This is a genomic window from Streptomyces sp. NPDC001222, assembly GCF_042896945.1.
In the GTDB taxonomy this organism is placed as follows: domain Bacteria; phylum Actinomycetota; class Actinomycetes; order Streptomycetales; family Streptomycetaceae; genus Streptomyces; species Streptomyces gibsoniae.
The window spans coordinates 170,426-227,376 of the sequence record NZ_JBIAXT010000007.1 but is presented as its reverse complement, the minus strand read 5'-3'; the positions used below and the strand labels follow the sequence as shown (position 1 = coordinate 227,376).

49 protein-coding genes and 1 riboswitch (2 of these 50 running past the window's edge) are annotated in these 56,951 nt (G+C 69.0%); of the genes, 28 read left to right on the top strand and 21 right to left on the bottom strand.

Translation table 11 applies throughout. The features are described from left to right. The 4 genes from ACFY2Z_RS13170 to ACFY2Z_RS13155 all read left to right on the top strand — a co-directional run. Positions 1-361, top strand: the end of a protein-coding gene (locus ACFY2Z_RS13170; protein ID WP_390744264.1) for an SDR family oxidoreductase. 1,394 nt of this gene lie to the left of the window's left edge; the window shows 361 of its 1,755 coding nt (coding positions 1,395-1,755); the start codon falls outside the window, past its left edge; it ends in the stop codon at positions 359-361. A gap of 359 nt (positions 362-720) precedes the next feature. Beyond that, the gene (locus tag ACFY2Z_RS13165; RefSeq protein WP_390744263.1) at positions 721-1,281 is read left to right on the top strand and encodes an RNA 2'-phosphotransferase; all 561 of its coding nucleotides are present in this window, start codon (positions 721-723) and stop codon (positions 1,279-1,281) included. 78 nt (positions 1,282-1,359) lie between these two features. Next, positions 1,360-2,262 (top strand): LLM class flavin-dependent oxidoreductase, encoded by a 903-nt coding sequence (locus ACFY2Z_RS13160; protein ID WP_390744262.1) that lies wholly within the window; start codon positions 1,360-1,362, stop codon positions 2,260-2,262. 108 nt (positions 2,263-2,370) lie between these two features. Then, on the top strand, positions 2,371-3,249 hold the full coding sequence (locus tag ACFY2Z_RS13155; protein WP_390744261.1) for an HAD hydrolase family protein: 879 nt from the start codon (positions 2,371-2,373) through the stop codon (positions 3,247-3,249). A gap of 17 nt (positions 3,250-3,266) precedes the next feature. Here the strand turns inward: ACFY2Z_RS13155 and ACFY2Z_RS13150 are convergent, their stop codons facing one another. The 5 genes from ACFY2Z_RS13150 to hisC all read right to left on the bottom strand — a co-directional run bounded on the left by ACFY2Z_RS13150 (position 3,267) and on the right by hisC (position 12,191). Beyond that, positions 3,267-4,316: a peptidoglycan DD-metalloendopeptidase family protein gene (locus tag ACFY2Z_RS13150; RefSeq protein WP_390744260.1), complete on the bottom strand. Its 1,050-nt coding sequence runs from the start codon at positions 4,314-4,316 to the stop codon at positions 3,267-3,269. 165 nt (positions 4,317-4,481) lie between these two features. Then, positions 4,482-8,009, bottom strand: coding sequence for a thiol reductant ABC exporter subunit CydD (gene cydD / locus ACFY2Z_RS13145; protein ID WP_390744259.1), 3,528 nt, complete (start codon positions 8,007-8,009; stop codon positions 4,482-4,484). A 60-nt stretch (positions 8,010-8,069) separates the two neighbouring features. Further along, positions 8,070-9,083, bottom strand: coding sequence for a cytochrome d ubiquinol oxidase subunit II (cydB, locus tag ACFY2Z_RS13140; protein WP_390744258.1), 1,014 nt, complete (start codon positions 9,081-9,083; stop codon positions 8,070-8,072). Between the two features lie 20 nt (positions 9,084-9,103). Further along, positions 9,104-10,612 carry a cytochrome ubiquinol oxidase subunit I gene (locus ACFY2Z_RS13135; protein ID WP_390744257.1) on the bottom strand — a complete coding sequence of 503 codons (1,509 nt, stop codon included), beginning with the start codon at positions 10,610-10,612 and terminating at the stop codon, positions 9,104-9,106. 499 nt (positions 10,613-11,111) lie between these two features. Then, positions 11,112-12,191 (bottom strand): histidinol-phosphate transaminase, encoded by a 1,080-nt coding sequence (gene hisC / locus ACFY2Z_RS13130; RefSeq protein ID WP_390744256.1) that lies wholly within the window; start codon positions 12,189-12,191, stop codon positions 11,112-11,114. A gap of 453 nt (positions 12,192-12,644) precedes the next feature. Between hisC and ACFY2Z_RS13125 the strand changes: the two genes are divergently transcribed. The 4 genes from ACFY2Z_RS13125 to ACFY2Z_RS13110 all read left to right on the top strand — a co-directional run bounded on the left by ACFY2Z_RS13125 (position 12,645) and on the right by ACFY2Z_RS13110 (position 16,642). Beyond that, positions 12,645-13,757 (top strand): LacI family DNA-binding transcriptional regulator, encoded by a 1,113-nt coding sequence (locus ACFY2Z_RS13125; RefSeq protein ID WP_390744255.1) that lies wholly within the window; start codon positions 12,645-12,647, stop codon positions 13,755-13,757. Between the two features lie 328 nt (positions 13,758-14,085). Beyond that, the gene (locus ACFY2Z_RS13120) at positions 14,086-15,177 is read left to right on the top strand and encodes a metallophosphoesterase (protein ID WP_390744254.1); all 1,092 of its coding nucleotides are present in this window, start codon (positions 14,086-14,088) and stop codon (positions 15,175-15,177) included. 194 nt (positions 15,178-15,371) lie between these two features. Then, on the top strand, positions 15,372-16,244 hold the full coding sequence (locus ACFY2Z_RS13115) for a hypothetical protein (protein WP_390744253.1): 873 nt from the start codon (positions 15,372-15,374) through the stop codon (positions 16,242-16,244). Between the two features lie 194 nt (positions 16,245-16,438). Further along, the gene (locus tag ACFY2Z_RS13110) at positions 16,439-16,642 is read left to right on the top strand and encodes an NUDIX domain-containing protein (protein WP_390744252.1); all 204 of its coding nucleotides are present in this window, start codon (positions 16,439-16,441) and stop codon (positions 16,640-16,642) included. A 77-nt stretch (positions 16,643-16,719) separates the two neighbouring features. On the opposite strand, the gene thiC is transcribed toward ACFY2Z_RS13110, so the two are convergent. Next, on the bottom strand, positions 16,720-18,522 hold the full coding sequence (gene thiC / locus ACFY2Z_RS13105) for a phosphomethylpyrimidine synthase ThiC (RefSeq protein ID WP_390744251.1): 1,803 nt from the start codon (positions 18,520-18,522) through the stop codon (positions 16,720-16,722). Next, positions 18,515-18,671: riboswitch (TPP riboswitch) on the bottom strand. Its footprint overlaps the gene before it by 8 nt. A gap of 71 nt (positions 18,672-18,742) precedes the next feature. Here thiC and ACFY2Z_RS13100 point away from each other — a divergent pair. After that, positions 18,743-20,152: a YibE/F family protein gene (locus ACFY2Z_RS13100; RefSeq protein ID WP_390744250.1), complete on the top strand. Its 1,410-nt coding sequence runs from the start codon at positions 18,743-18,745 to the stop codon at positions 20,150-20,152. 177 nt (positions 20,153-20,329) lie between these two features. Here the strand turns inward: ACFY2Z_RS13100 and ACFY2Z_RS13095 are convergent, their stop codons facing one another. The 4 genes from ACFY2Z_RS13095 to ACFY2Z_RS13080 all read right to left on the bottom strand — a co-directional run bounded on the left by ACFY2Z_RS13095 (position 20,330) and on the right by ACFY2Z_RS13080 (position 22,690). Beyond that, entirely contained in the window at positions 20,330-20,767 is a 438-nt protein-coding gene (locus tag ACFY2Z_RS13095) for an SsgA family sporulation/cell division regulator (RefSeq protein WP_390744249.1), read from the bottom strand. A gap of 100 nt (positions 20,768-20,867) precedes the next feature. Further along, complete coding sequence (locus ACFY2Z_RS13090; RefSeq protein WP_390744248.1) at positions 20,868-21,620, bottom strand: IclR family transcriptional regulator; 753 nt, start codon at positions 21,618-21,620, stop codon at positions 20,868-20,870. Between the two features lie 374 nt (positions 21,621-21,994). Beyond that, positions 21,995-22,207, bottom strand: a complete 213-nt coding sequence (locus ACFY2Z_RS13085; protein WP_311693870.1) for a DUF5326 family protein — start codon at positions 22,205-22,207, stop codon at positions 21,995-21,997. Positions 22,208-22,372: 165 nt separating this feature from the next. Beyond that, on the bottom strand, positions 22,373-22,690 hold the full coding sequence (locus tag ACFY2Z_RS13080) for a cupin domain-containing protein (protein WP_390744247.1): 318 nt from the start codon (positions 22,688-22,690) through the stop codon (positions 22,373-22,375). Between the two features lie 59 nt (positions 22,691-22,749). On the opposite strand from ACFY2Z_RS13080, the gene ACFY2Z_RS13075 reads away from it, so the two are divergent. The 5 genes from ACFY2Z_RS13075 to ACFY2Z_RS13055 all read left to right on the top strand — a co-directional run bounded on the left by ACFY2Z_RS13075 (position 22,750) and on the right by ACFY2Z_RS13055 (position 26,547). Beyond that, on the top strand, positions 22,750-23,130 hold the full coding sequence (locus ACFY2Z_RS13075; protein WP_390744246.1) for a phage holin family protein: 381 nt from the start codon (positions 22,750-22,752) through the stop codon (positions 23,128-23,130). A gap of 9 nt (positions 23,131-23,139) precedes the next feature. Beyond that, the gene (locus tag ACFY2Z_RS13070; protein WP_390744245.1) at positions 23,140-23,631 is read left to right on the top strand and encodes a low molecular weight protein-tyrosine-phosphatase; all 492 of its coding nucleotides are present in this window, start codon (positions 23,140-23,142) and stop codon (positions 23,629-23,631) included. Then, the gene (locus tag ACFY2Z_RS13065) at positions 23,628-24,782 is read left to right on the top strand and encodes a cystathionine gamma-lyase (RefSeq protein WP_390744244.1); all 1,155 of its coding nucleotides are present in this window, start codon (positions 23,628-23,630) and stop codon (positions 24,780-24,782) included. The genes ACFY2Z_RS13070 and ACFY2Z_RS13065 overlap by 4 nt, the downstream gene beginning before the upstream one ends. A gap of 246 nt (positions 24,783-25,028) precedes the next feature. Then, positions 25,029-25,934 carry a LysR family transcriptional regulator gene (locus ACFY2Z_RS13060; RefSeq protein WP_390744243.1) on the top strand — a complete coding sequence of 302 codons (906 nt, stop codon included), beginning with the start codon at positions 25,029-25,031 and terminating at the stop codon, positions 25,932-25,934. Between the two features lie 130 nt (positions 25,935-26,064). Beyond that, positions 26,065-26,547, top strand: a complete 483-nt coding sequence (locus ACFY2Z_RS13055; RefSeq protein WP_311693857.1) for an NUDIX hydrolase — start codon at positions 26,065-26,067, stop codon at positions 26,545-26,547. A 47-nt stretch (positions 26,548-26,594) separates the two neighbouring features. Here the strand turns inward: ACFY2Z_RS13055 and ACFY2Z_RS13050 are convergent, their stop codons facing one another. After that, positions 26,595-27,920, bottom strand: a complete 1,326-nt coding sequence (locus tag ACFY2Z_RS13050; RefSeq protein WP_390744242.1) for a globin domain-containing protein — start codon at positions 27,918-27,920, stop codon at positions 26,595-26,597. A gap of 580 nt (positions 27,921-28,500) precedes the next feature. Between ACFY2Z_RS13050 and ACFY2Z_RS13045 the strand changes: the two genes are divergently transcribed. Then, a complete protein-coding gene (locus ACFY2Z_RS13045) occupies positions 28,501-29,367 on the top strand; it encodes a GNAT family N-acetyltransferase (RefSeq protein WP_390744241.1) in 867 nt (288 codons plus the stop codon). Positions 29,368-29,437: 70 nt separating this feature from the next. On the opposite strand, the gene ACFY2Z_RS13040 is transcribed toward ACFY2Z_RS13045, so the two are convergent. After that, a complete protein-coding gene (locus ACFY2Z_RS13040) occupies positions 29,438-30,649 on the bottom strand; it encodes an MFS transporter (RefSeq protein WP_390744240.1) in 1,212 nt (403 codons plus the stop codon). 142 nt (positions 30,650-30,791) lie between these two features. Here ACFY2Z_RS13040 and ACFY2Z_RS13035 point away from each other — a divergent pair, with 142 nt between their 5' ends. Beyond that, positions 30,792-31,295, top strand: a complete 504-nt coding sequence (locus tag ACFY2Z_RS13035) for a MarR family winged helix-turn-helix transcriptional regulator (RefSeq protein ID WP_390744239.1) — start codon at positions 30,792-30,794, stop codon at positions 31,293-31,295. 9 nt (positions 31,296-31,304) lie between these two features. Beyond that, complete coding sequence (locus tag ACFY2Z_RS13030; protein ID WP_390744238.1) at positions 31,305-31,757, top strand: GNAT family N-acetyltransferase; 453 nt, start codon at positions 31,305-31,307, stop codon at positions 31,755-31,757. Positions 31,758-31,865: 108 nt separating this feature from the next. Here the strand turns inward: ACFY2Z_RS13030 and ACFY2Z_RS13025 are convergent, their stop codons facing one another. Both ACFY2Z_RS13025 and dnaB read right to left on the bottom strand, forming a co-directional pair. Then, positions 31,866-33,251: a serine hydrolase domain-containing protein gene (locus ACFY2Z_RS13025; RefSeq protein ID WP_390744237.1), complete on the bottom strand. Its 1,386-nt coding sequence runs from the start codon at positions 33,249-33,251 to the stop codon at positions 31,866-31,868. A gap of 70 nt (positions 33,252-33,321) precedes the next feature. After that, positions 33,322-34,797, bottom strand: a complete 1,476-nt coding sequence (gene dnaB / locus ACFY2Z_RS13020) for a replicative DNA helicase (RefSeq protein ID WP_311693842.1) — start codon at positions 34,795-34,797, stop codon at positions 33,322-33,324. Between the two features lie 459 nt (positions 34,798-35,256). On the opposite strand from dnaB, the gene ACFY2Z_RS13015 reads away from it, so the two are divergent. Next, positions 35,257-36,594, top strand: a complete 1,338-nt coding sequence (locus tag ACFY2Z_RS13015) for an MATE family efflux transporter (protein WP_390744236.1) — start codon at positions 35,257-35,259, stop codon at positions 36,592-36,594. Positions 36,595-36,736: 142 nt separating this feature from the next. Here the strand turns inward: ACFY2Z_RS13015 and rplI are convergent, their stop codons facing one another. The 4 genes from rplI to rpsF form a co-directional block, all read right to left on the bottom strand. Continuing rightward, a complete protein-coding gene (gene rplI, locus ACFY2Z_RS13010; RefSeq protein WP_390744235.1) occupies positions 36,737-37,183 on the bottom strand; it encodes a 50S ribosomal protein L9 in 447 nt (148 codons plus the stop codon). An 18-nt stretch (positions 37,184-37,201) separates the two neighbouring features. Then, positions 37,202-37,438, bottom strand: a complete 237-nt coding sequence (gene rpsR, locus ACFY2Z_RS13005) for a 30S ribosomal protein S18 (RefSeq protein WP_003949403.1) — start codon at positions 37,436-37,438, stop codon at positions 37,202-37,204. 81 nt (positions 37,439-37,519) lie between these two features. Continuing rightward, positions 37,520-38,107 (bottom strand): single-stranded DNA-binding protein, encoded by a 588-nt coding sequence (locus ACFY2Z_RS13000; RefSeq protein WP_390744234.1) that lies wholly within the window; start codon positions 38,105-38,107, stop codon positions 37,520-37,522. A gap of 76 nt (positions 38,108-38,183) precedes the next feature. After that, the gene (gene rpsF, locus ACFY2Z_RS12995; RefSeq protein WP_004985983.1) at positions 38,184-38,474 is read right to left on the bottom strand and encodes a 30S ribosomal protein S6; all 291 of its coding nucleotides are present in this window, start codon (positions 38,472-38,474) and stop codon (positions 38,184-38,186) included. Positions 38,475-38,779: 305 nt separating this feature from the next. Between rpsF and ACFY2Z_RS12990 the strand changes: the two genes are divergently transcribed. The 3 genes from ACFY2Z_RS12990 to ACFY2Z_RS12980 all read left to right on the top strand — a co-directional run bounded on the left by ACFY2Z_RS12990 (position 38,780) and on the right by ACFY2Z_RS12980 (position 41,532). Further along, complete coding sequence (locus ACFY2Z_RS12990) at positions 38,780-39,100, top strand: hypothetical protein (RefSeq protein WP_390744233.1); 321 nt, start codon at positions 38,780-38,782, stop codon at positions 39,098-39,100. A gap of 160 nt (positions 39,101-39,260) precedes the next feature. Beyond that, complete coding sequence (femX, locus tag ACFY2Z_RS12985) at positions 39,261-40,379, top strand: peptidoglycan bridge formation glycyltransferase FemX (protein WP_390744232.1); 1,119 nt, start codon at positions 39,261-39,263, stop codon at positions 40,377-40,379. A gap of 121 nt (positions 40,380-40,500) precedes the next feature. Further along, complete coding sequence (locus ACFY2Z_RS12980; RefSeq protein ID WP_390744231.1) at positions 40,501-41,532, top strand: alanine racemase; 1,032 nt, start codon at positions 40,501-40,503, stop codon at positions 41,530-41,532. 79 nt (positions 41,533-41,611) lie between these two features. On the opposite strand, the gene ACFY2Z_RS12975 is transcribed toward ACFY2Z_RS12980, so the two are convergent. Continuing rightward, complete coding sequence (locus ACFY2Z_RS12975; RefSeq protein ID WP_390744230.1) at positions 41,612-43,120, bottom strand: glycosyltransferase family 87 protein; 1,509 nt, start codon at positions 43,118-43,120, stop codon at positions 41,612-41,614. A gap of 129 nt (positions 43,121-43,249) precedes the next feature. After that, the gene (locus tag ACFY2Z_RS12970; protein ID WP_390744229.1) at positions 43,250-45,898 is read right to left on the bottom strand and encodes a transglycosylase domain-containing protein; all 2,649 of its coding nucleotides are present in this window, start codon (positions 45,896-45,898) and stop codon (positions 43,250-43,252) included. Between the two features lie 374 nt (positions 45,899-46,272). On the opposite strand from ACFY2Z_RS12970, the gene ACFY2Z_RS12965 reads away from it, so the two are divergent. From ACFY2Z_RS12965 to ACFY2Z_RS12950, 4 genes are all read left to right on the top strand, one after another. Then, entirely contained in the window at positions 46,273-46,953 is a 681-nt protein-coding gene (locus ACFY2Z_RS12965) for a PadR family transcriptional regulator (RefSeq protein WP_390744228.1), read from the top strand. Between the two features lie 44 nt (positions 46,954-46,997). Next, positions 46,998-48,080, top strand: coding sequence for an inositol-3-phosphate synthase (locus tag ACFY2Z_RS12960; protein ID WP_390744227.1), 1,083 nt, complete (start codon positions 46,998-47,000; stop codon positions 48,078-48,080). 80 nt (positions 48,081-48,160) lie between these two features. Continuing rightward, the gene (locus tag ACFY2Z_RS12955; RefSeq protein WP_390744226.1) at positions 48,161-49,423 is read left to right on the top strand and encodes an MFS transporter; all 1,263 of its coding nucleotides are present in this window, start codon (positions 48,161-48,163) and stop codon (positions 49,421-49,423) included. Between the two features lie 117 nt (positions 49,424-49,540). Next, a complete protein-coding gene (locus tag ACFY2Z_RS12950; RefSeq protein ID WP_390744225.1) occupies positions 49,541-50,065 on the top strand; it encodes a hypothetical protein in 525 nt (174 codons plus the stop codon). A 102-nt stretch (positions 50,066-50,167) separates the two neighbouring features. Here ACFY2Z_RS12950 and ACFY2Z_RS12945 read toward each other — a convergent pair whose 3' ends face one another. Then, positions 50,168-51,637, bottom strand: a complete 1,470-nt coding sequence (locus ACFY2Z_RS12945) for a CCA tRNA nucleotidyltransferase (RefSeq protein ID WP_390744224.1) — start codon at positions 51,635-51,637, stop codon at positions 50,168-50,170. Positions 51,638-51,882: 245 nt separating this feature from the next. Here ACFY2Z_RS12945 and ACFY2Z_RS12940 point away from each other — a divergent pair, with 245 nt between their 5' ends. From ACFY2Z_RS12940 to ACFY2Z_RS12930, 3 genes are all read left to right on the top strand, one after another. Next, complete coding sequence (locus ACFY2Z_RS12940; RefSeq protein ID WP_390744223.1) at positions 51,883-54,309, top strand: DUF6049 family protein; 2,427 nt, start codon at positions 51,883-51,885, stop codon at positions 54,307-54,309. 46 nt (positions 54,310-54,355) lie between these two features. Then, positions 54,356-56,647 (top strand): murein biosynthesis integral membrane protein MurJ, encoded by a 2,292-nt coding sequence (murJ, locus tag ACFY2Z_RS12935; protein ID WP_390744222.1) that lies wholly within the window; start codon positions 54,356-54,358, stop codon positions 56,645-56,647. Between the two features lie 118 nt (positions 56,648-56,765). Further along, positions 56,766-56,951: the start of a serine/threonine protein kinase gene (locus ACFY2Z_RS12930; protein WP_390744221.1), read on the top strand. 1,533 nt of this gene lie beyond the right edge of the window; the window shows 186 of its 1,719 coding nt (coding positions 1-186); the start codon lies at positions 56,766-56,768; its stop codon lies off the right edge, out of view.

Here is a 56,951-nt window from a genome sequence, read left to right as displayed (position 1 = left end):
CGCCTACAGCACCTCCAAGGCGGCGGTCCTGATGCTCAGCGAGTGCCTGCGCGCCGAACTGGCCGATCAGGACATCGGTGTTACGGCGATCTGCCCCGGTTTCGTCCGCACGAGCATCACCTCGACCGCACGCTTCACGGGCGTCGACGCGGAGGAGGAGAAACGCCGACAGAAGAGGGCGACACGTTTGTACGGTTTGCGGGGATACCCGCCGGAGAAAGTCGCCGCCGCGATCCTGCGCGCCGTCGTACGCAACCAGCCTGTAGTGCCGGTGACTCCGGAGGCGCATGCGCTTCGCCTGGTGTCGCGCTTCGCCCCAAGCGCACTGCGCGCCATGGCGCGTTGGGAACCGAGACTGTGATGCACCTGGTGGGGCGTGGGGTTGGAGTGCCGTGATCGGCGACAACGATCGCTGACGTCGAGTCAACTTCCTTTTTCTGAAGGGCTGGTCGCCAACCAACATGGCATCCTCGAGGGTTGACGCACTCGTGAGCCATCAACAGGTGCTGCGCCTTCCAACGGTGCACATGCGGCAGCGGATTTACCGCCGAATCCCCCAAGTGGTGCTCAACGGAGGATCACTTGACGAATGCCACTTAGGTGCAAGCCGGTTGTCCACAGCGGCACCAATTCCCTTGTGGATAACCGCACTTGCTTGTGGATCAAACATCCGGGACAAAATCAAATGCGTGATCCGCGTCTCTCCTGCACGCTGGAGGGATGGCAGAAGGGAACGACGAGAGACGCACCGTGAAGGTGTCGAAGTACCTCTCGAAGCACCTGCGGCACCAGCCGGAGCGGATCGGCCTGACCCTCGACCAAGGCGGCTGGGTGGAGATCGACGCGCTCCTCGCCGCCGCGGCCTCGCACGGCTTCCGGATCACCCGCACAGAGCTGGACCACGTGGTCGCCACCAACGACAAGAGGCGCTTCGCGATCGAGGGCACCCGGATCCGCGCCAGCCAGGGACACAGCGTCGACGTCGAACTGGGGCTGCCCCAGGCGACCCCGCCCGCGTACCTGTACCACGGGACCGTGGCGCGCCATCTGGACGCCATCCGGGCGGAGGGCCTCCGGCCCATGAACCGGCACGACGTCCATCTGTCGCCGGACCGCGGGACCGCCACCCGGGTCGGGGCCCGCCGCGGCCGCCCCGTCGTCCTCACCGTGGACGCCGACGCCATGCACCGCGACGGCCATGTCTTCCATGTGAGCGCGAACGGCGTGTGGCTCACCCAGGCCGTCCCCCCGCGCTACCTGCGATTCCCGGGGCCGCACTGAAGCTGCGCCTCCGATGCCCAGGCCCGGCCGATCAAGCCCGCGCAAAGAGCACCCCGCGCCTCCGCTTACGCTCGAAGCATGAGTCTGCGTCTGAGCACCGTGATCCTGCCGTACCTGCGCTGGCACGAGGGCGGGCGTTCCGCATGGCAGCGCGCGGAGCAGCTCGGCTTCCATACCGCGTTCACCTACGACCACCTGTCGTGGCGGTCCTTCCGCGACGGCCCCTGGTTCGGCGCGGTGCCGACCCTGACGGCCGCGGCGGCCGTCACCGACCGGCTGCGTCTCGGCACCCTGGTGACCTCGCCGAACTTCCGGCACCCGGTCACCCTCGCCAAGGAGCTGATCTCCCTCGACGACATCTCCGGCGGCCGGATCACGCTGGGTGTCGGAGCGGGCGGCACCGGCTTCGACGCCACCGCGCTCGGCCAGGACCCCTGGACGCCGCGCGAGCGCGCCGACCGGTTCGGCGAGTTCGTACCGCTGCTCGACCGGCTGCTCACCGAGGATTCCGTCTCCCACGAGGGCGTCCACTACTCCGCCCATGAGGCGCGCAACATCCCCGGCTGCGTCCAGCGACCCCGGCTGCCCTTCGCGGTGGCCGCGACCGGGCCCCGCGGACTGAAGCTCGCCGCCCGCCACGGCCAGGCGTGGGTGACGACCGGCGATCCGAAGCTGTACGAGACCGGCACCCCGGAGCAGTCGGTGGAGGCCCTGCGCGGCCAGACCGCGAAGCTGGCCGACGCGTGCGCCGCGATCGGCCGCGATGTGACGGACCTCGACAAGATCCTGCTCACCGGCTTCACCCCGGACCGTGGGCGGCCGCTGGAGTCACTCGACGCGTTCGTCGACTTCGCCGGCCGGCACGCCGAGCTCGGCTTCACGGACATCGTGATCCACTGGCCCATCCCCGACTCCGACTTCGCGGCGGACGAGAAGATCTTCGAGCAGATCGCCATGGAGGCCCTGGCCCAGCTCGACTGATCGAGACCGGGACCTGCCGGGGTGTGACGTGCTGTGACGGCGCTGGTGAGGAGCGTCACCACTCACGTGTGCGGACTCACGCACGCCCGTGCGGGCATATGCGCGAGAATGGCGCCCGTGACCTCAGCGACCCGACAGCCCGAGACCCCGGCCTCCACCGTTCAGCCCCGGCTGATCGCGACAGATCTCGACGGCACCCTGCTGCGCGACGACAAGTCGGTCTCCGAGCGCACGGTCGCCGCACTGGCCGCCGCCGAGGAGGCCGGTATCGAGGTGTTCTTCGTCACCGGCCGCCCGGCCCGCTGGATGGACGTCGTCAGCGACCACGTCCACGGGCACGGGCTGGCCATCTGCGGCAACGGCGCGGCCGTGGTGGACCTGCACGGCGGCCCCGGCACACAACGGTTCGTCAAGGTCCGTGAGCTGGCCCGGGAGAACGCACTCGACGCGGTACGGCTGCTGAGGGACGCCGCACCGGGGACGGTGTACGCGGTCGAGCAGACATACGGCTTCCACCAGGAGCCGGCGTACCCGAAGCTGCACCTGGAGATCCCTGACCTCCGCGCGCCCGCCGAGGAACTGCTGGCGCCGGGCGCGCCGGGCGCCGGCGAACCGGTGCTGAAGATCCTCGCCTACCACCCGGAGCTGGACCCGGACGCCTTCCTCGCGCTGGCCCGCCTTGCCGTCGGCGACCGCGCGACCATCACCCGGTCCAGCCCCAGCGCACTGCTGGAGATCAGCGGCCCCGGCGTCTCCAAGGCGAGCACGCTCGCGATGTGCTGCGCCGAGCGGGGCATCTCCCACGAGGAGGTCGTCGCCTTCGGCGACATGCCGAACGACGTGGAGATGCTCACCTGGGCGGGCCGGTCGTACGCGATGGGCAATGCCCATCCGGACGTGGTCGCCGCGGCGTCCGGGCGGACGGTCGCCAACAACGAGGACGGGGTGGCCGTGGTGATCGAGCAGATCCTCGCGGACCGCTCGTAGGCCGCCCGGCCGCCAGGTCACCGGGGCCTGACAAGCCGCACGCCGTGCGCCGCCAGCCAGGGCACGGGGTCGATACCCGACCCCCACTCCGGGGTGGACCGGACCTCGAAGTGCAGATGCGGTCCGGTCGAGTTGCCGGTCGTGCCCGACTGGGCGATCAGCTGCCCGGTCGTCACCCGGTCGCCGGGGCCGACGGTCACGGCGGCGAGATGGGCGTACTGCGTGCAGTAGCCGCCCGGATGTCTGATGACGACCTCCATGCCGAACGCACCGCCGCACTTCACCCGTACCACCTGCCCGGACCCGACCGCCCGCACCGGTGTACCGATGGGCACCGCGAAGTCCTGGCCCGTGTGCCCGTGCGACCAGTGGTCGCCGCCGCTGCCGAAGCCCGCGGAGAGCCGGTACGCCTCCACCGGCGCCACCCAGGGGTGGCCGGTCTTACGCCCCGGCAGATCCAGGCGGACTGCCGCCCGGCAGGTCCCCGAGGCCGCTGACACGTTGGCCTGGCTCTGCAGGGCCCATCGCGCCTGCTCCAGCTTCGCCTCGAGGGCCTGCTTGCGCGCCACCAGCTCCTCGTTCCGCTTCTGCAGCGCCCGCCACCGTGCCGATGCCTGTGTCCGCTCGGCGGCGAGGCCGGCCTCCGTCAGACGGCTCCGGATGACCGCGTTCGCGACCGCGAGGTCCAGCCGGGCGAGCGTGCTCTGACTCGCTATCAGTTCCTTCGCACTGTCCGGAAGCAAGGTCTGCGCGCTGTACGGGAGTCCGCCGCCCTGGCGGTACTGGGCCCGGGCCACCCTGCCGAGATCCTGGTGCAGGGCGGCTATCAGCCCGTGCTCATGGGTGAGGAGCTTCTCGTCCCGCCCGGCTATGGCGCGCTGTTTCGCGGCCTCCTGGCGCCCGGTGTCGTACTGCCGTGTCACCGCCGCCGAGTCCGCGTAAAGCCGCGCCACCCTGACGCTGAGCCCGGTGTCAGCACCGTCGCTCGCCGCCCCGTTCCCACCCCCTGACGTGGCGGACCAGGCGGGGTTCACCGCGAGCGTGCCCAGGAGGAACGGAACAAACATGGAAGAAAGGAGAAATGAAGGCATGTCAACGATCGTGGCCCGTGTCCCGGCCATCGTCCTGCTGACGTCCCACGGCCGGGGGAACGGGCGGCCGCAGATGGCCCAGCGGCGTCCCCCGGCCGGAGGTCGGCCGTGCTGGCTCCCGTGCCGTACGGGTGCTGTCCGTCAGGCGTCGACGAGGGCCGGCACCGTCCGGCCCCCGTGTCCCGCCCGGTCGCCCAGCAGATCCCCTCGGGCCTCCCGCTCCACCATCGTGCGCAACGGCCCCTCGACCGCCGCCAGTTCCGCGTACGGGCCGCGCTGGACCACCCGGCCCTCCATGAGCACGAGCACCTCGTCGACCGTGTCCAGCCCGGCCAGCCGATGGGTGATCAGCACCGTCGTACGGCCCTCCGTGGCGGCCAGCAGGTCCCTGGTGAGCGCGTCCGCCGTCGGCAGATCGAGGTGTTCCGCGGGCTCGTCGAGGACGAGGACGGGGAAGTCGGCGAGCAGAGCCCGGGCCAGCGCCAGCCGCTGACGCTGGCCGCCGGACAGCCGTGCGCCGTGCTCGCCGATCAGCGAGTCGAGGCCGTCGGGCAGCCCGTCGGCCCAGTCCAGCAGACGCGCCCGCGCGAGCGCGTCACGCAACTGCCCCTCGCTCGCGTCCTTCCGTGCGAGCAGCAGGTTCTCCCGTACCGAGCTGTCGAAAAGATGAGCGTCCTGAGCACAGAGTCCGACCATGCGACGTACCTCGTCGCCGTCCAGCGCGCGGGCGTCCGTGCCGCCCAGGGTGTACGCGCCCGCCGCCGGGTCCAGGAACCGCAGCAGCACCTGAGCGAGCGTCGTCTTGCCCGCACCTGAGAGGCCGACCACGGCGATCCTGCGGCCCTGTTCGAGGGTCAGCTCGAGCCCGGTGAGCGCGTCGCGCTGCTGTCCGTCGTGGCGGGCGGTCAGCCCTTCCAGGACGAGCGGGAAGGGCGACGACGGCCCCGGCAGCGGCCGTTCCGGCTCGCGTACGGGCTCTGGGGCGTCCAGCACCTCGTACACCCGCTCCGCACTCCTGGACACCCGCTGCCGGTGCTGCACCGCGAGCGGCAGCCCCAGGACCGCTTCGAACGCGGCCAGCGGGGTGAGCACCACGACTGCCATGGTGACGCCGACGAGTCGTCCGCCGGCGACGGCCTGTGCCCCCACAAGAGCCGCCGCCGCGACGGTCAGCCCGGTGACGAGCGTGGTGAGCCCGTCGCCCAGGGCGGTGGCGGTCGCGGCGCGTGAGGCGATCCGCGTGAGCACCCCGTCGGCCCGCCGTACCTCGGCGGTCCGCGCCGGCAGTGCACCGGCGACCGTGAGTTCGGCGGTTCCCGTGAGCAGATCGGCCACCCGGGTCGCCAGCGTTCCCCGGGCCGAGGCCAGTTGGCGTTCCGCCCGACGCGCCACGGCACCTGTCACCAGGGGCACGCCGACTCCGGCCGCCAGCAGCCCGGCGGCGAGGACGGCGCCGGCCTCGGGCAGCAGCCACGCAGTGAAGCCGACCGAACCCGCCGAGACGACCAGCGCGGCCCCCACGGGCAACAGCCAGCGCAGCCAGTAGTCCTGCAGGGCGTCCACGTCGGCGACGAGCCGCGAGAGCAGGTCGCCGCGCCGGGTCGTGCGCAGACCGGCCGGTGCGAGACGTTCCAGGCGCCGGTAGACCGCGACCCGGGTGTCGGCCAGCATCCGCAGCACGGCGTCGTGCGACACCAGCCGCTCCGCGTACCGGAACACGGCGCGTCCGATGCCGAACGTCCGCGTGGCCGTCACGGCGACCATCAGATACAGCACCGGCGGCTGCTGAGAGGCCCGCGAGATCAGCCAGCCGGAGGTGGCCATCAGACCGACGGCGCTGCCGAGTGCGAGGCCCCCGAGCAGCAGGGCTAGCACCAGCCGCCCTCGGTGGGGGCCCGCCGTCGCACGGACGCGGGCGAGCACGCCGCCGTGCTCTGCCGCTGCGGGGGCAGGAGGTTGTTCATCGTGGGTCGCGGGCGCCTCCGGCGTCCGGGGGCGGGGCAGCAGCACGGCTGGCAGAGGACCGTTCGAGGAGCGCTCGTCCACGTCCAGGCGGACGATCCGGTCGGCGAGGCCGAGCAACGCGGGACGGTGTACGACCAGCAGCACCGTCCGGTCGGCCGCCAGCCGGCGCACGGCTGCCACGACCTCGGCCTCGGTCGCCCCGTCCAGGGACGCGGTCGGCTCGTCGAGCAGCAGCACCGGACGGTCGGCGAGGAAGGCCCGGGCCAGGGCCAGCCGCTGCCGCTGACCGGCGGAGAGCCCCGCCCCGTCCTCACCGAGCAGGGTGTCGGTCCCGGCGGGCAGCAGGTCCACGAACTCCAGCGCACCGGCATCTTCCAACGCGCCACGCACCGCCGCGTCGTCCGCGCCGGGCCGGGCCAGCCGTACGTTCTCGGCGATGGTCCCCGCATACAGATGCGGCCGCTGCGGCACCCAGGCGATCTGTGCGCGCCACTCCTCCAGATCGGCCGTGGCGAGGTCGACTCCGCCGACCCGTACCCGACCCTCGGTGGGCGTCACAAACCCGAGCAGCACGTTCAGCAGCGTCGACTTGCCTGCGCCGCTCGGTCCGACGAGAGCGACCGTCTCCCCCGGTGCGACCGTCAGGGACACCGTGGACACCGCGTCGGACGACCGGCCCGGGTAGCGCACGGTCAGTTCCTCGAAGGCGATCTCCCCGTGGGGGAGACGCCGTGTCCCCGAGGCCGGCACCGGTGTCTCCAGCACCGTGAAGATCTCCTCGGCCGCGGAGAGTCCCTCCGCCGCCGCGTGGTACTGCGTGCCGACCTGACGCAGAGGCAGATACGCCTCCGGTGCGAGCACCAGGATGACCAGCCCGATGTACAGGTCCATGTCGCCGTGGACGAGCCGCATGCCGATGGTCACCGCGACAAGTGCGACCGAGATCGTGGCCAGCAGTTCGAGTGCGAAGGACGACAGGAAGGCGATCCGCAGGGTCCGCATGGTCGCCTGCCGGTACTCGGCGGTAATCTTCTTGATCGACTCGGCCTGCGCCTTGGCCCGGCCGAACACCTTCAGTGTCGGAAGACCGGCGACCACATCGAGGAAGTGACCGGACAGTCTGGAGAGCAGGCGCCACTGACGGTCCATCTGGGAACGCGTGGCCCAGCCGATGAGCATCATGAAGATCGGAATCAGCGGCAACGTGCCGATGATGATCGCCGCAGACACCCAGTCCTCGGTCACGATCCGCGCGAGCACGGCCGTCGGCACCACGACCGCGAGTCCCAACTGGGGGAGATAGCGCGAGAAGTAGTCATCCAGGGCGTCGACTCCTCGTGTGGCGAGAGCGACCAGCGACCCGGTCCGCTGTGCGGTCAGCCATCCGGGACCGAGTGCCCCCGCACGCGCCAGCAGCCGCCCCCGCAGTTCGGACTTCACGGCCGCGCTGGCTCGGTGGGCGGCGAGTTCGGTGAGCCACGACACCAGCGCGCGGCCCACCGCGACGGCCACCAGAAGCAGCAACGGTGAACGCAGCGCGGCGACCGAGTCATGGTGCTGGAAGGCGCCGACCACCACTGTGGCGATCAGCATCGCCTGGGCGACGACCAGACTCGCCCCGACGACGCCCAGACCGACCACCGCCATGAGGAAGAGGCGGGTGGCACGGGCGTACCGGAGGAGACGGGGATCGATTGGTTTCACGTGAAACACGCCCTTCGGTCCGGGTGGGGTGTTTCACGTGAAACACCCCACCCACCAGACTCAGTGCATGGCTCCGGCGGCATCGGAGATGTGTTGCGTTCCGATGCGCTTGCGGAACACCCAGTAGGTCCAGCCCTGGTAGAGCAGGATGATCGGCATGGCGATGCCGGCGCACCAGGTCATGATCTTCAAGGTGTAGGGGCTCGACGAGGCGTTGCTCACCGTCAGGCTCCAGGCGGGGTTGAGCGTGGACGGCATGACGTTCGGGAAGAGCGTCAGGAAGAACATCGCGACGGCCGCCACGATGGTGAGGCCGGAGAGCGCGAACGCCCATCCCTCACGCTTGGCTTGGTTGGCCACGAGCGCCCCGACGAGAGCGGCGACCGCCACCCACAGGGCGACCAGGCTCTTACTGTCGCCCTGGTCGATCTGCGCCCAGCCGAGGAAGACCAGCGCCGCCACGGCGGCCACCAGGCCGACTCCCAGAGCCAGCCTCTGCGCCCGCCGCCGGATGTCCCCGACGGTCTTGAGCGTCGTGAACACCGACCCATGGAAGGTGAACAGGCTCAGGGTCACCAGTCCACCGAGAAGCGCGAAGGGGTTCAGCAGATCCCAGAAACCGCCCACGTACTCCAGATGCTGATCGATCTTCACCCCCCGGACGATGTTGCCGAAGGCCACACCCCACAGGAACGCCGGGATCAGCGAGGTCCAGAAGATCGCGGTCTCCCAGTTGCGCTGCCAGTTCTCCTCGGGCCGCTTGGCCCGGTACTCGAAGGCCACACCGCGCACGATCAGGCAGACCAGGATGATCAGCAGCGGGAGATAAAAACCGGAGAAGAGGGTCGCGTACCAGTCGGGGAACGCGGCGAAGGTCGCGCCGCCCGCGCTGAGCAGCCACACCTCGTTGCCGTCCCAGACCGGGCCGATCGTGTTGACCAGCACCCGCCGCTCGGGCCGGTCGCGAGCCAGCAGCTTGGTGAGGATGCCGACTCCGAAGTCGAAGCCCTCCAGGAAGAAGTAGCCGGTCCAGAGAACCGCGATGAGGACGAACCACACGTCGTGAAGTTGCATGATGTGAGCGCTCCCTCGGCCTAGTACGAGAAGGCCATCGGCTTGTCGGCGTCCTGGGGGTCGCCGCCGATCCTGGTGGGCGGGTTGAGATCGGACTCGGTGAGCTCCGGAGGTCCGGCCTTGACGTACTTCGCGAGCAGCTTGACCTCGATGGCCGCGAGGATGGCGTAGAGCAGCGTGAGCACGGTCATCGAGGTGATGACCTCACCCTGGGAGACGCCGGGGGAGACCGCGTCACGGGTGCGCAGCACGCCGTAGACGACCCATGGCTGGCGGCCCATCTCGGTGAAGATCCAGCCCCAGGAGTTGGCTATGAGCGGGAACGCCAGGGTCCACACGGCGATGCGCCAGAACCAGGTGGTGAGCACCGGGGCGAGGGCCTTGTTCCTGAAAAGGACCAGATGCGGCACCTCGTCCTCCCCGACCCGCAGATGGGGGGCCAGCATGAACTTCTTGCGGGTGAGCCAGAGTCCGGCCACGCCGAGGGCGAAGGACGACATTCCGAAACCGATCATCCAGCGGAAGCCCCAGAAGGTGACAGGGATGATCGGGCGGTAGTCGCCCGGGCCGTACTTCTGCTGCTCCGCCTTGTTGGTGTCGTTGATGCCGGGGACATACGAGGTGAAGTCGTCGTTGGCGAGGAAGGACAGCACTCCGGGGACGGACAGCTCGACGCTGTTGTGGCCCTGGCTCACATCGCCGTAGGCGAAGATCGAGAACGGCGCGGAGTCCTGGCCGTCCCAGAGCGCCTCGGCGGCGGCCATCTTCATCGGCTGCTGCTTGAACATCACCTTGCCGAGCGTGTCGCCGCTGACCGCGGTGAGCAGACCGGCTATGACCACGGTGATCAGGCCCAGCCGCAGCGACGTCTTCATCACGGCGACATGCTTCTTGCGGGCCAGGTGGTAGGCGGCGACGCCGACCATGAACGCGCCGCCCGTGAGGAAGGCCGCGGTCAGGGTGTGGAAAGCCTGGGCGAGTGCGGTGTTCTGCGTCAGGACGTGCCAGAAGTCGGTGAGTTCGGCCCGCCCCCTCACCTTGTTGATCCGGTAGCCGACGGGGTGCTGCATCCAGGAGTTGGCCGCGAGGATGAAGTACGCCGACAGGATCGTGCCAATGGAGACCATCCAGATACAGGCGAGGTGAAGCTTCTTCGGCAGTTTGTCCCAGCCGAAGATCCACAGCCCGATGAAGGTCGACTCGAAGAAGAAGGCGATGAGGGCCTCGAACGCCAGGGGCGCCCCGAAGATGTCACCGACGAAGCGTGAGTAGGCGGACCAGTTCATGCCGAACTGGAACTCCTGGACGATGCCCGTGACCACGCCCATCGCGATGTTGATCAGGAAGAGCTTGCCCCAGAACTTCGTCGCCCGGAGGTACTTCTCCTTCTCCGTGCGCACCCAGGCGGTCTCCAGGCCGGCGGTCAGCGCGGCGAGCGAGATCGTCAGCGGGACGAACAGGAAGTGGTAGACGGTGGTGATGCCGAACTGCCATCGCGCCAGAGTCTCCGGCGCCAAAGCCAGGTCCACGTCGTCTCTCCTTACCGTGGTCGCAAGCGGCAGCTTGCCCCGTTTGGCACACCCCTGAGGAGGGGCTTGTGAACGCGTTCACATTCACAAGCAATTATGGCGCATATGGATTCGAGGGCTGACGGGCGGGGGGCCCTAAGAGCTCCGGACAAAATGGGAGTCCGATCAGCTCGCGGCGTCTGGTGCGTGCGATCGCAAGGCACCGGAAGGTCCTTGTAGCGGAGCTACCAGGGCCTTTCGGCAACGCCGCGAGCGTGCGTGCCAGACGCCGCGAGCCGGGCGCCCATTTTGTCCGGAGCTCTAAGAGGGCTGCTGGGCGCCGGCCCCCTCCAGGCGCCCGGCCCCTGCCCCCCGTCCGGAGATCGCTGTCACATACATGCCACACGCAGCACAGAGGCGGGGCGGCACATGTCCGCCCCGCCGCACCCCACGGGCGCCGCCCCGTACCGGCTCACGGCACGGGGCGGCACGGGAGAATCGCCGACCCGCGCCCGGAGGGTCAGAGGTCCCTGCGGAAGCCCTCCGCCACCTTCACGAAGATGTCGTTCGCCTCGGACTCGCCGATCGTCACGCGCACCCCTTCGCCCGGGAACGGCCGGACGACCACACCGGCCTGCTCGCAGACGGCCGCGAAGTCGACCGTGCGCTCCCCCAGCCGCAGCCACACGAAGTTCGCCTGGGTCTCGGGGACCGTCCAGCCCTGGGCCCGCAGGGTCTCGACCACACGGGCGCGCTCGCACACCAACGAGCCGACCCGGCCCAGCAGTTCGTCCTCCGCGCGCAGGGACGCGACCGCCGCCACCTGGGCCAGCTGGCTCACGCCGAAGGGCACCGCCGTCTTGCGCAGCGCCGCCGCAACCGGCTCATGGGCGATCGCGAAACCGACCCGCAGACCGGCGAGACCGTACGCCTTGGAGAAGGTGCGCAGCACACAGACGTTCGGCCGCTCGCGATACAGCTCCACGCCGTCCGGAACCTGGACGTCGCGGATGAACTCCCGGTACGCCTCGTCGAGCACCACCAGCACATCGCTCGGCACCCGGTCGAGGAAACGCTCCAGCTCGGCCCGGCGCACGACCGTGCCGGTCGGGTTGTTGGGGTTGCAGACGAAGATCAGCCGGGTCCGGTCCGTGATCGCGTCCGCCATCGCGTCGAGGTCGTGCACGTCGTCCGGCGTCAGCGGCACCTGGACCGCGGTCGCGCCGCTGATCTGCGTGATGATCGGGTACGCCTCGAAGGACCGCCAGGCGTAGATCACCTCGTCGCCCGGGCCGCTCGTGGCCTGCAGCAGCTGCTGGGCCACCCCGACCGAGCCCGTGCCCGTCGCGAGATGCGACTGCGGCACACCGAAACGCTCCGACAGCTCGGCCATCAGCCCCGTGCACGCCATGTCGGGGTAGCGGTTGAAGGACCCGGACGCCTCGATCACGCTCTCCATCACGCCCGGCAGCGGCGGATAGGGATTCTCGTTCGAGGACAGCTTGTAGGCCGCCGGGCCGCCGGACGCGGCGGGCTTGCCGGGCCTGTAGGTGGGAATACCCTCCAGCTCGGCACGCAGCCTCGGGCTCGTCTCGCTCACCGCTGTCCTCCTCGCGCACGCACCGGCTCATGACCGCCACCGGCTTCCAATGCTTCTCACCTTATGAGGATTCGGCGCCGCTGCGAATGGGCTGTGGACAACCGAGTCGGCTTGCGTGCCGCCGTCCCGGAAACCGGGCCGGCCACGCCGTACGAACCCGGGCGCATCGTCACAGAAAGGCGCATGGATGAGGGGGCGCGTCGCCTTTCATCGCACGCGCCCGTGGCTCGCGCCGTGGCGCGCATCCCTCGTGAAGGTGAGTTGAGACCTCTTCGAAATATGGCCACCTTGGCAGGCCCATGCGTGTCAACACGTCACGTACTGCCCTTGGATCGTTCAAGCCCCTTACATTCCAAGGCTTTTCCCCACTACTCACCATGCAGAAACGTGCCTGTCAACGCGTGCATATGCGTCCGCACTACCCCACCACATGAGCCCTACTATCGGCTCGCCATGACAGCAGCAGGGAAGCACCAGGTGAGCCGGGCGGAGACCGCCCGCCGAGGCAGTCGGCCGGGCCGGGCAGGCATCAGAGACGTGGCCGCTGCCGCCGGAGTCTCCATCACGACCGTGTCCGACGCCCTCAACGGCAAGGGCCGGCTGCCGGACGCCACCCGACGCCATGTCCGCGAGGTCGCCGACCGGCTGGGCTACCGGCCCTCGGCCGCGGCCCGCACCCTCCGTACGGGCAAGTCGGGCCTCATCGGCCTGACCGTGACCACGTACGGGGATGAACCTTTCACCTTCACCGAGTTCGCGTACTTCGCGGAGATGGCCCGGGCCGCCACCTCCGCGGCGCTCGCCCGGGGCTACGCCCTGGTCATCCTGCCCGCCACCTCGCGCCACGACGTGTGGTCCAACGTGGCCCTGGACGGCACCGTCGTCATCGATCCGTCCGACCAGGACCCGGTGGTAAGCGAGTTGGTCCGGCAGGGGTTACCCGTCGTCTCCGACGGCCGGCCCGCCGGCACCCTTCCGGTCACCGCCTGGGTGGACAACGACCACGAGGCCGCGGTCCTCGGCATCCTCGACCATCTGGCCGCCGCCGGCGCCCGGCGCATCGGACTGCTGACCGGCACCACGACGGACACCTACACCCATCTGTCCACGACCGCCTACCTGAACTGGTGCGAGCGCGTCGGGCAGGATCCGGTCTACGAGTCCTATCCCGCCCACGATCCCTGCGCGGGCGCCGTCGCCGCCGACCGGCTGCTGGCCCGCCCCGACCGCCCCGACGCGGTCTACGGACTGTTCGACCCGAACGGCACCGATCTGCTCGCCGCCGCGCGCCGCTACGGACTGCGCGTCCCCGAGGACCTGCTGCTCGTCTGCTGCAGCGAATCCGCCGTCTACGCGAACACCGAGCCGCCCGTCACGACGCTCTCCCTGAAGCCGCGCCGGATCGGTACGGCAGTGGTCCAGCTCCTCATCGACGCCATCGAGGGCATCGAGTCGGACCAGCCGGTCGAGCAGGTGATACCGACGGAGCTGATCGTGCGCACCTCGTCCCAGCGGCGGCCGCCCCGGACCACGGTCAGCCCGCCCCGGTCGCCCGAGCAGGGGTGAGAGCTCCGAACGAGACGGGCGCCCGGCCCGCACTCCCGATTCAGTTCGGAGCTCCGAGCCGTCGGTGGGGTGCCACGGGTCACGCACAGGCTGCCCGTGCGGGTGACGTGCAGACCGCCCGTGGGCGCGTGACGTACCTGGTCGCAGCGGAGAAAGCCCCACCCATTTAGGGCGAAAGCCGCGGCGCGGCGGGGTCCTTCCCCGATTCACCACCCCTGGGTCATCACATGGCGCGATCCGCATTCCTATGATGGGCCCACGACACCGCGGACCGCTGCGACCAGGCAGTCCGATGCGGTGCAGATGCGGCGCGATGGTGGAGGGGTCGATGACTCAGGGGGCCGGTCAGGGACCCGAGGCGGAGCGGGCGGCGACGTTGCGTGACTTCCGGGTGCCCGCATACGTCCACGAGACCGGTCCGTACGCGCAGAGCACGCCTCCCGGCGAGATCCCCGGACCGGCCGCACCCCCCGAGGCCTACCCCCACGACTACTCCGACGCGTACACGCCCACCGAGCGCGACCTCCCGGTCATCAACCGCGGCGACACGCTCCAGGTGACCGTCGACCCGGCGTCCGAGCCCGCCCCGCACCCCGCCGAAGGGCCCGGACCGCTGTTCGTGGTCGGGGACGTCCACGGCTATCTCGACCAGCTCGTGGCGGCGCTCCAGGAGAAGGGGCTCATCGACGCCCAGGGCAACTGGTCCGCGGGCACGGCCAGGCTGTGGTTCCTCGGGGACTTCACCGACCGCGGCCCCGACGGCATCGGGGTGATCGACCTGGTGATGCGACTGTCCGCGGAGGCGGCGGCGGCCGGCGGCTACTGCAAGGCGCTCATGGGCAACCACGAGCTGCTGCTGCTCGGCGCCAAGCGGTTCGGCGACACACCCGTCCACTCGGGCGCGGGCACCGCGACCTTCCAGGCGGCCTGGCTGCTCAACGGCGGTCAGAAGACGGACATGGACCGTCTGCAGGACCACCATCTGCAGTGGATGGCCCGCCTCGACGCGGTGGAGGAGGTCGACGGCCACCTCCTGGTCCACTCCGACACCACCGCCTACCTCGACTACGGCGATTCCATCGAAGCGGTCAACGACACCATCCACGAGACGCTCACCCGCAATGACCCGGACGAGGTGTGGGACCTCTTCCGGAAGTTCACCAAGCGCTTCTCCTTCCGGGACGAGGGCGCCGACGCCGTGCGGTCCCTGCTGGGGACCTACGGCGGCCGACGGATCGTCCACGGCCACAGCCCCATCCCCTATCTGCTGGGTGAGGTCGGCTCGGAGGAAGGCGACGACGCCTCGGGTCCGGTCGTCGAAGGTCCTCACGTCTACGCGGACGGGCTGGCGATCGCGATGGACGGCGGCGTGACCATGGCCGGAAAGCTGCTGGTCCAGCAACTCCCCCTGGATAGCTGAGGATTCACGGGGCAGGCATCTACCCGACGGGGGCCGTCCGAGGAATGCCCGGGCCGTGGGGCAATTTCTGGAAACCCCCTGTCACCGTGTGCCGTCGCCGCTCTACCATCGGCTTATCCGTAGCAGGCTCCCCTCCGTTTCTGCCCGACGGCTCGTCAGCATGCCGAGCCACCAGCCCTACGGAGCATCGGGGGATGCACATGAACAGCGTTCCGCAGCACCTGCTGAGCGAGGACCGCCAGGACTATGAGCGGGTCCTCGGCGAGGCGCTGCGCTCCGCACCACACCACCCGGATCTGGCCGCTGTGGGACAGCGGCTCAATGCCGAACAGCTGCGCACCATGGCGCTGAACGCCACCGCCCTCATCACCGCCGCGGCGGCCGCCGAATACCAGCACTATGTGCTGGTACGGGACCAAATGCGCTGCCCGGCACCATCCATCCCGCCCGTCCACGAGAGCACCGACGACAGCGACTCCACGGAACCGGACACGGACGGCCAGGGGCTCGCCGCCACGATGGGGGAGGCCACGGCGAGCGCCGGAGCCGGTGCCGTCGTCGCCGTCCTCGCACCGTTCCTCGCCGGCGCCGCCGCGGCGATCTTCCTGCTCGTGGGCTACATCCTCAAGATGGTCAACCCGCACCAGGCGTTCGCCCGGACCCTCCTGACCACCGGGTGGGTCTTCGGCGCGGTCACCGCGGCGGCGATCCTGGTCGCCGCGACCGGCCTGCTGCTGACCGCTCTGCGCAACAGCTCGTCGGCTCACGACGCCGACGCCCAGCGCGAGTTGATCGCGGAGGTGACCCGGGCCCGGGAGCTCTGGCACGCGGCCCTGCTGGAGCGCGGCATCCTGCCGTTCCTCCGCGAGGCGCTCGCCGACCCGGGCACGGCCGCGATGAGCCGGAAGGAACCGGAGACGGCTCCCAGCCGTATCCCGCACCTCGGCTACGACCGCCCGGGCTTCAGCAGTCCCGACAGTGGCCCCGCCGCGGGCCCGCGTCCCACCTTCAGCAGCCCGGACTTCACCAGCCCGGACTTCGGAGGCCCCGACCACCAGCCGGAGTGACGGGTCTCGCGCGACAACCGGCCGACCGTGCCGAGCAGGCGGCGCAGGGGCCCCTGGGGCCGCCCCACCCCCCAGGCCGTCCCTTGGACCGGCCCGGCCCGAACAACCTGCCGAAGCCCGGCCCGCCCCTCACAAGGGACCGCGGGCCGGAACTTCAGCCTGCGCCCGCAGCCGAGCGCATTATCATCATGGGCATGCCAGTCCGTCACAAGGTGCGCGCGATTCTGCTCGACGGTGAGCACCTGGTGTTCCTGCGCCGAGGGTGGCCGGACGGCTCCCCGTACTGGACGACCGTCGGCGGCAGCGTCGAACCCGACGACGCCGATCTCGAAGCGGCACCGCGTCGCGAGGTCATGGAGGAGATCGGGGCCACGATCGGCCCGTCACCGAGGTCCTGACGGTGACCGAACCGGGCGAGACCGTCACCGTCACCTGAGCGTCCCGGGCTGCCGGCGGACCCACTCACCTGTCGGGCTCAGTCCGCGAGCGGCAGATACACCCGGTTCCCGCTCGCCGCGAACTCCTTCGACTTCTGCAGCATCCCCTCGGCGATCTCCTGCGCCGACGCGCCCTCGGCCATCGCACCGCCGAAGCGCTGCGTGATGTCCTGGCTGATCTTCATGGAGCAGAACTTCGGACCGCACATCGAGCAGAAATGGGCCGTCTTCGCCGGCTCCGCGGGGAGGGTCTCGTCGTGGAAGTCGCGGGCCGTGTCCGGGTCGAGGGCCAGGTTGAACTGGTCCTCCCAGCGGAACTCGAAGCGCGCGTCGGACAGCGCGTCGTCCCACTCCTGCGCACCCGGGTGCCCCTTGGCGAGATCGGCCGCGTGGGCGGCGATCTTGTAGGTGATGACGCCGGTCTTGACATCGTCACGGTCGGGCAGGCCCAGGTGCTCCTTGGGTGTGACGTAGCAGAGCATGGCCGTGCCCCACCAGGCGATCATGGCGGCCCCGATGCCCGAGGTGATGTGGTCGTACGCCGGCGCGATGTCCGTGGTCAGCGGGCCGAGCGTATAGAACGGAGCTTCATCGCAGATCTCCTGCTGCAGATCGATGTTCTCCTTGATCTTGTGCATCGGGACGTGTCCCGGGCCCTCGATCATCGTCTGTACGTCGAAACGCCTGGCGACACGGCCGAGTTCCCCGAGCGTGCGCAGTTCCGCGAACTGTGCCTCGTCGTTGGCATCCGCGATCGAACCGGGCCGCAGACCGTCGCCCAGCGAGTAGGTGACGTCGTAGGCCGCGAGGATCTCGCAGAGTTCCTCGAAGTTCTCGTACAGGAAGGACTCCTTGTGGTGGGCGAGGCACCACGCCGCCATGATCGAGCCGCCACGCGAGACGATGCCGGTCTTGCGGTTCGCCGTCAGCGGCACGTACGCCAGGCGCACACCCGCGTGGACCGTCATGTAATCCACGCCCTGTTCGGCCTGCTCGATGACCGTGTCCTTGTAGATCTCCCAGGTCAGTTCCTCGGCCTTGCCGTCGACCTTCTCGAGCGCCTGGTAGAGCGGCACCGTGCCGATCGGCACGGGGGAGTTGCGCAGCACCCACTCACGGGTGGTGTGGATGTTGCGGCCGGTGGACAGGTCCATGACCGTGTCGGCACCCCAGCGGGTCGCCCAGGTCATCTTCTCGACCTCTTCCTCGATGGAGGAGGTCACCGCGGAGTTGCCGATATTGGCGTTGACCTTCACCAGGAACCGCTTGCCGATGATCATCGGCTCGATCTCCGGATGGTTGACGTTGGCCGGCAGTACCGCGCGGCCCGCCGCGATCTCCTCACGGACGACCTCGGGCGACACGTTCTCCCGGAGGGCCACGAACTCCATCTCCGGTGTGATCTCCCCACGGCGCGCATACGCGAGCTGCGTCACCGCGTTGCCGTCGCGACCGCGGCGCGGCTGACGCGGGCGCCCAGGGAACACCGCATCGAGGTTGCGCAGACCGCCACGCGGCGAGGTGTGCTTGATCCCGTCGTCCTCGGGACGGACGGGGCGGCCCGCGTACTCCTCGGTGTCGCCGCGAGCGATGATCCAGTTCTCCCGCAGCGGCGCGAGGCCCCGACGGACGTCGGTCTCGGCGACTGGATCGGTGTACGGGCCGGAGGTGTCGTACAGGGTGACCGACTGCCCGTTGGTGAGATGCACTTGACGGACCGGCACCCGCAGATCTGGGCGCGAACCCTCGATATACGCCTTGTGCCAGCCGATGGACTTCCCGGCCCCCTGGGGCTCTTCCCCCTGAGCGGAGGCAGGCGTGCGTACGTCCTTGACGGTCATAAGACCTACTCCCTACGCCGGCATTACCCGGTAACAGGTTCAGCGGTCGGCACAGCCGTCTCCACTCGCTGATGTTCCACGTGAAACATCGCGTCTACGGAGGTCAGCGCCCTCTCAGCCCGGTGCTCCGAGCTCCCGCGTGTGCAAAAGTCCCTTCACGCTAGCGTCTAATTGGGTGAGCTGAACAGTAGGCCCTGCGCCTTCTTGCGATGATCGGGCGGTGCCCCCGACGCAGCATCTCCCCTCGCACCCCTCGCCCGAGCCGCCGCACCACCACGGCCCGGACGACAGACACAGCCGCGCAGACGGGCACGGCCATGGGACCGGCGGTGGACACGGCCACTCCCACAGTCACAGCCATGGCCCCGCGGCTCCCGTCTCGCGGCATCTGCGCAGGGTCATCGCCGCGATCCTCATCCCGTTCACCGCGGCGGTCATCGTCGGTCTCGTGGTGCTGTGGCCCGGCGGGGTCCCGTCGCACAAGCGCTCCGGCGTCGGTTTCGACCGGCAGACCCAACAGGCCACGGTCACCACGGTCGAGGCGGTGGACTGCAAGTCCGTGAACGCCTCGGGTGGGGGCCCGATCGGCGACACCTCCCTCACCGGCGGCTCGTCGGCCCCGCAGACTCCGGCCGGCACCTGCAAGAAGGCGACCGTCCGCGTCGACACCGGCAAGGACAAGGGCCGTACGTTCACGGAGATCGTCCAGCCGGACCAGTCACGGCAGTTGCACCAGGGCGAGAAGGTCGTGGCCGCTTACGAGCCCTCCGCGCCCAAGGAACTGCAGTACTCGGTGACCGATGTGGACCGCAAGTTCCCCATGGCCCTGCTCGCCGGCATCTTCGCCGTAGCGGTGGTGGTCGTGGGCCGGATGCGCGGGGTCATGGCACTCGTCGCGCTGGCCGTCAGCTTTCTGCTGCTCAGCCTCTTCATCCTGCCCGCGATCCTGGATGGCTCGAATCCGCTGCTCGTGGCCGTGGTCGGGTCGAGCGCCATCATGCTGATCGCCCTCTATATGTGCCACGGACTCTCGGCCCGCACCTCCGTGGCGGTGCTCGGCACCCTCGTCTCCCTGTCGCTGATCGGTCTCCTCGGCTCGGAGTTCATCGGCTGGGCCGCGCTGACCGGCAACACGGACGACAGCACCGGCCTGATCCACGGCCTGTACCCGCACATCGACATGAGCGGTCTGCTGCTCGCCGGCGTCATCATCGGATCCCTCGGCGTCCTGGACGACGTGACCGTCACCCAGACCTCCGCGGTCTGGGAGCTGCACGAGGCCAACCCGACGATGGGCTGGCGCGGGCTGTACCGCGCGGGCATCCGCATCGGCCGCGACCACATCGCCTCGGTCGTCAACACGCTCGTCCTGGCGTACGCGGGTGCCGCCCTGCCCCTGCTGCTGCTCTTCTCGATCGCGCAGAGCAGTGTGCTCTCGGTCGCGGGCAGCGAGCTGGTCGCCGAGGAGATCGTGCGCACGCTGGTCGGCTCGATCGGGCTGGTCGCGTCGGTGCCGGTGACGACGGTCCTGGCGGCGATCGTCGTCTCGGCGGACCGCCCGGCCACGCTCGACGCCGCCCCGGCTCCCGTCCCGGCCCGTGGGGGGAGGGGGCGCCGCCGCAAGCACTGAGACTCCCTGCCACGCTCCAGCTCCATCCTGGACCTCAGCGAGGCCACCGGGACTTCACCCGGACCACCGCGATCCTCGCGGTCGAGGTCCGCAGAAGCGTTACGCCTGCCATCGCGCCCGTACCGCCGACGAGGAACCGTTACGGCGTGAGGAACCGTTCCAGCGCGGCACGCGGTCTCATCCCGCGCTCTGCTCCTCCGCCAGGATCCGGTCCAGTGCCTCGTCCAGATGCGCGTCGAAGTCGGCGAGGGAGCCCTCCTGCCCCAGCGGCACCAGTTTGTCGGTGCGGTCGAGGAATGCGACCAGAGGCGCCGCGCCGGACCGGAACAGTGCCCGGTCGGCGCCCACCTGGAGCCGGATCAGCACATCGCCGAAGATGTCCGGCTCGGCGGGCGCGATGTGCACATCGCCGTCGCCGCACGGCCGGCCCACCCCGTCCACCAGCAGTTCACGACCGAACGCCCACGTCACGGGGGCGTCACCGGGCAGATGGAAGGTCAGCCGCACCGCATAGGGATCACAGGTCTCGTAACACAGCTCCACCGGAATGCGGAAGGAGAGCTCCTCCGACACGAGAAAGCTCATCATGACCTCTGCCTGCACCGACTCGCGCATCGCCTACCCCGTCAGTAGCCGTCGACTGGCCAGGAATGATCCCCCTGACACCTGCTGGAAGTTTGCTGAAAGTGCATGGCAGATCACAAGGAGTGAGTTTTCAGATGCTGATAGAGATGGCGAGTGTCCCTGTCAGTGTGTCGATCTCCGACTGCAACCGACGGGCCGTCGGCAGCAGCCGGTCGGCCTGGTGGGAGGGCAGGGAGATGGCCACTGCGGCTGCCGTCGCGCCCGTGGTGAGGGGGACCGCCGCGCAGGCCGTACCGAGGGCGTACTCCTGGCGCTCGACGACCGGTTCCGCACGCTCCAGGTACTCCAGACGGCGCAGCAGGCTGCGATTGTCACGCAGCGTGTAGGGAGTGATCGGCCGCACCGGATAGCGGTCGAGATGGTCGCGCCGGGCCTCCTCGTCGAGCTGCGACAGCAGGCACTGACCGAGCGCGTGCGCGTGCCCGGTCTCGCGGAAGTCGGCCCACTCCTCGGCCGCCGGGATGCCCGGGCTGTCGGCAACACCGAGGACCTCGATCTCACCCTCGCGGTAGACCGCGTAGTAGACGGGCGCACCGATCGAATCACGCCATTGTGCGAGCGCGTCGTTCACCATGCCGCGACGTTTCTGCTGGGTCGCGCTGCCACTCAGCCGCTCGGCGGCCTCCCCGAGGAAGAACAGGCCCTTCTCACGGCGCAGATAACCCTCGTGGGTCAGGGTGCGCAGAAGGTGGTACGCCGTGGGGAGCGCCAGGCCGACCTCACGGGCCAACTGCTTGGCGGGGGCCCCGTATCCGTGGTCGGCGACGGCCTCCAACAGCCGCATCGCCCGCTGCACCGATCCGATCAGGGTGGTGGACTGCACCGGTGTCGGCGGAAGGTCTGCCTCCGCCGGTGAGGTGCGCCGCTGTGCGGGTGGGACGGTTGAGTGTGCGAGTGCGGTGCCAACCGTGGCCAAAGGTCACTCCCGGAGCACGAGGTCGGCCTCCCGTGGAAGAACACGGGAGGGGATGCACCGCGCGCGAGGCCTGCCGCGCGCCGGGCTCCGGACTTTAACGGCCTCCCACCGGCCGTCGATGACGTCCACGGGAAAACTTCCCCCGCCCGAGGGAACCTCAAATTCCTGTTACCGGCGGCCCCTTGCCGACCGCCGGCCCTGCCCTGTGCCGTCCCCGGAGCGGTCCCCGACCCGGTACGCCCCGGAGGGGTCCCCGGGCCCTCACGCCCCGGGGGGGTGGCTCACCAGTCGCCGCGTGACGACGAACTCGACATGAACTTCCGTACGACGTAGATCAGTCCGCCCACCAGAGCGACGAAGAGCAGCACCTTGAAGAGCAGCAGGACGACGAACCCGACGACGGTCGCTATCAGGCCACCGAAGACGACCAGGGCGATGACCGGCACCGCGATCCACTTCACCCACCACGGCAAACCCGCGAAGATCTCTCGCATCGCCCTTGTCCTTGTCTGTCCGCCCGTTGCCCCGCGCCTTTTCGGGGGCTCCCCAACCGGGTCGTTCCGTTCTGCTTCGATGCTAGGTCCGGTCGGGGGCCGAACGTGGGTCTCGCGCCCCTTGTCCTCCCCTGATCGTCCCCTGAGGGAACCCCGAGACGGGACTCAGCTCTCTGGCGGAGAGAACACCACCAGAACCCTCAGATCCTCGGTGATGTGGTGGAACTTGTGGGCGACGCCGGCAGGCACGTAGATGACGCTTCCGCGAGCGACCTGGGTGGTCTCCAGGCCCACGGTGATCGAGGCGCGGCCGCTGACGACGAAGTACACCTCGTCCTGCTGGTGCGGCTTCTGCGGGTCGAGCTCGCCCGCGTCCAGCGCGTACAGGCCGACCGACATGTTCCGCTCCCGCATGAACTGCAGATATGCGCCGTCGTTGGCGGCGCGCTCCGCCTCCAGTTCGTCCAGCCGGAAAGCCTTCATCGCTCCTGCCCGCCCTTGCTCGCTACTCGCCGCTGATCCCGTCTGCCACGATCAGACACATGAAGAATTTCGTAGTCAAGACGATCGCCAACGCGGGGGCTCTGGCCGTCGCCGTCTGGGTACTCGACAAGATCACGCTGACGGGTTCGGGCACCGGCAAGAAGGTCGGCACGCTGATCGTGGTCGCGCTGATCTTCGGACTGGTGAATGTCCTGGTCAAGCCGATCGTGAAGGTGCTGACCTTCCCCCTGTTCATCCTGACGCTCGGCCTGATAACCCTCGTCGTCAACGCCCTGATGCTTCTGCTCACCTCGTGGGTGGCGGGCAAACTGAACCTGAGTTTCCATGTCGAGGGCTTCTGGACCGCCGTACTGGGCGCCTTGATCATCTCGATCGTCTCCTGGGCGCTGCACCTCGTGCTGCCCGACGACGAGGACTGAGAGAGCCGTATGACCTATCGCGTCTGTTTCGTCTGCACCGGCAACATCTGCCGCTCACCGATGGCGGAGTCCGTCTTCCGCACCCGTGTGGAGGAGGCCGGCCTCGACGACCTGGTCGAGGTCGACAGCGCTGGCACGGGCGGCTGGCACGAGGGGGACGGGGCGGATCCGCGCACCGTCGCCGTCCTGGAGGAGAACGGCTACGGCAGCGAGCACACCGCGCGCCAGTTCGAACCCTCCTGGTTCTCCCGGCTCGATCTGGTGATCGCCCTGGACTCCGGCCATCTCAAGGCCCTGCTCCGTCTCGCGCCCACCCCCGAGGACGCGGCCAAGATCAGGCTCCTGCGCTCCTACGACCCGGGCGCCGACGACGACCTCGATGTGCCCGACCCGTACTACGGGGGGATGGACGGATTCGAGCAGTGTCTTGAGATGGTGGAAGCGGCGAGCCCCGGCCTGCTCGCCGCCGTACGCGAGCACATGGAGGGACGGGCGGCATGACCACACGCGATGCGAACGCGTCCGGTCCGGGGACCGGCGACGGTACACGGGCGGTGCGGGCGGGGCTGCCCGAGCCGGTCAAGCACGAGCCGACCCTGCCGGGCCCGGTCTTCGCCGCGCACTTCCATCTGCCGGGCGAGCCGACCGGCCCGTACACCTACGGCCGGGACGAGAACCCCACCTGGACGCATCTGGAGCGCGCCATCGGCGAGCTGGAGGCGCCCGGCGAGGAGGGCGTCGAAGCGCTCGCCTTCGCCTCCGGCATGGCCGCGATCTCGGCGGTGCTCTTCTCCCAGCTGCGCGCCGGCGACACGGTGGTGCTGCCCGAGGACGGCTACCAGGCCCTGCCGCTGGTGGGCGAGCAGCTGACCGCGTACGGCATCGATGTACGCACCGCGCCGACCGGCGGCGACGCCCAGCTCGGCGTGCTCGAGGGCGCGAAGCTGCTGTGGATCGAGACCCCGTCGAACCCGGGGCTCGACGTCTGTGACGTGCGGCGGCTCGTCGCGGCGGCCCATGCGCAGGGCACCCTCGTCGCCGTCGACAACACCCTGGCGACGCCGCTCGGCCAGCGGCCCCTGGAGCTGGGCGCCGACTTCTCCGTGGCCAGCGGCACCAAGATGCTCACCGGGCACGGGGATCTCCTGCTCGGCTATGTGGCGTCCCGGGATGCCGGGCTGATGACGGCCGTACGGCGCTGGCGCAAGATCGTCGGGGCGATACCGGGTCCCATGGAGGCCTGGCTCGCACACCGCTCGCTGGCCACGCTGCAGCTCCGCGCGGACCGGCAGTCGGCCAACGCGCTGGTGGTCGCCGAGGCGCTGCGCGGCCGGGCCGGGGTGACGGGGCTGCGCTATCCGGGTCTGCCCGACGACCCCTCACACGAGATCGCCGCGCAGCAGATGAGGCGCTTCGGGTGCGTGGTGTCGTTCGCGCTGCCCTCACGCGCGCGTGCCGACCGTTTTCTGGACGCGCTCCGCCTCGTGGACGACGCGACCAGTTTCGGAGGGGTGCGGTCCACCGCCGAACGGCGTGGACGCTGGGGCGGCGACGCGGTCCCGGAGGGGTTCATCCGTCTCTCCGTCGGCGCCGAGGATCCCGAGGACCTGGTGGCCGATGTGCTGCGCGCGCTCGACACGTCGGTGGAATGACCAGGCCCTACAGCGTCCGGCTACGCCCGTCCAGCGGGCGACGTGTCTCTCCTGGGCCCGGCTACGTAGACGGACGGTCCGAACCTCCCCCCTCGTGGCTCGGACCGTCCCGGTTCCGCGCGCGAAGAACCGCGCAGACAAGGCTAGTTGACTCTGTGTCAGTGTCCAATCACAGTAGCGACAGAGACCTATCGACTTATTTATAGTTGGGCGTGGCAGCGGGGTGCCGGGACGGGAGGGAGCACCATGGATCTGGCCCTGCTGCGCACCTTTGTGACGGTGCACCGGGCCGGTTCCTTCACCCGTGCCGCGGCGCTGCTCGGCCTCTCGCAGCCGGCGGTCACCTCCCAGATACGCACGCTCGAACGACAGCTGGGCCGCCCCCTCTTTCTGCGCCAGGCCCGCGGGGTGACCCCCACCTCCATCGGCGACGAACTCGCCCACAAGGCCGCTCCGCATCTGGACGCCCTGGTCGAGATCGCCGAGACCGGCCTCGACGAGTACTCGTCGCTGCGCACGCTCCATCTGGCGGGGCCGCCGGAGTTCACCGCCGAACGTGCCCTGCCCGCACTGGCCGAGCTGACCGACGAGGACGGCCAGGGGCTCGCCCTCCGCGCCTCCTTCGGGAACGCCGAAGAGACCCTGGAAGGACTCGCCGCCGGGCACCACGACCTGGCCATCACCACGACCCGGCCCCGCGGGGCCCTGCTCACGGCTACCCCTCTCTGCGACGAGGAGCATGTCCTGGTCGCGGCACCCCGCTGGGTTCCCCGCATCGGCTCCGGGGGGGTGCGCCGCGGGGGCGCGCAACTGCTGGAGAACCTTCCGGTGGTCGAGGTGCACGAGTCGCTGCCCTTTGTCTCCCGCTACTGGGCCTCCGTCTTCGACTCCCGGCCCGCCGCCTCCGGCACGGTCGTCGTCCCCGACCTGCGGGCAGTTCTCGCCTGTGCGGTCACCGGCGCCGGGCTCGCCGTGCTGCCGCGCTATCTGTGCACCGCCGCACTGGAGCGGGGCGATGTCGTGGCCCTTCATGAACCGGCGGTACCCCCGCTGCGGACCTACTTCCTCGTGGTCCGCACCGGGACACTCGCCATGCCCCATATCGCGCGCGCCCATGAATGGCTGCTGCGGTCCGCGGCCGCCTGGGTCTGACACCCTGGGGGCCGGGACGCCGCCTCCGGTGCCGCGGACCCGGCCCGTTCCACCCGCTGTTCACGCTGGGTTCGACGCCATGTGGGGTGCGGGATGTTTCACGTGGAACAGGCTGGGCCACATTTCACCCATGACCGTTCGCCCCGTGGTCAAGCGCACTGCCCGCGCCATCCTGCTGGATGGTGACGACCTGATTCTGATCAAGCGGACCAAGCCCGGAGTCGACCCCTACTGGCTCACGCCGGGCGGCGGGGTCGAGCCGACCGACGCGACCGTGGTCGACGCGCTCCACCGCGAAGTGCACGAGGAACTCGGGGCCAAGATCATCGATGTGGTCCCCTGCTTCGTTGACACGGTCGAGCACATCGGCGAGAACGGCGGGGCGACCGGCGTGAAGGTCCAGCACTTCTTCGTCTGCCGTCTCGAGTCCATGGACGAGCGCCTGCGGCACGGCCCCGAGGTCGAGCAGCCCGAGGGCGAGTACGAGATCGTGCGGGTGCCCTTCACCCGCGTCGGGATCGCGTCCGTCCATCTCGTCCCGTTGTCGCTGCGGCACTACCTGGACGGGAACATCGAGGGAGTACGCGCGATGCACGCGCCCGACCTGGGCTGACCCCCGTACGGGAGCGTCCTGAGAAGGCGCTCGCGGGAGGGCGGCCCCTACGGGCCCTGCACGCCGGCCAGGACCAGTTCCTCCACCGAGTCGTGGCGTATGCGTTCCGACGGCACACCGACGTTCCGGAGCACATGCACACCGCTGCGGATCATGCCGGGCGGACCCGAGAGATACACGTCGTACTCGTTCCAGGGTCCGTACGCCCGTATGGCGTCCGGCAACTGGACGCGTGCCTGCTCGTCGACTACCGGGCGGACCGCGAGCCAGGGGTGGTTGTGCTGCAGCCGCAGCATGGTGTCGATGTCGTACAGATCGTGGCCGGTCCGGGCGCCGTAGAACACCTCGACCCGGCGCCGCGCACCGTGCTCGGCGACGTCCTCGACGAGGGCTTTGATGGGGGCGATGCCGGTACCGCCGCCGAGGCAGAGCAGCCCGCTGTCCGTGGTGTGGTCGACGGTCATGGTGCCGGTCGGCGGGCCGAGCCGGACGATGTCGCCGGGGCGGGCCCGGTGAACCAGCGCGTTGGAGACCCAGCCCGCCGGCACCGCCTTCACATGGAACGTGAGCAGTCCGTCGGAGCGTGGTGCCGAGGCAAAGGAGTAGTGGCGCCATACCCGCGGCCACCAGGGGGTCTCCATGCTCGTGTACTGACCGGCCAGGAACGGGTACGGCTGGTCGGGGCGGACCGTGATCACCGCGATGTCCGCGGTCCGCAGATCGTGCGAGACGACCTCCGCGTACCACCAGGCCGGGGCGCGCAGCTCGTCCGCGGCCGCCGCGTCGATCATCACCTGGGACATGGTCGTGTACGCCCGCACCCAGGCGGCCTCGGTCTCCTCGTCCCAGATCGCGGAGGCGTACCTGCTCAGCGCTCCGATGAGGCACTCCCCGACGGCCGGGTAGTGCTCGGCCCGGGTGCCGTACTTGCGGTGCCCGCGGCCGAGGTTCTGCAGATACGCGACCAGGACCTCGGTGTTGTCGATGTGCTCCGCGGCGGTCAGCAGTGCCCTGAGCAGCCGGTCCCGCTGGGTGTCCATCGCGGCGGGGAACAGCGACCGCAGCTCGGGGTGGCGCACGAAGAGCAGTGCGTAGAAGTAGGAGGTGACCTTGTCGGCGATGGGTGCGACCTCGGCCATGGTCCGCCGGATCAGCACGGCGTCACGGGATGGCCCGGGCTCGAGGGTCGGCCGCCGGTCGGATGTCTGTGGCAGGGCGGGGTCGGTGGTTCGGGGTGTTTCCTGCTCTCCGCTCGGGGGCGTCTGGGGGTGGGTGCGGGACGCGAACCAGCCGCCCCCGTCGTCGCCACCGGACGCGCCCTTGTCGGCCGACGGGGTGGTCGGAGCCTCCATGGTGTGCCTCGCCTCGAACATCTTTCGGTCGGTCTGCGCACTTCCCCCTGTCGGCGGGCGTCAGAATCCACACCGAGGGCTTTGCTTCTTTTCCCCGTTGTCATCCCTGATGGTCAATGCGGCCACATTCCACCCGCGTTCCCGCCGTGTGCCGACAAGTAGGGAGAGCGTGTGACTGTGACCGCGGTACTCAGATCGCAGCATCGCACTCCGGACCTCCACCCGGCCGCGTAACAGAAAATGCGGGTCTTCGATCTCTCCGTCCCGTTAGGCTGCATCGGCATGCGTTCGCGCCCTGCAAAACGTGCGCACATCACGCCGGACGCGAACCGGACTCGACCATACCGGTTGCTGTCGCACACACAAGTACCCCCTTGGCCCACCGCCAAAGGACGGCCGTTCCAGCAGTCAATTCCCGCAACTGCCGGGCGCACCACGTGAATTCACGAAGACTGTTCCGGAGCGATCCCGATCGGTCTCTCACTGTTTCACGTGAAACGTCTGCCCTTGTGCGGTGTTGGGGCATGACTTGGCCAAAAGCATGTGCGTTCGGCAGCAAACGGGTGGACGTCGGTGGCCCCTGTCAGACAGCCTGACCTGCGTGTCGACACCTCCCCTCAGCGCTCTGCCCATTCGCCGCCTGACGCCTCGCGATCTCACCGCATGCGCCGACTTGTCCGAGGACCGGGGGTGGCCCCGGGAGGAACACAAATGGGGCCTGCTTCTGGCCGCCGGAAAGGGATACGGCATCGACGACCCCGAGGGCGGCCTTGTCACGGCCTGCGTCGTAACGGAATACGGATCGCCGTCCCGCCCGGACCTCTGCGCCATCGGCATGGTGCTCGTCGCCCAGCGGCATGCACGCCAGGGGGTGGGCCGTCGACTGATGCGTCATGTGGTGGCGGACATGGGAGACGCCCCCCTCACCCTCTACGCGACCCCCTACGGCCGCCCCCTCTACGAGGAGCTCGGTTTCAAGACCATCGGGAGCTCAGAGATGGTGCGGGGACACTTCACGGCCGGTGGGCCGCCGTCCCCCGTCCCGACCCGCCCGGCCACCGGGGAGGACCTCGCCACGCTCGTCAGGCTCGACGAGGAGGTCTTCGGCGCCGACCGCACTCATGTGATCGCCCGGCTGCCCGCCTTCGCCGACCAACTGCGGGTCGCCGAGGAGAACGGGCGGATCATCGGATACGCCGGCGCCTGGCCCAATATGGACACGCATGTCGTGGGTCCGCTCATCGCCCGTGACACCGAGACGGCCAAGGCACTCGTCGCATCCCTGGCCGCGCACACCGATCGCCCGCTGCGCACGGACGTCGATGTACGGCACGAGAGCCTGCTCAGGTGGTTGACGGAGCGTGGGCTCGCCACTGTCGGCACGAACGCGGTCATGACGTACGGCATCCCGGACCTTCCCGGCGACTGGACGCGGCGCTTCGCTCCGGTCACGGTGGCGGCGGGCTGAGCCCATCAGCACGGAACGCGTGCCTCCGGCAGTCGGAGGCACGCGTTCGGGCTTGTGGCGGCGGATCCACTCAACGGTGGAGGGCGGCTCCTTGCCGTTCGCTCGGCGCGCCTTCCGCGACGGCGGTGCCGGGGGCCGCCTCGCGGCGCTCCAGGGCGGCCGAGAGGAACGCCAGCAACAGGGCGGCCACTGCGAGAACGGCGCCGACCCAGTTCGGGGCGGTGTAGCCGAACCCGGCAGCGATGACGATGCCGCCGAGCCAGGCCGACAGCGCGTTGCCCAGGTTGAAGGCGCCGATGTTCGCGGCCGAGGCGAGGGTCGGGGCGCCGTGTGCGTGGTCCAGGACCCGCTTCTGCAGCGGAGGCACAGTCGCGAACCCAAGGGCGCCTATCAGCACGATGGTGGGCGCGGCGAGGACCTTGTGGTGCGCGGTGATCGTGAACAGGGCGAGCACGAGGGCGAGCCCGCCGAGCGACACGTACAGCATCGGCATCAGCGCACGGTCCGCGTACCGGCCACCGATGAGGTTGCCGCCGACCATGCCGAGGCCGAAGAGGACCAGCAGCCAGGTGACCGAGCCGTCGGCGAAGCCGGCTACATGGGTCATCATCGGCGCGATGTAGGTGATGGCGGCGAAGACGCCACCGAAGCCGAGCACGGTCATCGCCATCGCGAGCAGCACCTGCACGTTCTTGAAGGCAGCCAGCTCATGGCGCAGGTGTACGCCCTCCGGCTTGGGCATTTCGGGTACGAGCCTCGCGACTCCGAGCAGTCCGAGCACGCCCAGCGCGGCGACCAGGGCGAAGGTGATCCGCCAGCCGGCCGACTGCCCGATGAGCGTGCCGAGCGGGACCCCGATGACGTTGGCCACGGTCAGACCGCTGAACATCATGGAGATGGCACCGGCCTTCTTCTCCGGGGCCACCAGTTCGGCGGCGACCACCGAGCCGATGCCGAAGAAGGCGCCGTGAGCCAGAGAGGCCACCACCCGGCCCAGCAGCATCAGCCCGAAGACCGGGGCGACGGCGGAGATCAGGTTGCCGATGATGAACAGGCCCATCAGCACCATCAGCATCCGCTTACGGGAGACCTTGGTGCCGAGGGCGGTCATGATCGGCGCTCCGAGCATCACCCCCAGGGCGTAGCCGGTCACGAGCAGTCCGGCGGTGGGGATGGAGACGCCGAAGTCGCCCGCCACCTCGGGCAGCACGCCCATGATCACGAATTCCGTGGTTCCGATTCCGAAGGCCCCGATCGCAAGGGCCAGGAGCGCGAGAGGCATCCGGGCTGCACCTTTCAGATGATTGCACGAGCGGTTTGCACCCTCCCAACATTAATTGCAGACGCGGGATATATGCAACAGCTCTCTATTGCGAACGTGCTCTATCCTGGACGGGAGCCACTCCGGGATGGAGGAGAACGCCATGACAGCGACGGACCCCGCGCTCACCGCCCTTGCTCAGGGCTGGTGCGCCCTTTCCCTGCTGCACGGGAGAATCGAGGCCCACCTCGAACGAGCCCTGCAGGCCAAGCACGGACTGAGCGTGCGGGAGTACTCCCTGCTCGACGTCCTCAGCCGGCAGCACGACGGGGTGGGCGGCCATCTGCAGATGAAGCAGGTCGCCGATGCGGTCGTCCTCAGCCAGAGCGCCACCACCCGACTGGTCACCCGACTCGAGGACCGCGGACTGCTCGCGCGCTACCTCTGCCCCACCGACCGCCGCGGCATCTACACCAACGTCAGTGAGTCCGGCCTCAAGCTCCTCGAAGAGGCCCGCCCCACCAATGACGCCGCGCTGCGCGAGGCGCTCGACGAGGCGGCGAAGAACCCGGAGCTGGAGCCCCTCGTCCGGGTGGTCGAGTCACTGAACCTACCCATCTCGAACCGCCTGCTGCCTGCGCGCCCGGGAGTGCCCAGTCCTGCATAGGCTGCGGGTATGGGAGATCTTGAGATACGGCGCGCCGCCGTGGAGGACGTCCCGGCGATCGTCGCCCTGCTCGCGGACGATCCGCTCGGCGCACAGCGGGAGTCCCCTGACGACCTGACGCCCTATCTGGCGGCGCTGGATCGGATCGCCGGTGATCCGAACCAGCATCTGATGGTCGCCGTCCGGGACGAACGCATCATCGGCACCCTTCAGCTCACGATCATCCCGGGATTGTCCCGCAAGGGCGCGAACCGCTCGATCATCGAGGGGGTGCGCATCCACGCCGAGGAACGCGGCAGCGGCCTGGGCACTCAGCTTATCGAGTGGGCCATCGATGAATCGCGGCGTCTGGACTGCCAGTTGGTCCAGCTCACCTCCGACGTCAGTCGCACCGACGCCCATCGCTTCTACGAGCGGCTGGGCTTCGAGGCCTCGCACGTGGGCTTCAAGATCCGTCTCTGACACGGCGAGCCCTCGGCCGGACGAGCGATACCCCGGCCGGACCTCCCATGCGAAGGGTCCTGTTTCACGTGAAACAGGACCCTTACCGGACCCGCCGAGCGAAAGCGCCTAACCGATCCCCCGCCATCCCTCCGGATCCACCCCGCCGGGCACCGTAGCGCCCTCGTCGTACGGCTGACGCGTGAAGACGAACGATCCGAGGTCCAGATGGCTCAGGGACCCGTCCGGGCGGCGCACGGCCCATAGCTGCTCTCCCGCGTAGTAGCCCTCCAGCCCCGTCCATGTGCCGTCGCCGTTCGCCCGGAACCGCGAGCGTCGGCCGCCGCCGGCAAGCGGCCCCAACGACAGAAACCCGTCCGCCGTGAGCCGCAGAGCGAAGGCCTGTGTGCCCCAGTCCCACTGGCCCGCCAGCTCCAGTACGGACGGATCGATGTCCTTCAGCGGGATCCACGGCTCGGGGATCCTGGGTTCGGCCTCGGCCACGATACGGACGAGATCGGCACCCACGGCCGACAACAGCGGGCCGGAGGTGCAGTTGGCCAGGACCACGGCGGCGACATCGTCCTCCACGCTGAAGGTGAGGCACGCGAGAAAGCCCGGCAGGGAGCCTGTGTGTCCGACGAGGAGCCGTTCACCCGAACGCCTCATCTCCAGCCCCAGGCCGTAGGCGTACCCGGCCGCCACATCCGCCGCTTCGGGGGGAGCCGCCGGAGTGCGCATCTCGCGGAGCGACTCGGCGCTCAGCACCCGGTCGTCGCCCTGGACCAGAAAGGCAGCGAAACGCGCCAGGTCTCCCGTGGTGGACCAGAGTTGCCCGGCCGGTGCCATCCGGCCGAGGTCTTCGGCCGGTTCGGACAGCATGACATCGGCCCAGGGATGCACCGCCCAGCCCCCGGCGTGCGGCGCCTGCGGGTGCGCACTCGTCCGATGCAGGCCCAGGGGTTCGAGCACCTCGCGCCGGAGGACCTCCTCCCACGGGGCTCCGCGCAGCTCCTCCACCAGTGCTCCGAGGAGGGTGTAGCCGGGGTTCGAGTAGTGGAACCGCCGGCCGGCCGTATGCAGGAGCGGCCGCTCGCCGAGCACATCCGTGAGCGCCGGGCGCAGCGAGCCGGGTGTGCGTTCCCACCATGGCCCGGGTGCCTCGGCCGCAAGCCCGCCCGTGTGCGCGAGCAGTTCGGCGACGGTCGCCTCCCCCGCCCCGGTGCCGGGCAGATGCTTCTCCAGCGGATCGCCGAGGTCCAGGGCGCCCTCGTCACGCAGCCGCAGTACAAGGACGGCGGTGAAGGTCTTGGTGATCGAGCCGATCCGGTACTGCACGTTCTCATCCGGAGCATGGCCGTCCACAGAGGTGCGCGAGCCGTGCCACACCGCCCGTCCGTCCCGGACAACCGCAGCGACCAGTGACGGCGCCCGCCCCTCGGCCTGGGCCACGGCGATCCGGTGCAGCAGAGCCCGCCGCGTGGCGGGGAGTAGTTCTTCCTGCGATGTCGTCATGACACCCAGTCCACCTGGCACGGAACCCTACGTCGAATCCATTTCCGCGGAGTCCTCCCCTGCGCGGGGCTCAGGTCTGGGCCATGTCCACGAATCGGGAGTAGTGGCCCTGGAAGGCGACCGTGATCGTGGCCGTCGGGCCGTTACGGTGCTTGCCGACGATGATGTCCGCCTCGCCCGCGCGCGGCGACTCCTTCTCGTACGCGTCCTCGCGGTGCAGGAGGATGACCATGTCGGCGTCCTGCTCGATCGAGCCGGACTCACGCAGGTCGGAGACCATCGGCTTCTTGTCCGTCCGCTGCTCCGGGCCACGGTTGAGCTGGGAGAGCGCGATCACCGGCAGTTCCAGCTCCTTGGCCAGCAGCTTCAGATTTCGCGACATGTCGGAGACCTCCTGCTGCCGGCTCTCGGACCGTTTGGAGCCGGACTGCATCAGCTGGAGATAGTCGATGACGACCAGCTTGAGGTCGTTGCGCTGCTTGAGCCGACGGCACTTGGCGCGAATCTCCATCATCGACAGGTTCGGCGAGTCGTCGATGTAGAGGGGTGCGGCCGAGACGTCCGGCATGCGGCGCGCGAGACGGGTCCAGTCCTCGTCCGTCATCGTGCCGGACCGCATGTGGTGCAGGGCCACGCGTGCCTCGGCGGACAGCAGACGCATCGCGATCTCGTTGCGGCCCATTTCGAGCGAGAAGATCACGCTCGGCAGGTTGTGCTTGATGGACGCCGCTCGTGCGAAGTCCAGCGCCAGCGTCGACTTACCCATGGCGGGACGGGCCGCGATGATGATCATCTGGCCGGGGTGCAGACCGTTGGTGAGCTGGTCCAGGTCGGTGAAGCCGGTGGGCACACCGGTCATCTCCCCCGAGCGGGATCCGATCGCCTCGATCTCGTCGAGCGCGCCCTCCATGATCTCGCTGAGCGGCAGATAGTCCTCGGCCGTCCGCTGCTCGGTGACGGCGAAGATCTCGGCCTGGGCGGTGTTGACGATCTCGTCGATGTCACCGTCGGCCGCGTATCCCATCTGGGTGATGCGGGTGCCGGCCTCGACCAGCCGGCGCAGGACCGCGCGCTCGTGCACGATCTGCGCGTAGTACTCGGCGTTCGCCGCGGTCGGGACCGTCTGCACCAGGGTGTGCAGATAAGGGGCGCCGCCGACCTTGGTGATCTCACCCCGCTTGGTCAGCTCGGCGCCCACCGTGATGGGGTCGGCCGGCTCGCCCTTCGCGTACAGATCGAGGATCGCCTGGTAGATCGTCTCGTGCGCGGGCCGGTAGAAGTCATGGCCCTTGAGGACCTCGACGACATCGGCGATCGCGTCCTTGGACAGGAGCATGCCGCCGAGGACGGACTGCTCGGCGTCCAGGTCCTGCGGCGGGACACGCTCGAAGGAGGCGCCACCGCCGTCCCAGGCGCGGCCGTCGTCACCGCGGTCATGCTGCTCGTCGCGGCCTCGGCCGCCCTCACGGCCCCGTCGGGAGGCGGGGACACGATCGCTGGGACCGCTGTCGGCCCACGGATCGTCCAAGGGCTCGGAAATGCTCACCGGCCCGCCTCCTCCCGTCCGCAACGCGGACCTCGCCGTGCCCCTCATTTCTAGGGCACGACACTGACAAAGCGAGAAGCCCAGCTCCGGTTCGGACGCGACTTTTCGCGTACTTTTCCAAGGTGGAGAGGGGAGCGGGCGCCGCACCACGTTAGGCCTGTCGGCAGCGTCAGCCAATCTGGTTATCCACAGGCCATGTGGACGACGGCCCCGATGCTGTGGAGAACTCCGCAAAACCTGTGCACGACACGGTGGACAGCCCTGTGAACAAGCCCTCAGCCGATCCAGAGAACCGCACCTGACCTGCGTCTTTCCCGTCCACCGGCTGTGCAGAAGAAAAACTTCCCCAGCAGGATCAAGATCACCGCGAAGGGGACACGAGGCCACACCCCGCACGCACCAGAGTAAGGACCTCTAGCGCTTTGCATCTCTTACCTGTGGACGGTTAGATTGGTGGCCATGACACAGACTCCCGCGCCACCCGGCGCCGTCCGACGTCGGCACGACCGGGAGATCATCGGCTTGGCCGTTCCGGCCTTCGGCGCGCTCGTCGCAGAGCCGCTCTTCGTGATGGCGGACAGTGCGATCGTCGGCCACCTCGGCACCGCTCAGCTCGCCGGGCTCGGCGTCGCCTCGGCGCTCCTGACCACCGCGGTGAGCGTCTTCGTGTTCCTCGCCTACGCCACCACGGCCGCCGTCGCCCGCCGCGTCGGAGCGGGCGATCTGCGCGCCGCCATCCGCCAGGGTATGGACGGCATCTGGCTGGCGCTGTTGATCGGCGCGGCCGTCATCGCCGTCGTTCTCCCCACCGCGCCCGGCATCGTGGAGCTGTTCGGTGCCTCGCAGACTGCCGCTCCGTATGCGACGACGTACCTGAGAATCTCCATGCTCGGTGTCCCGGCCATGCTGGTCGTGCTCGCCTCGACCGGCGTACTGCGGGGCCTGCAGGACACCAGGACACCGCTGTACGTCGCGGTCGGCGGCTTCGCCGCCAACGCGGTCCTCAATGTGGGCCTCGTCTACGGGGCGGACCTGGGGATCGCCGGCTCCGCCTGGGGCACCGTCATCGCCCAGTGCGGCATGGCCGCCGCCTATCTGTATGTCGTCGTCCGCGGCGCCCGTCGGCACGGCGCCTCGCTGCGACCGGATGCGGCGGGCATACGAGCCAGCGCACAGGCGGGGGTGCCCCTGCTGGTGCGCACCCTCTCACTGCGGGCGATCCTGATGATCGCCACTGCCGTCGCCGCCCGGCTCGGGGACGCGGACATCGCCGCACACCAGATCATCTTGTCGCTGTGGAGTCTGCTCGCGTTCGCCCTGGACGCGATCGCCATCGCGGGGCAGGCCATCATCGGGCGGTATCTCGGCGCGGGCGACGCAGAGGGCGCCCGTGAGGCCTGCCGCCGTATGGTCCAGTGGGGGATCTCCACGGGTCTGGCCCTCGCACTGCTGGTCCTCGCGGCCCGCCCGCTCTTCCTGCCGTTGTTCACCGACGACACGGCCGTCCACCGTACGGCTCTGCCCGCCCTGGTGCTCGTGGCGGTCTCGCAGCCCGTCTGCGGCGTCGTCTTCGTGCTGGACGGCGTCCTGATGGGCGCGGGCGACGGCCCCTATCTCGCCTGGGCGATGTTGCTGACCCTGGCCGTCTTCGCTCCCGTGGCCCTGCTGGTCCCGGTCCTCGGCGGCGGGCTCACCGCGCTGTGGGCGGCGATGACGCTGATGATGACTGTTCGGATGCTCACGCTGTGGCTGCGTTCCCGTTCGGGCCGCTGGGTCGTCACGGGAGCGACCCGCTGAGCGAGGCCGCGACCTCACCTCGCGCCGTTTCACGTGAAACGGCGCCTCCCGTCCGCCGGACCGGAACAGCCGCCGGTCACGCGGAAAGGGCCGCACCCCACGGGGTACGGCCCTTTCTCAGCCGCTCGAACCGAGCGCGGCGTCAGGCCGAGACGACCTCGATGTTGACCTTGGCGGCAACCTCGGGGTGCAGACGCACGGACGTCTCGTGGGCGCCCAGCGTCTTGATCGGCGTGCCCAGCTCGATGCGGCGCTTGTCGACCTCGGGGCCACCGGAAGCCTTGATCGCGGAAGCGATGTCGGCCGGGGTGACGGAACCGAAGAGACGGCCGGCGTCGCCGGAGCGGACGGCCAGACGGACCTTCACGCCCTCGAGCTGGGCCTTGATCTGGTTGGCCTGCTCGATGGTCTGGATCTCGTGGATCTTGCGAGCACGACGGATCTGCTCGACGTCCTTCTCGCCACCCTTGGTCCAGCGGATCGCGAACTTCCGCGGGATCAGGTAGTTGCGAGCGTAACCGTCCTTGACGTCGACGACGTCACCGGCGGCACCGAGGCCGGACACCTCGTGGGTCAGGATGATCTTCATGCGTCGGTCACCCTTTCCTTATCGCGCGGTGGACGTGTAGGGCAGCAGCGCCATCTCACGGCTGTTCTTGACGGCCGTGGCGACGTCACGCTGGTGCTGCGTGCAGTTGCCGGTCACGCGGCGGGCACGGATCTTGCCGCGGTCGGAAATGAACTTCCGCAGCATGTTCGTGTCCTTGTAGTCCACGTACGTGACCTTGTCCTTGCAGAATGCGCAGACCTTCTTCTTAGGCTTGCGCACAGGCGGCTTCGCCATGGTGTTTCTCCTGTGTGATCAAGAAGTTGGGGGTACGGCCCGCCCTCGACCCGTCCGGGTCCGGGGACCCGGCACAAAGGCCTAGAAGGGGGGCTCGTCCGAGTAGCCGCCACCGCCGCCGGAGCCGGAGCCACCGCCCCAGCCGCCGCCACCCTGGCCACCGGCGGGAGCGCCGGTCGCCCAGGGGTCGTCGGCAGGAGCGCCGCCCTGCTGGCCGCCACCGGGGCCACCGCCCCAGCCGCCGCCACCCTGGCCACCGCCCTGGCCGCCACCGCCGTAACCGCCCTGGCCACCACGACCGCCGGCCGCGGCCTTGGTGACCTTGGCCGTGGCGTTGCGCAGGCTCGCGCCGACCTCGTCGACGTCGAGCTCGTAGACCGTGCGCTTGACGCCCTCACGGTCCTCGTAGGACCGCTGCTTCAACCGGCCCTGCACGATGACGCGCATGCCTCGCTGGAGCGACTCGGCGACGTTCTCCGCCGCCTGACGCCAGACCGAGCAGGTCAGGAAGAGGCTCTCGCCGTCCTTCCACTCGTTCGTCTGGCGGTCGAAGGTGCGGGGAGTGGACGCGACGCGGAACTTCGCGACCGCCGCACCGGACGGGGTGAAGCGCAGCTCGGGGTCATCGACAAGATTGCCGACGACCGTGATGACGGTCTCGCCTGCCATTGGGGGAACCTCTCGGCGGGTTTGCTGCTGGCTGCTGGTGTTGCTACTCGAATCCCGAGATCAGCTGAGCGGAAGCTCAGTGGGTCTCGGGGCGGAGGACCTTGGTCCGGAGGACCGACTCGTTCAGGTTCATCTGGCGGTCGAGCTCCTTGACGACCGCAGGCTCGGCCTGCAGGTCGATGACCGAGTAGATGCCCTCGGGCTTCTTCTTGATCTCGTACGAGAGACGACGACGGCCCCAGGTGTCGACCTTCTCGACCTTTCCGCCGCCGTCACGGACGACAGAGAGGAAGTTCTCGATCAGCGGGGAGACAGCACGCTCCTCGAGATCGGGGTCGAGGATGACCATCACCTCGTAGTGACGCATGTGGAACCCACCTCCTTTGGACTCAGCGGCCACGGTCGTTCCGTGGCAGGAGGGTTGTGATGCGTACGCAACAGTGCCTGCCAGTACTTCAGCCGCACTGACGATGAAGGTCAGTACATCAGCCGCCACTGACAATCGGGGTCAGCCGACGATTGACGTGGCTCGGTCTGGGCAGACACCGGTGCAGACGGTACAGAGTACCCGCACACGAGCTTCCGGTTGAAATCCGGCCGCGAAGGCCGTCAATCTGTACGCATCGGGTGTGTAAGGCGCTACGATGCGCCGCCTTCCGCAGGAGGTGCCCCATGGCACAGGTATTGCGACCCAACACCACCGGCTCTCTTTTCGCCACGGACGGTAAGGCCCATCCCGTCCAGGACACTCTGACTCTGGTGACCCTGGCACTCGGGCTCACGGCCTTCATCACGGCGTTGGCGTCCCACAGCCTGCATCTGATCAGCTCCTGGACCGGCCTGGTGGGGATCTTCACCGGCGCGTACGGCCAGTTCATCTCCGTCACGACCCGGCAGCGGTTCGGACTGATCCTGGGGCTCGGTGCCGCGGCCATCGGCTTCTTCCTCGGTATGGCCCACGGCGGTCTTTTCGGCGGGCTCATCGGCGGCTGAGGAGTGAGGTCGCGGGCCGGGCCGCGGGGCCGGCCCGCGACTTCATGGGCACACAGGTTCCATACGGCCAGACGGGGCGCTCGCGAGGCGCAGTAGGCTTCGGCGCGAGAGCCGGAGCCCCTGTACCCATGGGGACACCCCAGCCCGAGGAGCGCCCCGTATGAGCCTGACCCTGAGGACGATCAGCCGCGAGCAGCATCTGGCGTACATCCAGAGCCTGCCGGCGGCAAGCCACATGCAGGTCCCGGCCTGGGCAGACGTCAAGGCCGAGTGGCGGTCGGAGAACCTCGGCTGGTTCGACAAGAGCGGCGAACTGGTGGGCGTCGGACTGGTGTTGTACCGCCAGCTGCCCAAGATCAAGCGCTATCTCGCGTACCTTCCCGAGGGCCCGGTGATCAACTGGTACGCGCCCAACCTGGACGACTGGCTCCAGCCGATGCTGGCGCACCTCAAGCACCAGGGCGCGTTCTCCGTGAAGATGGGCCCGCCGGTCATCATCCGGCGCTGGGAGGCCGGGTCCATCAAGCAGGGCATCCAGGACCCGGATGTGAAGCGCCTGCGCGACATCGAGGCCGACTTCATCGAGCCGCGCGCCTTCGAGGTGGCCGACAAGCTGCGCCGCATGGGCTGGCAGCAGGGCGAGGACGGCGGCGCCGGCTTCGGCGACGTGCAGCCCCGCTACGTCTACCAGGTACCGCTCGCCAACCGTTCCCTGGAAGAGGTCCACAAGAACTTCAACCAGCTGTGGCGCCGCAACATCAAGAAGGCCGAGAAGGCCGGTGTCGAGGTCGTCCAGGGCGGTTACCACGACCTCGAGGAGTGGCAGCGGCTCTACGAGATCACGGCCGTGCGCGACCACTTCCGGCCCCGCCCGCTGTCGTACTTCCAGCGCATGTGGACGGCTCTCAACACCGAGGACCCCAACCGCATGCGGCTCTATTTCGCCCGGCACAACGGGGTGAACCTGTCGGCGGCGACGATGCTGATCGTCGGCGGGCACGTCTGGTACTCCTACGGTGCCTCCGACAACGTCGGCCGTGAGTTCCGTCCCTCCAACGCGATGCAGTGGCGGATGCTGCGGGACGCCTACGCGCTCGGCGCGACGGTCTACGACCTGCGCGGCATCTCCGACTCGCTGGACGAGACCGACCACCTGTTCGGCCTGATCCAGTTCAAGGTGGGCACGGGCGGTCAGGCCGCCGAATACCTCGGCGAGTGGGACTTCCCGCTGAACAAGCTGCTCCACAAGGCGCTCGACATCTACATGTCGCGCCGCTGATTCCGGAGCCCGCGCCGGACCGCACGAGCGGTCGGGCGTCGCGTCGGCTCGACGGATCCATCACAATTCCCTCTCAGACCTCTGATACACCGCAGCCACGAGAAAGGTTCCGGGACCGGCCATGGCGCTCACGCTCTACGTCGACACCGCGCGATGGCGGGCACACCACAAGCACGTCCAGGAGCAGTTCCCGGCGCTCGTCCCGGTCTGCAAGGGCAACGGCTACGGCTTCGGCCACGAGCGGCTGGCGGAAGAGGCCACGCGGCTGGGCTCGGACGTCCTCGCCGTGGGAACGACGTACGAGGCGGGCCGGATCAAGGACTGGTTCGGTGGCGATCTGCTCGTTCTGACGCCCTTCAGGCGCGGCGAGGAGCCGGTACCGCTGCCGGACCGCGTCATCCGGTCGGTGTCGTCCGTGGACGGCGTCTACGGGCTCGTGGGGGCCCGTGTGGTCATCGAGGTGATGTCCTCGATGAAACGACACGGGGTGAGCGAGCAGGACCTGCCGCTGCTGCACCAGGCCATAGAGAACGTCCGGCTGGAGGGCTTCGCCATCCACCTCCCGCTCGACCGCACCGACGGCTCGGACGCCGTCGAGGAGGTCATCGGCTGGATGGACCGGCTGCGTGCGGCCCGGCTGCCGCTGCACACGATGTTCGTCAGCCACCTCAAGGCGGAGGAGCTGGCCCGTCTGCAGCAGCAGTTCCCGCAGACCCGCTTCCGGGCTCGCATCGGCACCCGGCTGTGGCTGGGGGACCACGAGGCGACCGAGTACCGCGGAGCGGTCCTGGACGTCACACGGGTCGCCAAGGGCGAGCGCTTCGGCTACCGGCAGCAGAAGGCGGCCTCCGACGGCTTCCTGGTCGTCGTGGCGGGCGGAACGTCCCACGGGGTGGGTCTGGAGGCTCCCAAGGCCCTGCACGGCGTCATGCCACGCGCCAAGGGCGTCGCCCGGGCCGGCCTCGCGACGGTGAACCGGAATCTCTCGCCGTTCGTCTGGGCGGGCAAGCAGCGCTGGTTCGCCGAGCCGCCCCATATGCAGGTCTCGATCCTGTTCGTCCCCGCGGACGCCACGGAGCCGAAGGTGGGCGACGAACTGGTGGCCCATCTGCGGCACACCACCACCCAGTTCGACCGGATCGTCGACCGCTGACCCCGGGCCCGACAACACCAAGGCCGTACACGGAAGCCCGTGTACGGCCTTGTGCATGACGGCCCCGGCGCCTGTTCGCTCAGGGCGAACCGCCCTCCACAGGGTCCGCGTCCCGGCTCCCCCACTCCACGTGCGGCCCCTCGAAAGCCGCCGCGTGCCGTGGCGGATGGGCCGCGGCACCCAGCACGAAGACGTCCTCCGCTCCGTCCAGCACACCGCCGGACGGGTCGTCGTCACCGGCCCGGCGCACCATGTCCCGCTCCGGCATGAGGATGTCCCGCACGACGACGGCGCACAGATACAGCGTCCCCAGCAGATGGACGGCTATGGCCACCTGGTACCCGTCCGACGGCAGGCCCTTGTGGGCGTCTCCGCTGCTCGTGTACGCGAGGTACATCCAGATCCCCAGGAAGTACCCCACCTCGCAGGCCTGCCAGATCAGGAAGTCCCGCCAGCGCGGCCGGGCCAGCGCGGCGAGGGGAACCAGCCACAGCACGTACTGCGGCGAGTAGACCTTGTTGGTGAGGATGAACACCGCGACGATCAGGAAGACGAGCTGCGCGAAACGCGGGCGGCGCGGGGCCGTCAGCGTGATGGCCGCGATTCCCGCGCAGGCGGCCACCATCAGGAACATCGCCCAGGCATTGGCCGTGTCCGCAGGGATGTCGACGTTGAGCCAGCGCGAGACGAACAGGAAGATCGATCCGAAGTCGACCCCCCGCTCCTTGCTGAAGCTGTAGAACTTCGACCAGCCCTGCGGCGCGAGGAGCATCACCGGCACATTGACCACGAGCCACGCCCCCACCGCGCCCAGCACCGCGGTCGAGAACTCGCGCCACTTGCCCGCGCGCCAGCACAGCACGAGGAGCGGTCCGAGCACCAGGAACGGATAGAACTTGGCGGCCGTGGCGAGCCCCACCAGGATGCCGAAGGCCAGGGCACGGCCGCGTGACCACATCAGCATCGCGGCGGCCAGCAGGGCCACGGCGAGCAGATCCCAGTTGATGGTCGCCGTCAGCGCGAAGGCGGGCGCCAGGGCGACCAGAAGGCCGTCCCAGGGCCGCCGACGGTGGATCCGGGCGGTGCACACCGCGATGACCACGGCGCACACCAGCAGCATGCCGGCGTTGACCATCCAGTAGATCTGTTCCCGGGACTGGATGTCGCCGCTGCTCGGCGTCAGCCAGGAGGCTACCTCCATGAACACACCGGTGAGCACCGGGTACTCGAGGTAGTTCATGTCCCCGGGAAGCTTGTCGAAGTAGGGCACGAGCCCATCGGCGAAGCCTCGGCCCTGGTAGAGGTGCGGGATGTCCGAGTAGCACGCGTGGGTGTACTGGGAGCTGGCACCGAAGAACCAGCCGCTGTCGTAGCAGGGCAGCTTCTGGACCATACCGAGGGCGAACAGGCCGATCGCGACGAGCGCCACGACCCGTACGGGAGTCCACCAGGACGTCCCCAGCAGTGCGCGCCGCCCGATGGGGCCGCCGATCAGCTCACTCCCGGCCGCGGCGACCTCGTCCTCCCGGGTCGGCCGCACCACGTCCGGCTCGTGGACGCTCGCTCGCGTCGTCTCTGCACTGGGCATGGGGGTCATCCTGCCGCATGCACCTAGGAAAATGCCGGGGGCCGCCCCACCTCGCTGGTGGGACGGCCCCTCTTCGGCCGATGTTTCACGTGAAACAGAGAGTTTCACAGCGAGGACGGTCAGTGACGGTCACCCGTTGGGGCCGCTGATGAACCCTCCTCCATTGCCGTTGCCCCGGGTGGTTCCGTTTCCGGAGGTCTCCGTGGGGCTCGAGGTCACTCCACCCGTGCTGCCGGCGTCGGTACCGCCGCCGTTGCCGTTGGCGCCACCGTTGCCGTTGCCACAGTTCCAGCTGAAGGGGCCGCATGTGTCGCTGGGCGGCGGCGAGGGAGAGGTGAGCGTCGCACTCGGCGTCGGGGTCGGCGTCGGGCTCGGCGTGCTGCTCGGCGTGGGCGTGGGGGTCACGCTCGGGCTCGGGGTGTCGTTCACGATCTCACCGATGGGCTGGGGCGTCGGGAAGTTCTTCACCGGCTCGCCCTGGAGCGCCTGCAACATGTAGTCGTGCCAGATCTCGGCCGGGAACGAGGCGCCGTGGATCTTCTTCTGGCCGCCCGTTCCGTACATCTCCAGGAACTCGCGGGACTTGTTGTTCTCGTTGTCGTCCAACCGGAACATGCCGATCGAGGTCGACAGCTGCGGGGTGTACCCGACGAACCAGGCGGACTTGTTGCCGTCGGTCGTACCGGTCTTGCCCGCGACCTCCCGGCCGGGCAGCTGCGCGGCGGTACCGGTGCCCTTGTCGACCACGGTCCTCAGGACGTCGGTCACGTTGTCGGCGACCTTCGAGGTGAAGGCGTCGTTGGGCTTGGCCTTGTGTTCGAAGACCGTGCCGTCCTTGCTCGTGACCTTCGTGACCGAGAACGGTTCGTTCTGCTGGCCGCTGGCCGCGAAGGTGGCGTAGGCGCCGGCCATACGGATGGCACTGGGGTCGGAGGTTCCGATCGAGAACGAGGGGAAGTTGGCGCTCGCGAGACTGGACTTGAGAATGCCGGCGCTCAGGGCCGCCTGCTTGACCTTGTCCAGACCGACATCCATGCCGAGCTGGACGTAGGCGGAGTTGACCGAGAGCCGCATCGCCTCACGAAGGTCGATCTTGTAGTCCGGCGCGTTGCCCACCGACTCACCGCCGTCGTTCGTCTGCAGCCACTCCTCGCCCTTCTCGTTCTTCCAGACCGTCTTGTTGTACTCCATGATCTTGAGCTTGTTCTTGCCGCTGTACAGGCTCTTGGGTGAGACCGGCGTGCGTTCGTCCTGTGCTTGCGACTCCGGCCCGTCGGGATTGCGTACGCCGTCCTGCATGGCCGCCGCCAGCACGAACGGCTTGAACGTCGAACCCACCTGCGCACCGGTCTGGTCCGCGTTGTTGGTGAAGTGCTTGGTCGCGTCCTCGCCGCCGTAGATCGCCTTGATGGCGCCGCTGGAGGGATCCACGGAAGCCCCGCCGAACTGGACGAACTTGTCGGTGTTCGGGCGCAGCTTGGGCTTGATGTTGGCCTGCTGGACGTTCTTGACGGCCTTCTCGAGGGCGTCGACCTTCTTCTTCTCGAACGTCGTGTAGATCGAGTAACCGCCCCGCTGCAGGTCGCTGGCCGAGATGCTCGTGTTGTTGACCAGGTACGCCTTGGCGAGGTCGACGAGATAGCCGACCTGACCGCTCAGCCGGCTGTTCGACCGCGGGTTATGGACATCGGGCAGCTTGGTGTACTTGGCTCGCTCCTCGGCACTCAGATGGCCGTACTGGACCATCTTGTTGAGGGTGTCCTGCATCTGGGCCTCGGCCCGCCTGCTGTTCGCCTGTGGAGTGGCGCTCGGGTCGAGGGCCACCGCGCCCGCCGGGTCGTAGTACGTGGCGCCCTTGAGCATCGCCGCCAGGAAGGCGCACTCACCGGGGTTCAGATAGGTGGCGTCCTTGTTGAAGTACGCCCGCGAGGCTGCCTGAAGTCCGTAGGCGCCCCGCCCGTAGTAGCCGGAGTTCAGATAGCCGGCCATGATCTGGTCCTTGGGGACGTTGGTCCCCACCTTGATCGCGACGAAGATCTCTTTGAACTTTCGGGTGACCGTCTGCGACTGGTCGTCCAGCATCGCGTTCTTGACGTACTGCTGGGTGATGGTGGAGCCACCCTGCGTCTGGCCGCCCCTGGCCATGTTGAAGAGGGCCCGCGCGATGCCCATGGGGTCGACGCCGCTGTCCGTCTCGAAGGTCTTGTTCTCCTGCGAGATGACGGCGTACCGCATCGCCTTGGGGATCTGGGCGTAGTTGATGATCTGGCGGTTCATCTCACCGCCGGTGGCCACCATCTGGCTGCCGTCGGCCCAGTAGAAGACGTTGTTCTGGGCCGTCGCCGTCTTGGCCACGTCCGGAACGCTCACGAGTGCGTAGCCGACGCCTGCGACCGCCACCAGGCTCCCTATGAAGCCGATGAACAGGCCCGTGACCAGCTTCCACGAGGGCACCCAGCGTGCGGCGCCGTACTTGCCGGCACGTGGGTAGTCGATGAGGCGTTTCCTGTCGGGTGGGGTGTTCCGGCCTCTGCCAGGACCGCGCCCCGGGCCCTCTGGCCCTCGGCGTCGGCCTCCACCGTTTCTCTGGGCCGCCCGCCGGGCCTCGGCGCGGCTGCCGTACGGGCGCTCCTCACCTCCCGCTCCATAGGAGTCGGAAGGGGACCCGGTGGCGCCTCGCGGTGCCGCACGGCGGCCGGAGGGCGCCGATTGGCCGCGTCGGGCCGCGGCACGTCCGCCTCCCTGCGGCTGCGGCGGTTTGCGACGGTGCTCGCTCATCGAACGATTACTCCTCGGGCAGGCGCATCCTGTCGCGCCTGGAAACGGCGGCTGGTTTCCGGTCCCCCCGAAGTACGGATGCGGTCGTTCGTGCATTCACCCGTACTGCACCAGGGACGAGGACGTCCCCGGGCGTCACTCGGTTCCCGGAGGTGTGCATGCCGCACAGACTACGCACCGCCAAAACCGACCGAGCCCAGGAGTTCACCCCAAATCAGGCAACTTGCATCCAACGAATCGGTGATGTGACCCCGTTCACCCTGCCCCCTCTTGTCGCACCCGGAGGGGCGTTCTATCGTGCTGATGTATCGAGTCGATACATCAGCACGGCATAAAGACCGCGCGGACGAGACAGCGGCAGAGAGGAGGCGCACATGAGCCGGCGTTCCGGGATCCTTGAGTTCGCCGTCCTCGGCCTGCTCCGCGAGTCCCCGATGCACGGCTACGAGCTGCGCAAACGACTCAATACATCACTGGGTGTATTCCGTGCGTTCAGCTACGGGACGCTCTACCCGTGCCTCAAGACGCTGGTCGCCAACGGCTGGTTGATCGAGGAGACGGGTGGTACCGCCGACGATGCCCACGCCGCTCCGCTCGCGGGACGCCGCGCCAAGATCGTCTACCGGCTCACGGCGGAAGGTAAGGAGCACTTCGAGGAGCTGCTCACGCAGACGGGCCCCGACGTCTACGAGGACGAGCACTTCGCCGCTCGCTTCGCCTTCTTCGGGCAGACGTCCCGCGACGTGCGCATGCGCGTGCTCGAGGGCCGCCGCAGCCGGCTGGAGGAACGCCTGGAGAAGATGCGGGCCTCCCTGGCGCGCACCCGGGAGCGCCTGGACGACTACACCCTCGAGCTCCAGCGCCACGGAATGGAGTCCGTGGAGCGCGAAGTGCGCTGGCTGAACGAGCTCATCGAGAGCGAGCGGGCCGGACGGGACCTCAGGGGTTCCACCGCCGACGGCTCCGCTCACGGCAGCACATCTGGAGAGACGGGCGGCCTGCCCCGGCACCGGGACGGCACCCGGCCGGATCCGTCCGACGACACCACCACGTGAGGTCCATTCGGGGCTTCACCTCGCACACACAGGGAGCAACCGGAATGGGTTCGGTTCGCGTAGCCATCGTCGGCGTGGGCAACTGCGCCGCATCGCTGGTGCAGGGCGTCGAGTACTACAAGGACGCCGACCCGGCGTCCAAGGTCCCGGGCCTGATGCACGTCCAGTTCGGCGACTACCACGTCCGTGACGTCGAGTTCGTCGCCGCGTTCGACGTGGACGCCAAGAAGGTCGGTCTCGACCTGGCGGACGCCATCGGCGCCTCGGAGAACAACACCATCAAGATCTGCGACGTCCCCTCCACCGGCGTGACGGTCCAGCGCGGCCACACCCTCGACGGCCTCGGCAAGTACTACCGCGCCACCATCGAGGAGTCCGCCGAGGAGCCGGTCGACATCGTCCAGGTCCTCAAGGACAAGCAGGTCGACGTCCTGGTCTGCTACCTGCCCGTCGGCTCCGAGGACGCGGCGAAGTTCTACGCCCAGTGCGCCATCGACGCCAAGGTCGCCTTCGTCAACGCCCTTCCGGTCTTCATCGCCGGCACCAAGGAGTGGGCCGACAAGTTCACCGAGGCGGGCGTCCCGATCGTCGGTGACGACATCAAGTCGCAGGTCGGCGCCACCATCACGCACCGCGTCATGGCGAAGCTGTTCGAGGACCGGGGTGTCGTCCTGGACCGCACGATGCAGCTGAACGTCGGCGGCAACATGGACTTCAAGAACATGCTCGAGCGTGAGCGCCTGGAGTCCAAGAAGATCTCCAAGACGCAGGCCGTCACCTCCCAGATCCCCGACCGGGACCTCGGCGAGAAGAACGTCCACATCGGCCCGTCCGACTACGTGGCCTGGCTGGACGACCGCAAGTGGGCCTACGTCCGCCTCGAGGGTCGTGCCTTCGGCGACGTCCCGCTGAACCTCGAGTACAAGCTCGAGGTCTGGGACTCCCCGAACTCCGCGGGTGTCATCATCGACGCCCTGCGCGCCGCGAAGATCGCCAAGGACCGCGGCATCGGTGGTCCGATCCTGTCGGCGTCGTCTTACTTCATGAAGTCCCCGCCGGTCCAGTACTTCGACGACGAGGCCCGCGAGAACGTCGAGAAGTTCATCAACGGCGAGGTCGAGCGCTAAGACGCCCGTTCGTCCGCGACCTGTGCAGGGTCCCCGGGGCAGGTGCCCGGGGACCCTGCGCGTATGTGAGGCTGGGCCCCATGTCCGTCGTGCGCGACCTGAGCGTCCTCCTGCGCTTCCGGGACTTCCGGCGTCTGCTCGCCGTGCGGCTGCTCTCCCAGGGAGCCGACGGCGTCTACCAGGTCGCACTCGCCGCGTACGTCGTCTTCTCCCCGGAGAAGCAGACCTCGGCCACAGCCATCGCCTCCACGATGGCGGTACTGCTCCTTCCCTACTCCCTCGTCGGCCCCTTCGCGGGAGTCCTGCTGGACCGCTGGCGACGGCGCCAGGTCTTTCTCCACGGCAATCTGCTGCGCACCCTGCTGGCCTGTGGTACGGCCGTTCTGATGCTGGCTCAGGTACCGGACTGGCTCTTCTACGCCTCCGCGCTCTGTGTCACCGCGGTCAACCGCTTCGTCCTCGCGGGACTGTCGGCCTCCCTGCCGCACGTGGTCGACGGCGAGCGCCTGGTGATGGCCAACTCGCTCTCCCCGACAGCCGGCACGATCGCCGCGACCGCGGGCGGCGGACTCGCCTTCCTGGTCCGCCTGGTGGCCGCGGGATCCGACGCGGCCGTGGTCCTGCTGGCTGCGGCCCTGTATCTGGGATCGGCCCTCGTCTCGCTCAGCCTGGCACCGGACCAGTTGGGGCCCGACCGGACCGCGGTGCCACCACGGCTGGGCACAGCGCTCGCCGGCACCCTGCGCGCCCTGGTGGCGGGCGTACGCCATCTGGCCGAGCCTCCGCGCCAGGAGGCCGTCTGGGCGCTCACCGCCATGACGCTGATGCGGTTCTGCTACGGCGCGCTGCTGGTCCTGCTGCTCATGCTGTGCCGCTACGCCCTGGCCTCGGACCCGGCGCACGGGCTCGCCCTGCTGGGGATGGCGCTGGCGGTGTCCGGTGCCGGATTCTTCGCCGCGGCCGTGGTGACACCGTGGGCGGCGGGACGGCTCGGTCCCGGCCGCTGGATCGCCGTGTGCGCCGCGGCCGCCGCGGTGCTGGAGCCCGCGCTCGGCCTTCCGTTCGCCGTCGGACCCCTGCTGGTCGCCGCCTTCGTCCTGGGACTGATCACCCAGGGTGCCAAGATCTCCACGGACACGATCGTCCAGTCGGCGGTCGAGGACGCCTTCCGAGGCCGGGTCTTCTCGGTGTACGACGTGCTCTTCAACGCCGCTTTCGTCGGCGCGGCCGGGCTCGCCGCTCTGATGCTGCCTCCTGACGGCCGCTCAGCCGCCCTGGTGGTCACGGTTGCCTTGGTCTATACGGCAGTTGCTGTGACTATGTCCCGCTTCGAACACCAGTAAGTGTCACATCAGGGATACGGAACCCCTCTGAGCTTCAAGGTTGTCAGTGGGGGCCGATAACTTACGTGCGTCTTACTTTCATGCATAACGCATTCACGTTCGAGGGGGACCCTCATAGTGACCACTCCGCCGCCGCCCCAGGGCACGAACCCGTACGCCCAGCAGCCCCCGGCGCCCATGGGACAGCAGGCCGGTCAGCCCGGAGTTCCGCCGCAGCAGGGCGGCTACCCCGGAGCCCCGCAGGCCCCCTACACCCCGTTCCCGAACCAGGGAGCCCCCGCCCCCACGCCGCCGCAGGCGGGCCCCGGCAAGCGTGCGGGGAAGAAGGCGCTGCGCATCGTCGGGACCGTCATCGTCGCCATCCTCGTCCTGGCCGTGAAGTTCGGCATCGGCTGGTGGAGCAGCCAGACGGACGCCGAGACCACGTCCGTGGGCGCCTGTATGCACAACGACGGCACGAACTCCAAGGCAGACCTGAACGAGGTCGACTGTTCCTCCAGCGAGGCCCAGTACAAGGTCGTCCAGAAGTTCGACGACACCACCGATGACAGCAAGTGCGAGGCCGTCAAGGACGCGACGATCTCCTACGTCCAGTACGGCAACGGCCACGATGTGGTGCTCTGCCTGAAGGACAACAAGTAACGCGTCGGTCCGCACAGGCCGGAGGGGCGATGTTTCACGTGAAACATCGCCCCTCCGCACATCCAGGGGCATGTTTCACGTGAAACATGCCCCCACTTCATCTCAGGAGCCGTGCTCGGCCGCCCACTCCTTGAGCGCCGCCACTGCGGCGTCGTGCTCCATGGGCCCGTTCTCCAGACGCAGCTCCAACAGGAACTTGTACGCCTGACCGACGATGGGGCCGGGGCGGACACCCAGGATCTCCATGATCTGGTTGCCGTCCAGATCGGGGCGGATCGAGTCCAGCTCCTCCTGCTCCTGGAGCTGGGCGATGCGCTCCTCCAGCCCGTCGTACGCGCGGGAGAGCGCCGCCGCCTTCCGCTTGTTGCGGGTGGTGCAGTCGGACCGGGTGAGCTTGTGGAGACGTTCGAGGAGCGGGCCCGCGTCACGGACGTACCGGCGCACCGCGGAGTCCGTCCACTCTCCGGTGCCGTAGCCATGGAAGCGCAGATGGAGCTCGACCAGCCGGGAGACGTCCTTCACCAGGTCGTTCGGGTACTTGAGCGCCGTCATTCGCTTCTTGGTCATCTTGGCGCCCACCACCTCGTGATGATGGAAGGAGACGCGGCCGTCCATCTCGAAGCGGCGTGTCCTCGGCTTGCCGATGTCATGCAGCAGAGCAGCAAGCCGCAGGGTCAGGTCCGGGCCCTCGTTCTCGAGCGCCATGGCCTGTTCCAGGACGATCAGCGTGTGGTCGTAGACGTCCTTGTGTCGGTGGTGCTCATCGCGCTCCAGCCGCAGCGCGGGCAGCTCCGGCAGAACATGATCGGCGAGCCCCGTCTCGACGAGGAGCTTCAGTCCGCTCCGCGGCTCCGCGGACAGGAGCAGCTTGTTCAGCTCGTCCCGTACGCGTTCGGCGGAAACGATCTCGATACGCCCGGCCATCTCCTTCATCGCCGTGACGACCTCGGGAGCGACCTCGAAGTCCAGCTGGGCCGCGAACCGGGCGGCACGCATCATCCGCAGCGGATCGTCGGAGAAGGACTCTTCCGGCGTGCCCGGTGTCCGCAGCACCCGGGAAGCAAGGTCGTCGAGCCCGTGATAGGGATCGATGAACTCCTTCTCGGGCAGCGCGACGGCCATGGCGTTCACGGTGAAGTCACGGCGGACCAGGTCCTGCTCGATCGAGTCGCCGTAGGAGACCTCGGGCTTGCGCGAGGTGCGGTCGTACGCCTCGGACCGGTAGGTCGTCACCTCGATCTGAAAGCGCTGTACCGCGTCGCCGACGCGGGCGTCCTTCTGGGCACCGACCGTTCCGAAGGCGATACCGACGTCCCAGGTGGCGTCAGCCCACGGCCGCACGATCTTCAGCACGTCCTCCGGGCGCGCGTCGGTCGTGAAGTCGAGATCGTTACCGAGCCGGCCGAGGAGGGCATCCCGCACCGAGCCGCCGACCAGGGCGAGCGAGAACCCGGCCTCCTGGAAGCGGCGGGCGAGGTCGTCGGCGACAGGGGACACCCGCAGCAGTTCACTCACTGCACGGTGCTGCACCTGGCTCAGGGCGCTGGGATTGTCTTCGTTGGCGTTCGGCACAACAGAAAAGGGTACGTGGCCCGGGCGAGCGGGGGCGCCTCGATTAAACGCCCACAAGCTTTAGCGTAACCATGCAGAAACGCCCTGTGCGGATTCCCTGGTCGATACGCCTTTATATAGGACAGGCCGCCCCTCGTTCCCGATCTTGGGAGGCGGACCGCGGCACTTCCCCTCCGCGCGCATCGTTACCATGCCTGGACGCACATTCCGACGACCACTGACGACGACGAGGGACGGGCGAGCGCGTGGCCGAGGCGGCAGACTTCCAGGGGATGAGTCCCTCACCTGCCCGCCGGTGGCTCCGGCGCACCGGAGCACTGCTCGCGGGTGCGCCCCTGCTGGCGGGCCTGCTACAGCTGCCCGCCGGGCCGGCGGCGTACGCCGCCGAGAAGAGCGCCCCGGTGGCAGCGAGCGGTTCCGGCACGGTCAGTGTCTCCCTCGACTCGGTCACCCCCAGCGCTCCGACCGGCGGCGACACCCTGACCGTCTCCGGGACGGTCACCAACAACGGCAACCAGACGGTCACGGACGCGCATGTGGGCCTGCGGGTCGGCCCGTCCCTGAACAGCCGCGGGGCGATCGACAGCGCCGCCCGGCGCACCGGCTACGCCCCTGGTCTCGACGGCACCGAACTCGGCGGCAAGTACGTCCAGGACTTTGACAAGATCACTCCCGGCGGCCGGCAGGACTTCAGCCTCTCCGTGCCCGTCAAGGCGCTCGACCTGGGCTCCGACGGGGTCTACCAGCTCGGCGTCTCGCTCTCCGGCCAGACCTCCGCGCAGCCGTACGAGCAGGTCCTCGGCATCCAACGGACGTTCGTGCCATGGCAGCCGGACGGCGCGAACGTCAAGACGAAGACGACGTACCTCTGGCCGCTGATCTCCTCCGTCCACATGACCGCGGAGACCCTTCCCAACCAGCAGCAGACCCCCGTCTTCCAGAACGACGAACTGGCCAAGGAGATCGCTCCGGGCGGCCGTCTCTCCCAGATCCTGTCGCTGGGCAGGGGCCTGAACGTCACCTGGGTGATCGATCCCGACCTGCTTGCCTCCGTGGACGCCATGGCGGGCAGCTACAGCGTCAAGGGCAGCGGCGGCTCGGTCACGACGGGCAAGAACCAGGCTGTCGCCAAGCAATGGCTCTCCGAGCTCGAGCAGGCGGTCCAGGACAAGGAGGTCGTGGCCCTCCCCTTCGCCGACCCCGACCTCGCCTCGCTCGCCCACGACGGCAAGAACGTCACCGGCTCCCTGAGCCATCTCAAGGACGCCACCGATGTGGCCGGGAGCACCGTGGAGACCATCCTCCATGTGAAGCCCGAGACCGACTTCGCCTGGCCGGTGGAGGGGGCGATCGACCCCTCGATCGTCAAGGTCGCCACCTCCGCCGGCGCCGACGAGATCATCGCCCGCAGCGACAGCCTCCAGGAGACCGGTGGTCTGGACTACACCCCGACCTCGGCACGTCCCATCGGTGGTGGCACCACGGCGGTGGTCGCGGACGCCGGTCTGTCGACCGCGTTCGAGGACGACATGTCCTCGGCCGGCGCCGCCACACTGGCGGTGCAGAGGTTCCTCGCCCAGAGCCTGATGACCAACCTGGAGGAGCCGCAGAAGCAGCGCAGCATCGTGGTGGCCCCGCAGCGGATGCCGTCCGCGAGCCAGGCCCAGGCGATGGCGCAGGCGCTGAAGACCCTCCAGAGCAGCAACTGGTCGCAGTCCGCCGGACTGTCCGCGGCCGCCGACGCCAAGCCGGACCCGCAGGCCACGACGCGCGTGCCGTCCACCTCCCGGTACCCCTCGTCGCTGCGCAAGGAGCAGCTGCCGCAGGCGGCGTTCCAGGAGATCGAGGACACGCAGGGCAAGCTCGACAACTTCAAGGTGATCCTCACCGACCGCGAGCGGGTCGTCACCCCCTTCGGGCGGGCCATAGACCGCGCCATGTCCACCTCCTGGCGAGGGCACCCCATCAAGGCCGCGGACTTCCGCCTGAACGTGGGGTCGTATCTCGACGGGCTCACGGACCAGGTCCGGTTGATCGACAAGTCGGAGACCAAGCTCTCGGGCCGCAGCGCCACGATCCCCGTGACGGTGCAGAACAACCTCATGCAAGGGGTCGACCACCTGGTGCTGCGGCTCACCTCGCAGCAGCCGACGCGTCTCAAGATCGGCAACGGCCCCTACACGGAGCAGCCCATCAGCGTCTCCGGCGGGCACAGCCAGTCGGTGAAGTTCACCACCACGGCCAACGCCAACGGTCGCGCCGACGTGGTCGCCCAGCTCTTCACGGAGGACGGCCAGGCGTACGGCCCCGCCGTCACCTTCGACGTGAACGTCACCGAGATCACGCCCACGGTGATGCTGGTCATCGCAGGCGGTGTCCTGCTGCTGGTCCTCGCCGGATTCCGCATGTACACCCAGCGCAAGCGCCTGGCCGCACGGCAGGCCGAGGAGGAGCAGGGCGACCTGGACGTCACCACGTCGGAGGGGGGCCTGAACGACTCGGCCGACGGCACCGTAGACACTGAAGACACCGAAGGCCCCACGACGGGACCCGAACAGGAGTCGGACGCGGAACACGGGGCAGACGACCCGGAGCAGCCGAGTGACCCGGTACCGGACACCGCACCCGAAAGCGCCGACCCGTCCAGCACGGGTGAGAGAGTGGACCGTTGAGCGACGTCGTGGCCGGTCGGCCCGGGGACAATGAGGTGGGGTAACCATGAACGCGCCGTACGACGGTGACCGCGGCCAGGGCGGCTCGGGCCACCCCGAGGGCCCGCCGCCGCACGAGCCCGGCCAGATGCCGCCGCACCCCCAGACGGACATGTACCTCCAGGACGCCTACCGGCAGGACCCCTACCGGGCGCAGGACCTCTCCGCCCAGGACCCGGTCACCGAGGCCCTCTACGACCGCGCCGCGCACCCTCCGCCGGCCCCGGGCACCCACCAGCCGCAGCAGCCGCTCTACGGACAGCCGCCCACGCCGCAGTACGCCCCGGACCCCCAGGTGTGGGCCCAGCCGCCCGCGCCCGAGCCGTCAGGCCCGACGCAGTACCTGCCCTACGGCGACGACCCCCGCACGACCCAGTACGTGGGCGTCGACGACCTGGTCATCCAGGCCGGCGAGGAGCGCCACGAGCCGGACGCCTTCGCCCACCTCCTCCGTGACCAGCAGCAGGGCGGCGGACAGCCGTACCCGCAGCAGACGTCCATGCCCGCCCCCGCGCCGGGCCAGGGCCCCGTGGGGCGCTTCCAGCAGCCCGTCCACGCCTTCGCGCAGCCCGGGGCGTACACGCCCGCGCCCGGACCGGCCGCCGAGGCGGCTCCCATGGCCGCACCGGCCCCCGCCGTCTCCGAGCCCCCGGTCAAGAAGGGCGGGCGCGCCTCGGGCCTGCTGAAGTCCAGCGCCGTGATGGCGGCGGGCACGATGGTCTCCCGGCTCACGGGCTTCATCCGCTCGGCGATGATCGTCTCGGCCCTGGGCGTCGGCGTGCTCGGCGACACCTTCCAGGTCGCCTACCAGCTCCCGACGATGATCTACATCCTCACCGTGGGCGGTGGCCTGAACTCCGTCTTCGTGCCGCAGCTCGTCCGCGCGATGAAGGAGGACGAGGACGGCGGCGAGGCCTACGCCAACCGTCTCCTCACGCTGGTGATGGTGGCCCTGGGCCTGCTGACGGCTCTGGCGATGCTCGCCGCGCCGCTGCTGGTCCGGGTGCTGTCGAACTCGGTCGCGACCAACCCGCAGGCCGACGGAGTCGCCATCACCTTCACCCGCTACTTCCTGCCCTCGATCTTCTTCATGGGCATCCACGTGGTGATGGGGCAGGTCCTCAACGCCCGTGGAAAGTTCGGCGCGATGATGTGGACACCGGTCCTCAACAACATCGTCATCATCGTGACGCTGGGCATGTTCCTGTGGGTCTACGGCAGCGCCGCGCACTCCGGGATGACGGTGGACAACATCCCTCCGGAGGGCCAACGGCTCCTCGGCGTGGGCGTCCTGCTCGGCCTCGTCGTACAGGCCCTCGCCATGATCCCGTATCTGCGCGAGACCGGTTTCCGGCTGCGGCTGCGCTTCGACTGGAAGGGCCACGGCCTGGGCAAGGCCGCCATGCTCGCCAAGTGGACCGTGCTCTTCGTCCTGGCGAACCAGGCAGGCGCCATGGTCGTCAGCCAGCTGTCCACCGCCGCGGGTGAGCACGCCGGCAAGAAGTTCCCCGGCACCGGCTTCGCCGCCTACGCCAACGCCCAGCTGATCTGGGGCCTCCCGCAGGCCATCATCACCGTCTCCCTGATGGCCGCCCTGCTGCCGCGCATCTCGCGCTCCGCCGCCGAGGGCGACGGCGGTGCCGTACGCGACGACATCTCCCAGGGCCTGCGCACGACGGCCGTCGCGATCGTGCCGATCGCCTTCGGGTTCCTCGCGCTCGGCATCCCGATGTGCACGCTGATCTTCGGCTCATCCGGCACCGGCTCCGCGACCAACATGGGCTACATGCTGATGGCCTTCGCCCTCGGCCTGATCCCCTATTCGGTGCAGTACGTGGTGCTCCGCGCCTTCTACGCGTACGAGGACACCCGCACCCCCTTCTACAACACGGTCATCGTGGCCGCCGTGAACGCCGGCGCCTCGGCCGCCTGCTACATCCTGCTCCCGGCCCGCTGGGCCGTGGTCGGCATGGCGGCCTCCTACGGCCTCGCGTACGCGATCGGCGTCGGAGTGGCCTGGGCGCGGCTGCGCAAGCGGCTGGGCGGCGACCTGGACGGCGCCCGGGTGCTGCGGACGTACGCGCGGCTCGGGATCGCCTCGGTGCCCGCCGCTCTGCTGAGCGGGGCGGCCTGCTACGAAATCGGCCACACGCTGGGCCAGGGCGTCGGCGGCTCGCTCCTCGCCCTGCTCGGCGGCGGTGCCCTTCTTGTCGGTGTCTTCTACGTGGCCGCACGCAAGATGCGCATCGAGGAGCTCAACTCAATGGTCGGCATGGTCCGCGGGCGCCTGGGGCGCTGAGGCGGGGGTACGCGCACAACCATCGTGCGTCGCTGTGTGTCGTGCATAGCGCCGGACTGTGGGCACAATTGGTTTCTGCGTCGGACAGCGCGCAACGGATGGGGAGGCAGGAACGACGGTGGCGGAACGGAGCACGGCTGCCGTCGACGTGGCAGACAACAGCGGTGACGAACCGCTGACCGCGAAGGCGGACCAGTCCACGTCCGACGGGGTGGCCCAGATGCGGAATCGGGAAACGGACGGCGACGAGTCGCCGGGGGCCGGCGGGACCGAGCATCCCGGAAAGGCGTCACCCCCCGAGCTG

What these genes read in the sequence shown, in the direction of transcription:
- ACFY2Z_RS12990 (WP_390744233.1), top strand. Translation starts at nt 38,780, where the DNA reads ATGGCACAGGTATTGCGACCCAACACCACCGGCTCTCTTTTCGCCACG.
- ACFY2Z_RS13065 (WP_390744244.1), top strand. Translation starts at nt 23,628, where the DNA reads ATGACCACACGCGATGCGAACGCGTCCGGTCCGGGGACCGGCGACGGT.
- rpsF (WP_004985983.1), bottom strand. Translation starts at nt 38,474, where the DNA reads ATGCGTCACTACGAGGTGATGGTCATCCTCGACCCCGATCTCGAGGAG.
- ACFY2Z_RS13055 (WP_311693857.1), top strand. Translation starts at nt 26,065, where the DNA reads ATGACCGTTCGCCCCGTGGTCAAGCGCACTGCCCGCGCCATCCTGCTG.
- ACFY2Z_RS13025 (WP_390744237.1), bottom strand. Translation starts at nt 33,251, where the DNA reads ATGACGACATCGCAGGAAGAACTACTCCCCGCCACGCGGCGGGCTCTG.
- rplI (WP_390744235.1), bottom strand. Translation starts at nt 37,183, where the DNA reads ATGAAGATCATCCTGACCCACGAGGTGTCCGGCCTCGGTGCCGCCGGT.
- ACFY2Z_RS12955 (WP_390744226.1), top strand. Translation starts at nt 48,161, where the DNA reads ATGTCCGTCGTGCGCGACCTGAGCGTCCTCCTGCGCTTCCGGGACTTC.
- ACFY2Z_RS12970 (WP_390744229.1), bottom strand. Translation starts at nt 45,898, where the DNA reads ATGAGCGAGCACCGTCGCAAACCGCCGCAGCCGCAGGGAGGCGGACGT.
- ACFY2Z_RS13095 (WP_390744249.1), bottom strand. Translation starts at nt 20,767, where the DNA reads ATGCGCGAGTCGGTGCAGGCAGAGGTCATGATGAGCTTTCTCGTGTCG.
- ACFY2Z_RS13120 (WP_390744254.1), top strand. Translation starts at nt 14,086, where the DNA reads ATGACTCAGGGGGCCGGTCAGGGACCCGAGGCGGAGCGGGCGGCGACG.
- ACFY2Z_RS13060 (WP_390744243.1), top strand. Translation starts at nt 25,029, where the DNA reads ATGGATCTGGCCCTGCTGCGCACCTTTGTGACGGTGCACCGGGCCGGT.
- ACFY2Z_RS13030 (WP_390744238.1), top strand. Translation starts at nt 31,305, where the DNA reads ATGGGAGATCTTGAGATACGGCGCGCCGCCGTGGAGGACGTCCCGGCG.
- ACFY2Z_RS13165 (WP_390744263.1), top strand. Translation starts at nt 721, where the DNA reads ATGGCAGAAGGGAACGACGAGAGACGCACCGTGAAGGTGTCGAAGTAC.
- ACFY2Z_RS13050 (WP_390744242.1), bottom strand. Translation starts at nt 27,920, where the DNA reads ATGTTCGAGGCGAGGCACACCATGGAGGCTCCGACCACCCCGTCGGCC.
- ACFY2Z_RS13115 (WP_390744253.1), top strand. Translation starts at nt 15,372, where the DNA reads ATGCACATGAACAGCGTTCCGCAGCACCTGCTGAGCGAGGACCGCCAG.
- ACFY2Z_RS12975 (WP_390744230.1), bottom strand. Translation starts at nt 43,120, where the DNA reads ATGCCCAGTGCAGAGACGACGCGAGCGAGCGTCCACGAGCCGGACGTG.
- rpsR (WP_003949403.1), bottom strand. Translation starts at nt 37,438, where the DNA reads ATGGCGAAGCCGCCTGTGCGCAAGCCTAAGAAGAAGGTCTGCGCATTC.
- ACFY2Z_RS13040 (WP_390744240.1), bottom strand. Translation starts at nt 30,649, where the DNA reads ATGCCTCTCGCGCTCCTGGCCCTTGCGATCGGGGCCTTCGGAATCGGA.
- ACFY2Z_RS13150 (WP_390744260.1), bottom strand. Translation starts at nt 4,316, where the DNA reads ATGTTTGTTCCGTTCCTCCTGGGCACGCTCGCGGTGAACCCCGCCTGG.
- ACFY2Z_RS13070 (WP_390744245.1), top strand. Translation starts at nt 23,140, where the DNA reads ATGACCTATCGCGTCTGTTTCGTCTGCACCGGCAACATCTGCCGCTCA.
- ACFY2Z_RS13085 (WP_311693870.1), bottom strand. Translation starts at nt 22,207, where the DNA reads ATGCGAGAGATCTTCGCGGGTTTGCCGTGGTGGGTGAAGTGGATCGCG.
- ACFY2Z_RS12980 (WP_390744231.1), top strand. Translation starts at nt 40,501, where the DNA reads ATGGCGCTCACGCTCTACGTCGACACCGCGCGATGGCGGGCACACCAC.
- ACFY2Z_RS13015 (WP_390744236.1), top strand. Translation starts at nt 35,257, where the DNA reads ATGACACAGACTCCCGCGCCACCCGGCGCCGTCCGACGTCGGCACGAC.
- ACFY2Z_RS13160 (WP_390744262.1), top strand. Translation starts at nt 1,360, where the DNA reads ATGAGTCTGCGTCTGAGCACCGTGATCCTGCCGTACCTGCGCTGGCAC.
- murJ (WP_390744222.1), top strand. Translation starts at nt 54,356, where the DNA reads ATGAACGCGCCGTACGACGGTGACCGCGGCCAGGGCGGCTCGGGCCAC.
- ACFY2Z_RS13110 (WP_390744252.1), top strand. Translation starts at nt 16,439, where the DNA reads ATGCCAGTCCGTCACAAGGTGCGCGCGATTCTGCTCGACGGTGAGCAC.
- ACFY2Z_RS13155 (WP_390744261.1), top strand. Translation starts at nt 2,371, where the DNA reads ATGGCGCCCGTGACCTCAGCGACCCGACAGCCCGAGACCCCGGCCTCC.
- ACFY2Z_RS13035 (WP_390744239.1), top strand. Translation starts at nt 30,792, where the DNA reads ATGACAGCGACGGACCCCGCGCTCACCGCCCTTGCTCAGGGCTGGTGC.
- ACFY2Z_RS13125 (WP_390744255.1), top strand. Translation starts at nt 12,645, where the DNA reads ATGACAGCAGCAGGGAAGCACCAGGTGAGCCGGGCGGAGACCGCCCGC.
- ACFY2Z_RS12965 (WP_390744228.1), top strand. Translation starts at nt 46,273, where the DNA reads ATGAGCCGGCGTTCCGGGATCCTTGAGTTCGCCGTCCTCGGCCTGCTC.
- ACFY2Z_RS13080 (WP_390744247.1), bottom strand. Translation starts at nt 22,690, where the DNA reads ATGAAGGCTTTCCGGCTGGACGAACTGGAGGCGGAGCGCGCCGCCAAC.
- ACFY2Z_RS13000 (WP_390744234.1), bottom strand. Translation starts at nt 38,107, where the DNA reads ATGGCAGGCGAGACCGTCATCACGGTCGTCGGCAATCTTGTCGATGAC.
- ACFY2Z_RS13075 (WP_390744246.1), top strand. Translation starts at nt 22,750, where the DNA reads ATGAAGAATTTCGTAGTCAAGACGATCGCCAACGCGGGGGCTCTGGCC.
- thiC (WP_390744251.1), bottom strand. Translation starts at nt 18,522, where the DNA reads ATGACCGTCAAGGACGTACGCACGCCTGCCTCCGCTCAGGGGGAAGAG.
- cydB (WP_390744258.1), bottom strand. Translation starts at nt 9,083, where the DNA reads ATGCAACTTCACGACGTGTGGTTCGTCCTCATCGCGGTTCTCTGGACC.
- femX (WP_390744232.1), top strand. Translation starts at nt 39,261, where the DNA reads ATGAGCCTGACCCTGAGGACGATCAGCCGCGAGCAGCATCTGGCGTAC.
- ACFY2Z_RS12960 (WP_390744227.1), top strand. Translation starts at nt 46,998, where the DNA reads ATGGGTTCGGTTCGCGTAGCCATCGTCGGCGTGGGCAACTGCGCCGCA.